Source organism: Prosthecomicrobium pneumaticum (assembly GCF_014199915.1).
Classification (GTDB): domain Bacteria; phylum Pseudomonadota; class Alphaproteobacteria; order Rhizobiales; family Kaistiaceae; genus Prosthecomicrobium; species Prosthecomicrobium pneumaticum.
On sequence record NZ_JACHOO010000006.1, the window covers coordinates 56,254 to 111,426 of the forward strand.

The window sequence follows — 55,173 nt, forward strand, 5'->3', positions numbered from 1 at the left end:
CCCCCCCCGCGCGGGGTGGCAGCGGGGAGCGGATCAGCGGATGCGGAGCAGCTTGCGGTAGTCGCCGTTCATCATGGCGATGCCGTCGCGGACCAGCCGGACGACGAACGACCGCGCGGCGGACATCTTCCAATCGCTCGCGGACAGCCGCGCCGCCTCGTCGCGCCCGAGCGCCACCGCGATCTCGCGATAGGTCGCGCCGCCGTCGCGCAGGTCGAGCGCGCGGAGCATCAGGTCGAGCCGGGCGAGCCGATAGGCGGTCAGCGGCCAGCCGCGCGGCAGCGGCCCGGCGGCGCGGCCGAGCAGGCGGCGATGGAAGCGCAGCAAGCTGGCGATGCGGGTGACAAAATCCTTGTCGAGCGGGATGACGGCAGCGAGCGGCCGGCCGGGCTGCGGATCGCGCAGCCACAGCCGATGCTCACCCGCCGCGTCGGCGACGATGACATGGCGTCCGTCGATGCCGGCTAGGTCGGCGAGCAGCCCGCCGAGTGCGCGAGGATCGACCGGCGAAGCGCTGTCGAATCCTTCCGGCGCTGCGTCGAGGATGACCGTGACGGCGGTCAGTTCCGGGCGCCAGGGGACCGGCTCTGAGAGGTCATCCGGCGCCGTAGCGAAAGGACAACCCCCATCGCCGCGCGAAGGCCATCTCGGCGGCACTTTGCGCGACGGCGCCGCTTGCGATGCGCTGCTGCATCTGCTTGTGTTCGGCGCGATAGGTGCGGTTTCGGCGTAGAAACTCAGCGGCGAAATCGGCGCGCCCGAGGGCGCCGGACAGTCCGTCGGCGCGCCGCTGGCGACGCCTTGGCGGCGTCGGCATTGCATCCTCCCAACCGCGCTTAGCGCGCGTCAGGAGCGCAACATCTTCCGGTTGTCCTGGCTATTATAGCGCAAAGATAGCGATCAACCGTGCGGCGAAGGCGGCGCGAATACTTCCAATTTGGGGTTCAATCTTAACGATTTAGCGGCCGGTTGCAGCCGAGCAGATGCGCATATCCAATCTCTGTCATCCACCGCGCGCGGGCAAGATGACTCTCGTGCATCGCCTTGGCGCGATGGGGTTCCGCGCCCACGTCGATGCCGAAAATAGCGGCGGCAATCTCCCGCCAGTCGGTCCCTTCTGCGTCAGCATCGAGCAGGCGAAGATAAGCGGTCAAATGGCCTTCGTCGTACTCGGTGAGTTGCGGCGAATCAGGCGCTCGGTCATGAAAATGGTTGTTGCCCATCATGCCCTCACGTCTTGGCCCGCGTTAACCAATAGACCCTCGGCGAAGCATTTTCGATGCGCTTGCTCAGCATAACTAGGTGCGCAATCCGCATTGCTCGACAATCACTCACGGAGCTGCTGGTTTGCGGTGCGCCCCCGCAAACAGCTCCTGAACCCGTGATCGGGGAGTGGTAAACCGCGTTTAGTCGGCCCTACGACCTTTAGCACCGGAGCGCCTGGACATACGTCGCAGGCTCCCCGACCGCATGGTCAAGGATTCGCGGCGTCGTTTCGGCCGACACCAAACCGCTAAACGTGGGGCTACCAACCCCAGGCCGCCGCGTAGCGGCCCGCTGTCCTTTTAGGACAGCGGCAGGGATTTTACCACTACCCAGCGCGAGCCGGGCGCCAGCCCGGCGAGCGCGCCATTGCAGTCGCGCGGACCTATGGGGCGCGCGCCTGCCGCCGATCCGGTGAAGCGGATCGGCGCGAAATCGCGGAAGCCGCAGGGCCGGAACTTCGACCCTGCGGCGGCGAACCTTAGGCTGCCTTGAGGCGCTGCATTCCCTCGGCGAGCGTCCAGAGCGCGCGGTTCAGCGTCACATTCTGGTCGATGCCGTTGATCGCGCGAGTCTGTGCGCGGCGGATACGGCCCTCGGCGTTGCGCTTGCGGCCCTGCAATCCGCCCCGAATGACATTCTCCTGAATGACATTGAATGTGGTCCACAAGCTGCGGTCCACATCCTCGCGCCGGCGCGGCTCGATGATCTGCTCGGGCCGCAGCGGGCTTTCATCCTCTCCGTAGCGAGCGACAAGGCTAACCTCGCCGAGCAACCGCCGCTCGTCCTCGGAAAGCTGGATGGACTTCATCGACTCGCTGGCGTCGATCAGCCGGGGGAAGTCCTCGGCGACGGCATAGACGCCCTCGATAATGTCGTGCTCGATGTTGCCCTTGTGCGGAACGCGGACCTCCTCGAACCGCTCGCCCGCGATCATGCTGTTGGTGCAAACGAACCGCAGCATCCCGGCGAACATCTGATAGGCGCTGGTCCCGTCATGGCTGTTCACGATGATGACTTCGGCGGCCTCGGCCTTGCCGATGCCCTCGTCCCGGCGCAGGCGCAGCATATGCTTGGCGTGGCCGTGGCGGCTTCCATCACGCGGCACCGACTGGACAGCGAAGAAGGGGAACCATCCTTCACGGCGCAGTCCCTCCACAATGTCGATAGTGGGCACATAAACATACCGCTCCGAACGGCTGTCGTGCGCCTCACGGGCGAAGATGGACGGGACGTGCCGATAAAGCGCCTCGTTGTCGAGCGGCTCCCGACCGCTGATCTGATGGGCGTTCCGGCCAAACCGCGTGGCAAGTTGATGATACATGGCTGAACTCCTTGAGCTTGGGTTTCCGCGCAGCGGAGCGCCGCGCTGAAACCCTGCCCGTCGGCGAGACCGGGGGTGCAAACGGAAGGCGGCTTCGCGGGGAACCGGCTGCACTGAGCGAAGCGAGGGAAGCTGGGCGGAAGCCGCTTGCAGTGCGCCGGGGGCAGAGCCCCAAGCACCGCGCCGCTCTGCGGCGCCAGCAAACAGCCCTTGCCATTTGTTCCTGTTTTGATCCAAACCGGCGGCAAGGAGTCGGTATGAGCATCACGATCACGGGACAGCCCGGCCGGCGCATCGCGGTCGCGGGCGACATCACCAAGACGCTACGCGTGCCCTATGACGCGGTTGAGGAGCGTTTCCTGCTGGCGGCAAGCGACGGTTCGCTGATCGAAGGTCGCCTCGAAGCCGAGGAGGATCGCTTCGATTTCCGAGTCGTGGTGGACGGTGCCGGTTTCTCGCGCATCGGCCCCGGCAAGCTGACGCTGGACTGGGCTGTCGAATGGGTGGCGATTGCGCCCTACGATGCCGGCGCGCTGCCGGAGCGCGCACCGATGCCGCTTCCGCTGTTCGATTCGCTGCCCGGCTAGCCAACTTTTCCCGACAAGAGGCGCCCCGCTCCGTGGAGCGGGGCGCTGCGGCGGATCAGCGAGACCAGATCAGCGCGTACTCGCCGGCGGTATCGGTCTCTGAGAGGGTGGCGTAGATCGGTGCCGGGAAGGTCGGATCGTCGAGCTTGACCGAGAAGTAGGCGCGATCCTCGCGGCTGGTCTTCTTCCAGGCGGCCCCAATGTCGAGGTTGCCGACGGTGACGCGGAAGTCGGGAGACTTGTCGCCATTCCTCTCAATCGGGCGGAAGACGGCCTTGGTGTTGAGGGTGAGCGTCTTGATGACGCCGTTGAACTCGCCCTTGTCATTGGCGGTGAAGGTGCCGATCGTAGCCATGTCGTAATCTCCATTTGCTCGAGCCACGCCCATCGCGGCCTCGATGGCGATCGACGGATCGGTGGCGAGCGGCTGCGCACCGTGGGCGGCCGGAACGAAGTGCAGGACGGCGGCGGGCGGCTTTTTTGGATCGCGATGCAAAGCCGGAGGCGGCGGAAAAAAGCCGTGCGACGCCGTTGCGCCAAGACGATCGAGACGGAGGCGTCCTCCGATCAGATCAGGCCATTACGAGGCTGTGCGGGGTGGTCGGCAAATATCGGGGCGGAACATGGCATCGACGGCGCCATGCCTCACGCGGGCCAAGAGCATCAGCGGGCGTTAGCCGGTCCCCCGCTTGGCCGGGCGATCATCACTGCCGAGGACGTGAAGCGAAGGCGAGCGTTCGCCTCGTGAAGTCGGCCAGCTCGCGATCGTTAATCGCCTCGGTTTGGTAAGCCGGGTTCTCATCGTGGTGATAGCGGTTGCCGAAGTCGAGAAGCGCCCGTAGCTCGGCGGTGTCGTTTGGCCCCAGTATCTCGTCGGCCGTTCCGAGCCGTTGACGGCAAATATCTGCGAACTGACCGAGCTTACCGCCGGGCCTGAACTGCGCGGGGAAGGCGACGCGGACAAAGGTTTCGAGCATCGGGCGAAGCGACTCCGCGATCTTGCGCTCGACGGCCGGGTCCGCCGCTTGGAGATAGGCGAGCGCATCGGCGTGTCTCTTGTCGTGCAGCGTAATCATGTCGCCGGTGACGTCCCAGGCCACCAGCGTCGAGCCCTGCTGCGCGCGCACAACCTGGAGCGAGGCGCGCGGGAGCGCGCCGCACTTTTCCCAGACATTGAGGATGAACGGCTTCGAGTGCGAGAGGACGATGACCTGCCCCACGGCGCCCGCGAGACGGTGAATCTCTTGCACGGTGTGCAGGGTGCGGTGCTCATCAAGGCTGCTCATAGGATCGTCGATCACGACAATCTTCTGCGCGAGCGCCTGGTCACGTTCGAGCGTGGCGAAAAAGAAGGCGAGCGCCAAGGTGTTGCGGTCGCCAGCACTCAGCGCGGTCCGGAAACACGGTCCCTCGGCAGCGTTGAGCCCCACGGCGATATTGTTGATGAGCACATTGTAGTTGGCGGCCGATCCGCCGCGATTGTTCACGGGGGCGACGTTGCCCAAGCGAAAGCCGGCGTTGAAACGACGCAGATAGTCGTTCACCGCGTCTTGGTAGGCCGGGAAGACGTTCTGACGATATTGGTTCAGCGCCTCGCGGGCTTGGTCCCGCGCGGTCTCGGTCCGGCCCTTCTCATCGCGCTCGTCAACATAGGCGGTGCAGAGCGCGGCCATGTCCGGCTGATGTCGGGCCTCGACAGCGCGAAGCCGCGTCAGATCGGCGGCAAGCGCGGCGACGTTGGCCGCGCGCGCTTCTTCCTTGACGAGTGCCAGAGCCTCATTCGCCTGCACCAAGACCGCAGCAACCCGATCAAGGCCCACCCGCTGTTCCTCATAGGTCGCGACGGCGGCGCGCACGTCGTCGCCTAGCGCCAAGGGCTCCAGCGGGGCGGCCTGCTTGGCTTTCAAACGCTCCATGATGCCGTCGCGGGCGGCTTTCCAGGCGCGCGCAATTTCCGCGGTGTCGATCTGGATGGCGGGGACTTCCGTGAAAGCCTGCCAAAATTCGCGGCGCTCGATCGCTTCGCGCACGGTGCGCTCGAAGGCGGCCGGCACGTCGCCGGCATGGGTGGTCGTGAGGGCTTGGATCGCGTTGGCGATGTCGCGCTTCAAGTCGTTGTAGGCGTCACCGAAATAGGCGCGGTAGTGCCCGATCACGGAAGAGCCGGCGAGATCCTGGGCGCAGAACGGACAGATGGCCGGGCCTGCCGCCGCGGCATGGTCGGCGTGCGTCAGCCCTTCGCCAATCCAGCGCTCACCGCCACGGGCAAGCAGCGCGATATGGGCCTGCACCCGCTCGGCCGCCGCCTCTTCCAGACCCGGCAAATCTCGGCCGAGAAGCCCGTCCAAGGCGTCGAGGTCGAAGGCTGGCAGGGAGAGCGCTGGAAATATCGCTGCCGTCGCGACCACCTCCGACGACCGCGCTGCGGCCAGGCGCTTTTCTGCGTCGGCCAATTCCCGGTCGAGGTCGGGGATCGGTTGCAGCGCGCAGAATGCCTCGGCGTCGAGCCCGCCGCGCCGCGCGGCGGGAATCGCATCGGCCTTGGCGCGGAGATCACGGTTGTGCTGCTCGATCCGATCGACATGCGTTTGCACGGCGGCGTTCAGCGCGACACCCTGGCTCCCGACGATCAACTCATGCAGGTTCTGGCGATTGCCGGGAATAACCTCAATGCCCGAGCACACGTTCTGCGCAACGAACTCATCGTCGAAAACGGCGACATTGGGCTCGGTTCGGGACCAGGCGCCGTTTTCGAAGACGGCGGGCGCTCCGGCGGCCAAGCCGATCACCACATGCGGGGGATTGGCGGCGCCGAGACGATGCCGATCGCTGATCGGCGCGGCGGCCCCCGTTGCGAGGGAGCGCAGGATGGCGGTGAGCGTCGTCTTCCCGCGCCCATTCTCGCCATAGACAACCGTGAGCTTCGCGAACGGAATCTGAGCGCCAGCGTTCACCGAATCGAACTGGCCAATATTCCGCAGTAGTTGAATTGCCTGGACCACGCCGAATCCCCCCTTGGTCCGCCACTATACTATGGATGGCACAACCATAAGCTCTCCGTCGCGAGGGTCAGCGATGATTCAGGTCAAAACCACCGGCCTGCGAACCTTTGGCCTGCGCTGCCCGGCCGACATCGCCAGATTGCGGGTCCGGGCCACGATTCTCAGAATGGCGGCGCCATGATGGAATTGCCGGAACGCGGCGACAACGGCCGGATCGACGAATGTCGTCGTGGTTTGGCTGTCTGCCGGGACGGTGACGGTGCCGGGGGGCACTTCGTGCTGCCATCCCCGCGCGGCGCGAAAGCTCAGGACCAGTTGGCCGAATGTCGGATAGGCGTGGTCGATATGAGCCGCGTCGATGGTGATAAGCTCATCGGTCAGCTCGCAGGGAACGCGGCCGAGTTCGTCGCCGTAGGTCTTGAAGTGCCGGGCTTTGGCGGCTTTCAAATCTGCGGCCACCGCCGCCCGGCAGGCGTCATAGAACTCCTGGGCGTTTGATTTCGGGGCTCCCCGAACGGCCGCCAGATAGCTGAAATCCGTCTCACTCCCGTCAACGCGCCGCACCCAGAAACCGGGCGTCGAGTAGCCGTCGCCGGTGTTCCGGCGCCGGAAAAAGGAGTCCACCCCGTCGCCGATCTTCGAGGGGCCATCGACGATCACGGCATCATAGCGTTCGAGAAGGGCAATCAGGTCGTCATGGTCGGCACGGTCTTCGACCACGTCCTCATCGGAATAGCGGGCGAGCATATCCTTGAAATGAGCCAAGGCGGCGCTTTGGGTCTTCCATGCTCTGCCGTTCGACAGATCGATCGCCTTTGCCACTGCTACCCCGTATCCCCGTTCCGCCTGCCAAGCTGGCTATCGGCGAGGATGGTTCGACGCAAGGCGACACGCAACAAGGTCGGCCGCGCGCCCGCGCGCGGCCGATTTTTTTAGGGTGAGAGCAAGGCCGGGACCGCTCGCGCGGCCCCGGCCCGGTGCCGCTACTCGGCGGCGACGGCGTAGAACGCTTCGCCGTCCTCCGTTTCGGACGGCTGCTCCACGGCCTCGGTGTCGTCGACCTCGATGGTCGCGGGCTGCTCGGCCTCCGGCGTTGGCGTCCGCAGCACGGCAGGCAGCCAGCCGGTCCCGGCCAGAAGCTGCTCGGCGGCTTGCGCCATGTCCGGCTTCTTCATGTCCGCGATACGGCGGGCGGCATCCTCGGACACGCCTTCGGTCACGGCCTCGACGATGTGCGCCTTGGTAACGCGGCCAAGGTAGCTGTCCACGGTAGGCGTCCAGTCCTTCGCCACGTCCAGCGCCAGCGCGCTTGCCAGCCGGTCGGCGGTTTGTAGCGTCCGGGGCTTGCGGTCCCACGGCAGCCGCAGGGCGTTGACGGTGCGAGCCGCGCAATGCGCCAGCAACGCCAGCCGCTTCGCCTCGTCCAGTCCGACGATGAAGTCCCACAGGCCCGCGATGTCACGCGGCATCCGCTCGGCCCAAGCCTCGTGCTGCTCGCTCGACCGCGCCGCCAAGGGCGTATCCTCGATCCCGTCCGCGTGGCTCCCCAAGGGGGTCACGGTCGGACGGACCTCAAGGCAACCCGCCTCCGCATAGCTGTAGAACAGTTGCGCGGTGAGCGTGTGGGTCAGCGCGACCAACGCCGTGTCCGGCTGGTCGGCCAACGCCACGCGAAGCGCCAGCGTCCGATAGGCGGACAGGTCGCGGGTGAGGCTGTCGGAAATGGGCTTGCCCGGTTCCTCGTCCTCCTCCTCGATTTCCCGCACGTCCTCGTCGCCGTCCTCCGGCTGCTCGTCCTCCCCGGCCTGCGGTTCGGGCGCATCGCCTTTGGCTTCCGGTTCGGGCTGCGGGTCCGCCAGCGCCTCGTCCTCAAGACGGACGAAACCGCGCTCGACCCTGACACTGCCGTCATAGTGAAGCACCACGAACGCGCCGCCATACGCGACCACGTTGGCGTCGTAGGCATGGCGCTTCTCGGAAATGGCGTCGATCTCGTCGGACACCGCCTCCAGCTTCGTCGCCACGTCCTCGGGCATATCGTCATAGGACGAATAGCCTTCGGCAAGCTCGTCATGCTCGGTGGACAGCGCCTCCAGCCGCGCCTCGTCCTCGTCGGACAGCGGAACCGACTGCGGATAGAACCGGCGCATCCCGTGGGCGTGGGGATAGTCGATATGCGCCTCGGCCCATTTCCAGCCCTCGGCTTGCACCTGCTCGGCAACCTCCCGCAGCTTCTCGGTGGTTAGCGTATCGAGCAAGCCCGCATCCTCGAAGAACCCGCCCCGGTCCTCGCTGAACAGGTCGCGGATGATGCTGCCGCCCGCCTCCACATAGGCGTCGGCTCCGACGAACACCGCGCGCCGGTCGGTCGCCGGGACGTTGGCAGCGGTCATGTCGCGCCGGATGATCCACGGTTCGCGGTTGTGATGCAGACCCTCGAAAACCTGCTCCTGCCGAGCATGGTCCTCAGTGATGGCGAAGGCCATAAGCTGATCGAGCGTAAGGCCGTCCTCCCGATAGACCTGCAACAGCTTGGGGCTGACCGCGCCAAGGCGAAGCCGCTGCTTCACCACGGAAGCCGACACGCCGAACCGCGCGCCGATTTCCTCCGCGCCCCAGCCCTTGCCGTCCGCAAGCTCGCGGAACCGCTCGAACTGATCGGCGGGGTGCATCGGGGTCCGGGTCACGTTCTCGTCCAAACTGATCTCGGACGGGTCGTTCGCCGTATCGAGCCAGCAGCGCACGGGCTCCGATTTCTTGATCTGCTTGCGCTTGGCGCGCAGCAGCATCGCCAGCCTGCGGCCCTCGCCAGCGGTGACGAGATAATAGCCGGTCGGGGTTCCGTCCTCCTTGGTTTCCGGCTCCACGACAAGGTTCTGGATCAGCCCCTTGTGCTGGATCGAAGCGGCCAGCGCCTCGATAGCGGCCTCCCCATGCGGCACCTTGCGGGCATTGCGGGGGGACTTCTTGAGCTTAGCGAGAGGCACGGAAAGCTCGACGCCCGACACAGGCTCGGCGGCAACGGTTTCGGTAACAGCGTTCATCACACTTCTCCTTCAAACCGCACTCACCCCGGAATGGGGTGGGCGGCGAAGGAGCGGACCGGCAGGCCCGCCGGCGGAGCCGGGCAGCACCCGCAGGGCCGGAACGCAGAGGAGGTAAGCGCGGTACGCGCGTTGCGGCCCGGCGCGGCGGGCCTAGAGGGAAGCGTCGCCCACCCCACCGACGGGGAGAGCTACAAACAATGCGATCGGGCCGGCGCAGCCCTGGCCCGATCTCCGCAGCTCGAACGACCCCGCAATCCGCAGGGCGGATTGACCGACCGGCGCGCCAGCGCCGCTCCGCCATGCTGATCGTCACCCGGCAGGGACGAGACCCGTCAGGGGCTCGGTCGGAGCGAAGCGAAGATAGAGCGGCGGTCCCGTAGGGAGGCGCCAACCCTAACCTTGCAATTTCCCACTTCATCGACTAACATGCAGTCAATGACTTATGGAGGTGCGTAATGGCGGTCATGACGATCCGAAACATCGACGACGCGATCAAAAATCGCCTGCGCCTGCGCGCGGCGATGCACGGCCGGTCGATGGAAGATGAGGCCCGTGACATCCTGCGTTCGGCGCTCTCGACCGAAATCCCGCGGCCTCGCAATCTGGGCCAGGCGATCCATGAACGCTTTGGCGCGCTGGGCGGCGTCGATCTGCCTGACCGGCCCCGCGAGCCGATCCGGGCGGTGGACTTCGGCGAATGATCGTTCTCGACACCAACGTCATTTCCGAGTTGATGCGGCGCGAGCCTGACCCGAGGGTCATGGCGTGGATCGCCGAGCAGCCGATGGCAGGCGTGTTCACGACGACGCTGACGCAGGCGGAAATCTTCTACGGTCTGGCGCTGCTTCCCGAGGGACGCCGCCGCGATGACCTGCTGGCAGCGGCGCGCCCCATGTTCGATGTCGATCTTGCCGGACGCGTGCTGCCGTTCGATACCGACGCGGCCGGCGCCTATCCAGAGATCGCCGCCGGGCGGAAACAGGGCGGCAAGCCGATCAGCCAGATTGATGCGCAAATCGCCGCCATCGTGCGCTCGCGCGGCGCACGATTGGCGACTCGCAATGTCCGCGATTTCACCGACTGCGGCATCACCGTTGTCGATCCTTGGGGGGAAGCATGACGTCCGCCGCAGCACGCCCTTATCTGCGCTACGACGCGACAGAAACTTTGTGCAAGGCGCGGGTGCGAGGCAGCCTGTTGGAATGGCCCTTCCTCGCAAGCTCCGCCGCCGCACGCCTCGTCGCTGGGCCGAGTGCCCGGATGACCTACACGACTACACAAGTCAGCTTGCACCCCGCCGCGCTTCGCGTCGGTTGCGCGAAGATGATGGGCCGGTCGTCGTCACCGATGACTGGCCGGAGCAAGTTCCGATCGGCGACGCCGAGTTGCGCGCGATTGAAGGCCACATGCGGCAAGCGCTGGACAAGCTGTTCGGACCGCTGCCGTGAAGTGAGGAGTGAAGCGTCATGACCAGCGCCGCCCTGCGACGAGATGAGGATGGGGCACCGGTTGTGGCGACCGCCCGCGCGGCGCTCTACCTGCGCGTTTCGACCGGCCGCCAAGCCGATAGCGATCTGTCGATCCCGGACCAGCGCCGCCAGATCGAGGGCTATTGCCTGTCTCGCGGCTGGGAGGTCACGGCCGAGTTCGTCGAGCCGGGCAACACGGCGACCGACGATCGTCGCCCCGCTTTCCAGGCGATGATCGACGCGGCGATGCAAAAGCCGTCGCCGTTCAACATCATCCTCGTCCACAGCTTCTCGCGGTTCTTCCGCGACCAGTTCCAGTTCGAGTTCTACGTTCGCAAGCTGGCAAAGAACGGGGTGAAGCTCATCTCGATCACGCAAGACCTGGGCGACGATCCCATGAGCGTGATGATGCGCCAGATCATGACGCTGTTCGACGAGTATCAGTCGAAGGAGAACGGCAAGCACACGTTGCGGGCGATGAAGGAGAACGCGCGGCAAGGCTTCTGGAACGGCGCGCGTGCGCCGATCGGCTATCGCGTGGTCGCGGCCGGAGAGCGCGGAGCGAAGATCAAGAAGAAGCTGGAGATCGACCCAATCCAGGCCGAGACGGTGCGGCGCATCTATCGCATGGCATTGAACGGCGTCGATAACAAAGGGCCGATGGGTCTCAAGTCGATCGCCACATGGCTCAATGAAAACAACATCCGCACCCGCGACGGCGGGCGCTGGGGCTTGGGTGCGGTGCATCAGGTGCTCACCCGGACGACCTATATCGGCCAGCACCGCTTCAATACCCGCGATCACAAGACGAAGACGCCGAAGCCGGAGAGCGAACATGCCGTCATGGAAGTGCCGGCGATTGTCTCGGAAGCGGAGTTCGAGGCTGTCCAGCGGTCGCTCAAGGCGCGCAGCCCGAAGATGATGCCGCCGATGGCGGTGGGCGGCCCGACGCTGCTCACCGGCATCTGCTTCTGCGCGTGCTGCGGCGGCGCGATGACGCTGCGCACCGGCACCAGCAGCGTCGGGCGGGAATACCGCTACTACACCTGTTCGACGAAGGCGCGGCAGGGAGCGACCGGCTGTCCCGGCATCACCGTGCCGATGGATCGGCTCAATGAGGCCGTGGTCGATCATCTCGAAGCCCGGTTGCTCGACCCGGCGCGGCTCGAAGCTCTGATGGATCAGATCCTCGAACGGCGCGACGAGTGGGTGAACCAGCGCCGCGAGCATGTCGCCGATCTTGAACGGCGCGCGACCGAGGCCGAAGCGAAGCTCAAGCGCCTCTATGACGCGATCGAGAATGGCGTGATCGACGTGAACGACCCGTCGCTCAAGGATCGCATCACCGAGCTGACCGCGACGCGCGACCAGGCTAAGGGCGATTCCGAACGCGCCTTGGCGCATATCGTAAAGATCGGCCCAGCGATCACGCCGGAAACCCTCCGGGCGTTTGCGGCGGCCCTGCGCAAGAAGCTGCGGAACGGCGATGGGACGTTCGCCCGCGATCAGATTCGCGCGGTCGCGCAGCGGGTTGAAGTGGTGAGCCGAAAGGAGGTCCGCATCCGTGGGCTGCGGAGCGAACTGCTCCGAACGCTAACCGCCGCCTCTGGCGTAGAGGCGGCGGTGCTAGGCGTTCGTGCCTTTGAACCGAAATGGCGCGCCCGAAGAGATTCGAACTCCTGACCCCCAGATTCGTAGTCTGGTGCTCTATCCAGCTGAGCTACGGGCGCCTGCCTTGTCGCGGATCGTGCCTCGGCGCGGTCCGGGCCGACCATTTCGTCGGCGGCGCGTATAGCTAGCGGCAGTGCGTTCCGAATGCAAGCCCCGTTCGAGCCGGACTCCATCGCCCACCCGCACCCGCCCCGTGCCGCGCTCGAGCCGCCCCAGCGTTCGAACGCCCTGTTCGAACCGGCCTCGCGCTCCGTTCGAACCGGCCTCGCGCTCCGTTCGAGCCGGCCCTTCGCCCCTGCCCCATGCTGGAACCGGCCTCCACGCCCGTTCGCACCGCCCGTCCGAACCGTCCATCCATCGCCGCTGGCCCCCCCGCGCCGGCCCGAACATGCCCGATGCGCCGGCGGGAGGTTCGCGGAGCCCGCCCGCGGCCGCTCAGCCCGCCCGCTGGCGGATGGCGCGGTCGAAGGAGGCCGGGCGGTCGGGCAGGACGATCTCGAAATGGGCGCCGGGACCCGGCTCGTCGAGCAGCACGATCGTGCCGCCATGGGCGCGCACGATCTCGGCGGCGATGGCGAGGCCGAGGCCCGTGCCGCCCGGCCGGCCCGAGCCCTGAAAGGCCTGGAAGAGGCGCTGGCGGGCGCGCTCGGGCACGCCGGGGCCGGTGTCGCGGATGCGGATCGCGACCACCGTCCCCTGCCGGTCGCCCTCGATCGCCAGCCGCCGCACGATTGCCGGGTCGTCGACGCCGTCCATCGCCTGCACGGCATTCCGGCAGAGATTGAGGAGGACGCGGAAGAGCTGGTCCGAATCGGCGTCGACCTCGAGATCGGCGGGCAGGCGCAGTTCGTGGCGCACGCTCGGATGGGCGTCGAGGCCGAGCGACTGCACCACCTCCTCGGCGAGCGGGGCGAGCGCGACGAGGCGGCGGTTCGGCTCCGGCTCGCGGGCGCGGCCATAGGCGAGCGTCGCCTGCGCATAATCGATCGCCCGGTCGAGCGTCGCGATCAGCTTCGGCGCGAAGCGCTGCACCATCGGATCGGCAACCGTGCCGATGCGGTCGGAGAAGAGCTGCGCCGAGGCGAGGAGGTTCCTGAGGTCGTGATTGATCTTCGAGACGGCGAGGCCGAGATCGGCGAGGTGGCGGCTCTGCTTCAGCTGCTCGGCGAGCGCCGTCTGCATCGCGGCGAGTTCGGTCTCGGCGACACCGATCTCGTCGCGCCGGTCGCTCGGCCGGATGATCCGCGTCGTATCCTCCGGCGCCGCCGAGAAGCCGACCATCGCCTCCGACAGCCGCCGCATCGGCCGCACGAACAACCGGTTGAGCATGAAATAGACGAAGCCGCCGGCGAACACCGAGATCGCCAGCGAGACGCCGAGCACATAGATCGAGAAGGTGAGCATCGCGGCGCGCAGGTGCCGGTCGGAGACGACGATCTCGAGCGCCCGCCCGTCCTCCGTCGCGCCGACGATCCGCAACACGCGCGGCTCGAAGGCGAGGAGGGTGGCGACCGCCTGACGCGTCGCGGTGAGGGGCGCCGCCTCGCGCAGATCGACGACGGTATCGACATGGGGCGGCATGGCGACCGCGGCGAGCAGCCGGCTCGCATCGCCGGTCTTCAAGACGATCGCCATCGCGTCGACCTGCCGCAGCAGCGCGTCCTGCGCCGATTGCGGCACGATCGCCCAGGCGCTCGAATCGAGCAGCACGGTGGCGGCGCGGGCGGTGGCGAGCCGGTCCTCGAGGAATTGCAGCCGGAACTTGGCGATCGAGGGGACGAGAAAGGCGAGCTGCGTCACCATCACGAAGAGGACGGTGTGGAAGAGCAGCTTGTGGGAGAGGCTGATCCGGCGCCGCGGCGGCCGCTTCTCCCGATCCGGAGCGGGATCGTCGGTCATGAACGCCTTCCCTGCCTCTCCGTCCGTCGCCGCGACGGGCGCGTCCGCCGGCGGCGTACGCTCGCGCGAAGATGGGGCGGGCGGACCGCGGCGTCAAACCGCCGGGCTTCCGCGCGCTCGCCGTCCACCGCCCGGCGCGCTTCGACACCGGCCCTTCGCCGCCGCCGGATGTCTCGACCGCCCCCCGGCGCGATGCCGATGCGTTGACTTGGGCGGGTGTGCTCCTTATAAGCCCCGCTCGATCAAGGCGCATGCGCGGCGATCCTCTCGGCGCAGCGTGCCGAAGCGGGATCGGCGGCGTTCGGCGCTTCCCCGAGACGACGAGACGAGGGCCGCCTTCGGGCGGCGAGACCGATGAAGCGGACGTATCAACCCTCCAAGCTGGTGCGCAAGCGCCGTCACGGCTTCCGTTCCCGCATGGCGACCGTCGGCGGCCGCAAGGTGATCGCCGCCCGCCGCGCCCGCGGCCGGAAGCGTCTCTCGGCCTGAGGCCGGCCGATCCGTCGACCGGCCGGCGCCGCGCCGGGAGGCGCGGTGCCGATTGGATGCCGAGGGCCGAAGGCCTTTCCCGATGGATCGTCTGCGCAAACGACCCGAATTCCTCGCCGTCGCCGGTGGACCGCGTGTCTCCCGGCGCGGTTTTGTGCTGCAGAAGCGGGAGCACGGGGCGCCCGACCGGCCGCCCCGTTTCGGCTTCACGGTGACGAAGAAGATCGGCAACGCCGTGGTGCGCAACCGCATCCGCCGCCGGCTGCGCGAGGCGGTGCGGATCGCCGCACCCCTTCACGCCCGTCCCGCAACCGATTATGTGCTGGTCGGCCGGCGCGCGGCGCTCGACCAGGCCTTTGCCGCGCTCGTCGCCGACCTTTCGACCGGCCTCGACGCGCTCGCGCGGCCGAGGCCCGAAACGGACGCGCGGCCCGGTCCGCCGAGACCCCGCTCCGCCCGAGCGCACCGCCCCTCCCGCGAAGGATCGAGCGATGACCGAAAACCGTAACCTGATCATCGCGATCGCCCTGTCGATCGCGGTGCTGATCGGCTGGCAGTATCTCGTCGCGGGACCACAGCTCGAGCGGGCGCGCCAGCAGGCCGCGATCGCCGAGGCGCAGAACCCGGCCACCGTTCCGGCCGCTCCCGGAGAAGGCGCGCCGAAGGCGGCCGCTCCTTCGGGCGGCGCCGCCGGCGTGACGGTCGAGAGCCGCGACGCCGCGCTCGCCGCGACGCCGCGTGTGCCGATCGAGACGGCGGAACTCACCGGCTCGATCAATCTCGTCGGCGGCCGCATCGACGATCTGCGGCTCGACCATTATCGCGAGACGGTGGACCCCAACAGCCCGGCCATCGTGCTGCTCTCGCCGGCCGCCGGTCCGAACGGCTATTTCGCGGAGTTCGGCTGGATCGGCGGAGCGGGTGGACCGCCCGTGCCCGGTCCGGACACGGTCTGGACGCTCGAGGCGGGAACGACGCTGTCGACGGGCAATCCGGTGACGCTGCGCTATGACAACGGCGCCGGCCTCGTCTTCCACCGCACGATCGCGATCGACGAGCATTACATGTTCACCGTCACGGAGCGGATCGAGAACACCGGAACGGCGGCCGCCACCCTCACGCCCTATGGCCGGATCGCGCGGCTCGGCGAGCCGCATGTCGCCGGCTATTACATCCTGCACGAGGGCCTGCTCGGCGTGATCGGCGCGGAAGGCCTGCACGAGACGTCCTACAAGACGATCAAGGGCGACGGCGAGCAGCGCTGGACGGGCGCCAACGAGGGCTGGCTCGGCATCACCGACAAGTATTGGGCGACGGCGCTCGTTCCCGGCAAGGGGCCGTTCGACGCGCGCTTCAGCCATGCCGATGCCGGCCAGGGCCTCTACCAGGCCGATTACCGTGCGGCGCCGGTCACCGTCGCGCCGGGCGAGACCGGCAGTTCGGAGAGCCGGCTCTTCGCCGGCGCCAAGCGGGTCGAGATCATCGACCAGTATCGGCATACGCTCGGCATCAAGGATTTCAACCTGATGATCGACTGGGGCTGGTTCTGGTTCCTGACCCAGCCGATGTTCTATGCGATCGACTGGCTGTTCCGCCTGTTCGGCAATTTCGGCGTCGCCATCCTGCTCATCACCGTCATCGTGAAGGGCATCTTCTTCCCGCTCGCCAACAAGTCCTACAAGTCGATGAGCGCGATGAAGAAGGTGCAGCCGCAGATGCAGGAGCTGCGCGAGCGCTTCGCCGACGACAAGGTGAAGCAGCAGCAGGAGCTGATGGCGCTCTACAAGCGCGAAAAGATCAATCCGCTCGCCGGCTGCTGGCCGGTGCTCGTCCAGATCCCGGTGTTCTTCTCGCTCTACAAGGTGCTGTTCGTCACCATCGAGATGCGGCATGCGCCGTTCTTCGGCTGGATCCAGGACCTCTCGGCGCCCGATCCGACGACCATCTTCAACCTGTTCGGCCTGATCCCCTGGACGCCGCCGCACATCCTGATGCTCGGCATCTGGCCCTTGATCATGGGCGTGACGATGTGGCTGCAGATGCGCCTCAATCCGGCTCCCGCCGACCCGGCGCAGCAGATGATCTTCAACTGGATGCCGGTGATCTTCACCTTCATGCTGGCGTCGTTCCCGGCCGGCCTCGTCATCTACTGGGCCTGGAACAACACGCTGTCGATCCTTCAGCAGTACACGATCATGCGGCGGCAGGGCGTCGAGGTGAACTTCCTCGGCAACATCACCTCGAGCTTCAAGCGGAAGCCGAAGGCCGGCGACGGTCCGGCGCCGCCGAAGCCCGCGAACGATTCGAAGGCGCCGGCAAAGTCCAAGCCGGCTCTCGCCAAACCCGCACCGGCGAAGCCGGCGCCGGGCAAGGCCAAGAGCTGAGGCGGGCGGGTCCTTGGCCGAGGCGGACGCCGCTCTGCTCGCCGCGATCGAAAAGGGCCGGGCGCTGTTCGCCCGGCCGTGGACGTTCCGCATGAGCGTGCCGTCGCTCGAATTCCTGCCGCCGATCGGTCCGCTCGAGATCGCCTTTGCCGGCCGTTCGAATGTCGGCAAGTCGTCGCTGATCAATGCCGTGCTCGGCCAGCGCGGCATCGCCCGCACCTCGAACACGCCGGGCCGCACGCAGGAGCTCAACTTCTTCGCGCCGGACGACACGCTGTCGATCGTCGACATGCCGGGCTATGGCTATGCCGAGGCGCCGAAGGCGCTGGTCGCCCGCTGGAACCGGCTGATCGAGGATTATCTGCGCGGCCGGGTCAGCCTCAGGCGGGTCTATGTGCTGATCGACAGCCGGCACGGCCTCAAGGCGAACGATCTCGAGACGCTCGACCGGCTCGACAAGACGGCCGTCTCCTATCAGATCGTGCTGACCAAGGCCGACAAGCTGAAGCCGGGCGAGATCGACCGCCGGGTCGCGGAGACGCTCAAGGCCGTCGCGCGCCGCCCGGCGGCGCATCCGGTCGTGCTCGCCACTTCGTCGGAGACCGGCGAAGGCATCGATCTGTTGCGGGCCGAGATCGCCCAGATCGCCCCTTGAGGGGCCGCCGCGGCAGCGGGCCCGCTCAGATCACCCCGAAATGGCGCAGCCCCTCGAGCACGCCGTCGGCGTTCTCGGCCGTCGCGGTATAGATTTCGCCCCGCGCCGCGGCGCGCAGCTCCGGCAGGGCGTTTCCGGGCAGGATGCCGCGCACGCCGGGCAGGGCGAACATCGCCGCGTCATTGCCCGTGTCGCCGGCGACCAGCACCTCTTCCGGGGGGATGCCCGTCTCGCCGATCAGAAAGCGGAGCGCGTTGCCCTTGTGGCCGGCGCGCGGCAGCACGTCGAGATCGCGGCGGCTCGAATAGACGATCTGCGCGTCGACCCCCGCCGCGGCGAGCGCCGCGGCGAGTCGGTCGAGCGTCTGCGGATCGGCATCGTCGAGGAACCAGCTCGACTTGAAGCCGTGCTGATAGGCCTCGTCCTGCGGCCGGATGCCCTCGACCGCGCCGGCGATGCGCCGCACCACCGCGATGTCCCAGCCGCGGGCGAGTTCGGCGGTGAAGGCCTCGTGCGCCGTACCGCCCCCCCGGTCATAGACCATGGTGCCGACCCCGGCGACGATCAGGTCGGGCTCGGGCAGGCCGGCGGCCGAAACGAGCGCGTGGACGTCGTCGAGCAGCCGGCCGGTGTTGTAGACGAGGAGCGGCCGGCCTGCGCGCGGGATCGCCTCCCAGGCGGCGAAGAAGCGGGCCGTCGCGTCGGGCACACCGACCAGCGTGCCGTCGAGGTCGGAGGAGAACAGGCGGATCGTCATCAGTCGCCGTCGTTCCAGGGCTCGTCCCACTCGGTGTCCTCGAGCGCCTTCAGAACCGGGCGGCCCTCGACCAGCGCGACCAGCTGCTGGGCGATGCCGGTCCAGGTGAAGAGACTGCGCGCCTTGTGGGCGCCCATCCGCGACAGCCGGTTCTTCAATCGTGGATGGCGGAGCGGCTTCATCATCGTGATGCCGAAGTCCGCCGCGTCGAACGGATCGCCATAGAGCGCGTGCCGGCCATAGGTGACGGCCCGGAAGAGCCCGCCATGGATGGTGACGACGGTCGCCGTGCCGCTCGCCATCGCCTCGATCGCGGTCATGCCGAACGGCTCGTAGCGTGACGAGAGCGCGAAGAGATCGGCGGCGCGGTACCAGTCGGGCAGTTCCTCGTCCGGAACGAAGCCCGAAAAGCGCACGCGATCGGTGAGGCCGAGCCCTTCGGCACGCGCCTTCAGCTCGGCGAGCAGCTTCTGCTCGAACTCGTCGAGCGTCTCGCCGCCGACGGCGAGGTGGAGCTCGACCTCCGGGATCCGCTCGGCGAGCACCGCGAAGGCGTCGATCAGCAGATCATAGCCCTTGTTGGTGGCGAGCCTGCCGATGGCAAGCACGGTCGGCCGGTCGAAGCCGAGGCGCTGCCGGATCATCTGGCGCGAGGCCTCGCTGACGGGGAAGAAACGGTTGTCGTCATAGCCGGGCGGGATCATGTAGGCCCGGTCGCGCCGGACACCGTAATCCTCGATCAGCATGTCGAGCTGGGGCGGTGTCGTGGCGATGACGATCGAGGCGGAGCGGAAGATGATCGTCTCGTGGTGGATTCGCTCGCGGAAATTGAACTCGGCCTCGAACGTATCGGCCCGCTCGGGATAATCGGTCTCCATCTGGCGCTTCTTCCAGATGCCGAGCGAATGCGGCGTATGGACATGGGGCACGCCGAGCGCCTCGGACATGCGTTGGCCGGCGACACCGCCATCCCAGTAATGGCTGTTGACGAAGTCGTAGGTGAGGCCTTCGCGACGGATGAAGCGGAGCGCGTTCTCGCAGAACTCCATCAATTCGCGGTGGAGATACTCCTTCGGGATGAAATCGCGGCCGCCGCAGCGGGCCCGCACGACGCGGACGCGCTCATTGACCTCTTCCATCTCCGGCTGGTCCTCGAAGCGGCGGGTCCAGATATCGACCCGGTAGCCCAGCTGGGCGAGCTTCTTCGCGAGTTCGAGCACATAGACGACCTGGCCACCGGTATCCGCGGCGCCGAGCGGCGGATGGGCGGCCACATAGCCATGGGTGGAAACGAGGGCGATGCGCGGCGCGTTATGGTCGCCGTGAATGGCTGTCATGTATCCCCAGCTCTTTCGTGATCGGTCGTGTCGCGGCGGCGCGACCGAGGACAACGTCGAAAGGCCGGAGGGGGTTCCGAAGAATGCGGGTGGATGACGCGGATCGCCCCGCGAGGCACGAACGAGAGAAGGGCGGCGGGGGCTATCGTGCCGCACCTTCTCCGTTCGGTCAGCCGGTTACGCAGAACCTGAAGACCGGCTCGCAAATCCTTTCGCAAGGACGTGGCCACCGCGCGGCACGCGGCGCACTACCAGATATAGGGTCAATTTAACTCGAGTTGTCGACATCTGGGTAAGGTTAACACCGCCTTCACGAAGCGGGCCTCGCAGAATGCGACAAGCCTCGCAATTTGCGACGCGCGGTGTCAGCCGGTGCGGGCGAGCGCCGGAGCCGTGCGGCGGGCGAGCCAGAGATCGAGAAAATCGTCGAGGAAGCGCGAGGTCGCCGCATCATGGAGCGCCCGGGCATCGAGATGCAGCCGGCCGTGCTGCGCGCCCGGAAGGGTGAAGCGCTCGGCGCCGCGCACCGTCCAGCGGTGCATCATGGCGAGCGTCAGCTCGATGTGGAACTGGAAGGCGAAGGCCGCCTCGCCATAGGCGAAGGCCTGGCACTCGAACAGTTCGCCGGTGGCGAGGCAAGTCGCCCCCGCCGGAAGGCGGAAGCCCTCACGATGCCATTGATAGACGGTGTCGGGCCAGGCGCAGAGCGCACGCCCGGCCTCGGTCGCGGCGAGCGGATAATAGCCGATCTCGACATGACCGTCCTCGCGGCCCGAGACCGGCGCGCCGAGCTGACGTGCCAGCATCTGCGCGCCGAGGCAGATGCCGAGAAAGGGCGCGCCCTCGGCGAGCGGCACCGCGAGCCAATCGATCTCGCGGCGAATGTAGTCGTCGGGATCGTTGGCGCTCATCGGGCCGCCGAAGACGATCGCTCCGTCGTGCTCGGCGAGCGTTTCGGGCAGAGGGTCCCCGAAGCGCGGCCGGCGTATGTCGAGCCTGTGGCCGCGCGCCGCGAGGCGCTGTCCGACACGGCCGGGCGTCGAGGTCTCCTGATGCAGGACGACGAGGATCGGGCGTTTCATGCCGAAAGAAGAGGCGTGGTCCATTGTGCGGCAGTGTAACCACCGCCGCCGTGGGAGGGAAGCAAGAAGCCGGCCGAGAACCTCAGTTCGACGCCGCTCCGCCGCGCAGCGCGACGTGCTTCAGCCGGATCCGCTCGCGGCTCGATATGCCGAGGAGTTCCGAGACGCGCCAGATCAGATTGTCCTCGAACTCGTGCAGCGCACCATCGGAGAAGGTGAGCTCCCACATCATCTCGACGATCTGGCCCCGCTCCTCCTCGGAGAGCGCCTGCTTCAGCACATTGGTGAAGCCGAACAGGTCGACCGCCTCATTGTCGGCCGCCTCGGCGGCGGCATAGAGATCGTCGGCTTCCCGCTCGCCGAGGCCGAAATGAACGACGAGCAACTGGTGCAGCCGCGTCCGTTCCGCCTCGGTCACCATGCCGTCGACCGCGATCGCGTGATGCAGGAGCGCCGCGGCGGCCAGCCTCTGCCGGTCCTCCGGAAGGCGGGCGGCCGAACGCTCGCCGGACAGCTCGGCCAGAAGATCGCGGATCGCTCGGAGCATGGTGGTCCTTTCGGAAACGGGGCTGCCGTGGCGGCGTCCGCACATCGCCTCTAGCTCGCACCGCGGCCGCCCATCTTCAAGGCCCCTCGCCGCCTTGTGACCGGCCTGGCGGGTGATCGGGCTGCGGGCGCCCGGGAGGCCGCGCCGCGCCACCTTCGCAGGCGTTGCTCTTCGAGCGTGAACCGAGCGAATCCATGCGACAGCGGACGGTGCGGCGGGTCGATCCTCGCCTTCGCGAGGATGACGGGGCGCGGGATGGTGGCATGGCCGCCCATCCGCCCGACAGGTGCCGCGCCCCGCTTCGCCTCGGGCGGTCGAACAGGGGGGTTGACGACGCCCCGTCCGCCCGGCGTCACGACGACGGAACCCGGCACGGAGGCCGGGGTGGCGGGTGGTCTCGATGGCGAGCACCGCTCTCCGATCCCGGCCGCCGGGGGTACCCGCCCGGCCCGTCATGCCGGCCTCCGCCGGCCGCACGGGTCGCCTATCGTGCCTCTCGATGTGCGGGCACAGCCCCCCCCATCATGCCGGCCTTCGCGGGCACGCCGGCCCGCCGCTCTCGGAACAGCCCCCACCGCCCGTCATGCCGGCCTCCGTGCCGGCATCTATAATCGTGCCCGTGGGTGCTCCAGGGGCCGGCCTCTTCATCCGTTACCGCGGCGAAAGCCGGAATTCGTCGCGCCGGGCCGTCCGGTGCGGCGTCGGGACACGACCTCCCGGCGCGTCATTCCCGCGAAGGCGCGAATCCACGCAGCAGCGGACGGCGCGGCGTGATGAATTCTCGCCTTCACGAGGGCGACCTGTGCGCAGGGTGGCGGCGGCGCTCGGGCGGCCCGGTCGGGGTTCCCAGGCGCGGAGGCCGGGGTGACGGGTGCTTCGGGTCGGCAGCGGCCCTCCGGGCGCCAATCCTCCGTGCGCGCGGTTCTTACCGTCGCGCCATCCGCCGTACCGCACGCCGAGGCGCCCGATGCGGCGCTCCGCGCGCAGCCCCAAAAGCGAAACGCCGGCCACAAGGACCGGCGTTTCCATCAATATTGTAAACCCAGATATTTTGCTTGGACCAAAATAAACCCAAGCTCACCAATTCTAAACACAACTACGCTACACCAGAACCTTTAACAGTCCTACATCAGAGCTTTAGTACATTTCATGTGTAAGGAGAGGTAGCCCCCTTCGCCTCACGATTTGAACCTTAGCCAGAGACGCGCCCTCGTGCAAGCGAAAATTCGGTGACGGTCGCCAGCCACCGAATTGCTCTCAGCGACGGCGCGGACCGCCGCGCTGCGGCGGGCGGCCTGGACCGCCCGACGGCATCGGCTCGCCCTTGTGACGAAAGACCAGGCGCGCCCGGTCGAGGTCGTAGGGTGTCATCTCGACCGTGACGCGGTCGCCCGCCAGCGTCTTGATGCGGTTCTTCTTCATGCGGCCTGCCGTATAGGCGATGACCACATGTCCGTTCTCGAGTTCCACCCGGAACTTGGCATCCGGGAGGACCTCGATAACGGTACCCTCGAACTCGAGCGCTTCTTCCTTCGCCAACTGGACCTCCGTCAGAGAACGCGCAGCTGCCCCGCCGAGGAGCGGCCGCGCCGGTCGGTCTCGAGCTCGTAGCTGATCTTGGCGCCGTCACGCAGCGAGGTCAGCCCCGCGCGCTCGACCGCGCTGATATGGACGAAAACGTCCGCTCCACCCTGGTCCGGCTGAATGAAGCCGTAACCCTTGGTGGCGTTGAACCATTTGACGGTACCCGTCGCCATGTCGCTCTCCTGTCTCTGGCGGGGTTGCACATTGCTGACGCGGCGCGGGCGCGTCAAGCCGCCGCGCTGCGCGCGGTCGGACCGGGACGCCGGCGACGGCGCGGCCGGCGCGCAGGCTTCTGTTCCGCGGCCACCGGGCGCCGCTCCTCGCGGCCCCGACGGTCGGCGGTGGCGGGCTTGTCCTCGGCACTGCGCGGCTGGGGCGCGGGCATCCCCGCGGGCAGCGGCGTCTCGGGGATCGCCCGGCGAATCAGCTTGGTGATGGCGGCGAGCAGACGCGCCTCCGCCGGCTCGACGAGCGACAGCGCCATGCCGCCGCGGCCGGCGCGCGCGGTGCGGCCGATGCGGTGGACATAGGTCTCCGGCTCGGCCGGCAGCTCATAATTGACGACGTGGCTGATCTCGGCCACGTCGATGCCGCGGGCGGCGATGTCGGTCGCCACCAGAACGCGCACCGAGCCGTCCTTGAAGCCGCCGAGCGCCCGCTGCCGCGCGCCCTGGGACTTGTTGCCGTGCAGGGCGGCGACCCCGATGCCCGCTTTCTCCAGATGCTCGGCGACGCGATTGGCGCCGTGCTTGGTGCGGGTGAAAACGACGACGCGGCGCATTTCCGGATCGTCGAGAAGGCGAAGGAGCAGGCGGCGCTTGTCGGCGGCCGGCACGCGGTAGAGCTGCTGCTCGATCCGCTCGACCGTCACCACTTCCGGCGTCACCTCGACGCGGACCGGCTTGTTGAGCAGGCCGGCGGCGAGCTTGGCGACATCGTCCGGCATGGTCGCCGAGAAGAGCAGCGACTGCCGCTGCTTCGGCAGCATGGCGACGATCCGCTTGACGTCCCGGATGAAGCCCATGTCGAGCATCCGGTCGGCTTCATCGAGCACGAAATGGCTGACGAGGTCGAGCCGGACCGAGCGGCGCTCGATGTGATCGAGCAGGCGGCCGGGTGTCGCGACGAGGATGTCGACGCCGCGGGCGAGCGCCCGGGACTGTGGCTCCATGCCGACGCCGCCGAGCACGACGGCGCGCCGCAGCGGCAGGCCGGCGGAGAACCGTTTCAGCTGCTCGTCGATCTGGACGGCGAGTTCGCGGGTCGGAGCGAGGATCAGTGCCCGGACGCTGTGCGGGCCGGGCCGCGACGGCATCGCGGCGAGCTGCTCGACGATCGGCAGTCCGAAGGCCGCGGTCTTTCCGGTGCCCGTCTGGGCGATGCCGAGCACGTCGCGCCCGGCCAGAAGATGGGGGATCGCCTGGGTCTGGATCGGCGTCGGAGTGACGAAGCCGGCAGAGGCGAGGGTGCGGACGAGATTCTCGGCGAGGCCGAGGTCCGCGAAACGAAGGGAGGAATCCAAAAGAAAGCCTGAATTGGGCGGCGCGTCAGCGCCTGCCGAGTGTCGTGACCCACGCGCGAAAGGGATCAGAGGACGGTACCGTGTCCCGCCCGAAGCGGGATATCCGGCGCCAAGGCGGCCGGATCAGCGCGATCACGAAAGATCGTCGTCCGTTATATGGACTGATCGCCGGCAAAAGGCAATCGCCTTTCGCAGCGCGGCAAGAATCGGTCGCCAGTCGCTCGCCGGTCGGCCGGCCCCTTGCACTTTCGGGCCGGAAAGGCGAATTTCCTCAGTCCGTGCCGCCGGGCATTGCCCGACGGCCCCCTCTGTCGCGCCCCCTTTCCGGCGCGCCGTCAAAGGTTCCGGACCGTTCCATGCGCGCGACCCTCGAGCGATCCAATCTCCTGAAGTCCCTCAACCACGTGCATCGCGTCGTGGAACGCCGCAACACGATCCCGATCCTGTCCAACGTGCTGCTGAAGGCCGCCGGATCGACGCTCACCCTGAAGGCGACCGATCTCGACCTCGAAGTGACCGAGACCGTGCCGGCCGAGATCGGCCGGGCGGGTGGAACCACCGTGCCGGCGCACATGCTCTACGACATCGTCCGCAAACTGCCGGACGGCGCCGAGGTCGCGCTCGAAACCTCGGCCGACGGGCAGACCCTGATCGTGCGCTCCGGCCGCTCGAATTTCGCCCTGCAGATGTTGCCGGAATCCGACTTTCCGGACCTGACGACCGGCGATTTCCCGGTCCGCTTCGAGGTGCCCGCAGCAGCCTTCAAGGGGCTGATCGACCGGACCCAGTTCGCGATCTCGACCGAGGAGACACGCTATTACCTGAACGGCATCTATTTCCACACCCCGACGGCCGAAGGCCGGCCGGTGCTGCGGGCAGTGGCGACGGATGGACACCGGCTCGCCCGCGCCCAGGTCGCGGCCCCCGAGGGCGCCGAGGCGATGCCCGGCATCATCGTGCCGCGCAAGACGGTGGGCGAGCTGCAGAAGCTGCTCGATACGCCCGACGAGACGGTGACGGTCGAGGTGTCCGAGACCAAGATCCGCGTCACGGTCGGCGCCGTCGTGCTGACCTCGAAGCTGATCGACGGCACCTTCCCCGATTATGCCCGCGTCATCCCGCAGAACAACGACAAGGCGCTCAAGGTCGATCGCGCCGCCTTTGCCGAAGCGGTCGACCGCGTCTCGACGATCGCGAGCGAGCGCGGCCGTGCCGTCAAGCTCGCCCTCACCTCGGACGGCCGGATGGCGCTCACCGTCAACAATCCGGATTCCGGCTCCGCGACCGAGGAGCTCGATGTCGGCTATGACGCCGATCCGCTCGATATCGGCTTCAACGCCCGCTATCTGCTCGACATCGCGGCGCAGCTGAAGACCGGCAGCGCGCTGTTCCGGCTCGCCGATCCCGGCTCGCCGACGCTGATCCAGGACGAGGGCGACGACGACGCCCTCTATGTCCTGATGCCGATGCGCGTGTGACCGGCGCTGCCGCGATCGCCTTTCCGCGCCTCGGCCGGCTGACGCTCGCCGATTTCCGATCCTATGCCGCCCTCGACCTGTCCCTCTCGGCGCCGCTCGTGGCGCTCGCCGGGGAGAACGGCGCCGGCAAGACCAATATCCTCGAAGCGCTGTCGCTGTTCACGCCCGGCCGGGGACTGCGGCGGGCGGAGCTCGCCGAAATGGCGCGGATCGGCGGCGAAGGGGGGTTCGCGGTGGCGATCGCGCTGTCGGAGGAGGGCGCGCCGCTCCGTCTCGGCACCGGGCTCGAGCCGCGGCCGGGCGAGCCCGCGGTGCGCCGCTCGCGGATCGACGGCGTGCCGGTCGGCTCGCCCGCCGCCTTCGCCGAGCACGTCCGGCTCGTCTGGCTGACGCCGGCGATGGACGGGCTGTTCGCGGGCTCCGCCGGCGAAAGGCGCCGCTTCCTCGACCGCATGGTGCTCGGGATCGACGCCCGCCATGGTGCACGGGTGAACGCCTTCGAGCGGGCGCTGCGCGGCCGCAACCGGCTGCTCGCCGAGCCGGCGCCGGATCGCGCCTGGCTCGACGGCATCGAGGCCGAGATCGCACCGCTCGCCGTCGCCGTCGCCGCGGCACGGCGCGCCACCGTCGACCGCCTCGCCCGGGTGATCGCCGCCCATCGCGACGACGCCTCCGCTTTCCCCTGGGCCGGCGTCGTGCTCGAGGGCACGATCGAGGAGATGCTGACGACGCTGCCGGAGGTCGAGGCCGAGACCCGCTACCGCGCCCTGCTGCGCGAGGGACGCGGCCGCGACGCCGCCGCCGGCCGGGCGCTCGCGGGGCCACAGGCGAGCGATCTCCTCGTCTGGCACGGCCCGAAGGACGTCCCGGCCGAACGCGCATCGACCGGCGAACAGAAGGCGCTGCTCATCGGCCTCGTGCTCGCCCATGCCCGGCTCGTCGCCGAGGCGAGCGGCATCGCCCCCTTCGTGCTGCTCGACGAGATCGCCGCCCATCTCGATCCCCGCCGCCGCGCCGCGCTCTACACCGCGCTTTCCGGTCTCGGCAGCCAGGTGTTCATGACCGGGGCCGACCCCGCTCTGTTCGCCGACCTGCCGGCCGGGTCGGAGACCTTCCTCGTCGCGCCGGGCGCGGTCCGCCCGCTCTGAGCCTCGGCGGGCCTTTTCGGCGCGTCGGCCGCGTGGCATGATGACGTTCATGTTTCATTCCCGCGCTCCCCTCGCTCCGCCCCGGGACGGACGGCAGTCCGAGCAGGCGCTCGCCATCCAGCGCGGCGTCGGCCGGTTGTTCCGCGCCCGCGGCTTCGCGATCGTCACCGAGCTGACGCTCGCGAGCGGCCGCCGCGCTGACGTGATCGCGCTCGGCCCCTCGGCGGAGATCGTCGCGGTGGAGATCAAATCGTCGATCGCCGACTTCCGGGCCGACGGGAAATGGCCGGACTACGCGCCGTTCTGCGACCGGCTCTATTTCGCGAGCCATGCCGGGGTGCCGTCCGAGATCTTCCCGCAGGAAGCCGGGCTGATCCTCGCCGACGGTTTCGGCGCCGAGATCCTGCGCGAGGCACCCGCGAATCCGCTCTCCGCAGCGCGGCGGAAAGCGATGATGCTGCGCTTCGCGCAGGCCGCGGCCTTCCGGCTGCACGGGCTCTTCGATCCCGAGGCCGGTGTCTTCTGAACCGGCTCCGGCCGCCCGGACCCGGCATGCCGTTCGACCGAGGCGGCGATCGGAAGCGGGCCGCCATCGCTGGCGGGCGGCGACGCTGCCGCCTCAGCGCGGCGCGCGCTTGGCGAGGATGCGCTGCAGCGTGCGGCGGTGCATGTTGAGCCGGCGCGCCGTCTCGGAGACGTTGCGCTCGCACAGCTCATAAACCCGCTGGATGTGCTCCCAGCGCACCCGGTCGGCCGACATCGGGTTCTCCGGCGGCACCGCCTTCTCGGTCGGGTCGCGGGTGAGCGCGGCGAACACCTCGTCCGCATCCGCCGGCTTCGCCAGATAGTCGACCGCGCCGAGCTTCACGGCGGTGACGGCCGTGGCGATGTTGCCGTAGCCGGTCAGGACGATGGTGCGCGAATCCGGGCGGCGGCGACGGATCTGCTCGATCACGTCGAGCCCGTTGCCGTCCTCGAGCCGCATGTCGACGACGGCATAGGCCGGCGGCCGCTCGGCCACCTTGCGCATGCCTTCGGCGACCGTGTCGGCCGTCTCGACGGCGAAGCCGCGCAACTCCATGGCGCGGGCGAGGCGCTGCAGGAAGGGCTTGTCGTCGTCGACGATGATCAGGCTCGGGTCGGGTCCGGGCGGACCGGCGGTCTCGGTCATTTCGTTGTTCTCCGCTCCCCGCGATCGACTGCTCGGTTTATAGGCCTGCGCCCGGTGAACGCCAAGTTTAACCGGCGTAATCTGCTAGATAGGGCGAGGGCGACGCATTCCAAAGCGGGAACGGGCGATCATGCCGCCTTTGCCGGGGCGCGGACAGCCTTGGCGGCGTCGTCCATCGCGGCGCGCGGCCAGACGATGCGCACCACGGCGCCATGCGCCGGCGGCGTCCGGTTGGAGAGGGTGAGCGTGCCGCCGTTGCGCTCCAGCAGCGTCTTGGCGATGAAGAAGCCGAGGCCGAGCCCGCCGGCCTCGGCGTCGCCGGAGGAGGGCGCCCGGGTCGTCACATAGGGCTCGCCGATATGGTCGATCACTTCCGGTGCGAAGCCGGGGCCGTCGTCCATGATGGTGAGGGTGAGCGCCTCGGCCGACCAGACCGCCTCGACGGTCACCTTCTCCTCGGCGAAATCGACCGCGTTCTCGACCAGATTGCCGAGGCCGTAATGGATCGCCGGGTTGCGTCGGCCGACGGGCTCGGCACCGCCCTCGCCCGACAGCGAAACCTCGATCGGCACGCCGACCTCGCGATGCGGCGCCACCACTTCCTCGATCAGCAGGCTGAGCGGCACACGGTCGAGCAGCTGGTCGCCCCCCTCCGAGAGGGAGGTGAGCTTGCCGAGAATGTCTCGGCAGCGTTGCGTCTGGCTGCGCAGCAGCGCGATGTCCTCGGCGAGCGGGCTGCCGGCGGCGAGCGTGTGCTGCAGTTCCTTGGCGACCAGCGCAATGGTCGCGAGCGGCGTGCCGAGTTCGTGCGCCGCGGCCGCGGCGAGGCCGTCGAGCGCCGAGAGGTGCTGCTCGCGGGCGAGCACCAGTTCCGTCGCGGTCAGCGCGTCGGCGAGCTGGCGCGCCTCTTCGGCGACCCGGAAGGCATAGACACCCATGAAGACGACCGCCGAGGCGAGCGCCATCCAGACGCCGCCGACATAAAGGAGCGGCAGGTCGAGCCGCTCGCCGACGTGCCAGGGCAACGGCATGTGGACGAAGGCGAGCAGGCTGACGAGCGCGAGCACCAGCGCGCCGAGCGTGATCGTCAGGCGAGGCGCGAGCGTCGTCGCCGACACCATCACCGGCACGAGCATCAGGATCGCGAAGGGGTTCTGCAGCCCGCCCGTCAGATAGAGCAGGCCGCCGAGCTGAACGACGTCATAGGCGAGCAAGAGGATCGCCGTGCCGCCGTGCAGGCGCAGGCTCGACGGATAGCGGATCTTGAGGAAGAGATTCAGCCAGGCCGACAGTGCGATCAGGCCGAAGCACAGACCGATCGGCAGCGGGAAGCGCAGCATATAGGCGACGATCAGAACGGTGATCGTCTGTCCGGCGACCGCGAGCCAGCGCAGGCGCACCAGCGTGTCGAGCTTCAGCCGACGCGCTGCGAAGTCGGCGGCGCGCGGGGGTCCTGCCATGATCGCCTCCTCTTCGGCCGGCTTCTCGTCTCGTCCCGCACGGCCGCGGCCGGCGAACGCGCGAAACGGCGCGACGATACCACCTGCCGCCGTGCCATCGGGCGGCCTTGCGGCGATACCCGAAACGTTCATATCATACTGCGTTGCGAAAGGGCCGGAAGCCGCCGCACACCGACGGATCCGACCGCGAGCGCCGAGAGCATGGAGAGCTCAGGTCGATGGGTCCTTTGTCCACTTACCAGATCTATGAGTTGAATCACGCCGCGCTGAGCCCGCTCCGGGCGGCCGCCGACATGTCGCGGCTCGCCCTGCAGAACCCGCTCAACCCGTTCGGCCAGACGCCGTTCGGCCGGATCATGACGGCCGGCTTCGAGGTGTTCGAGCGCATGACGCGGCGCTACGGGAAGCCGGAGTTCGGCCTGCCGACCACCGATGTCGGCGGCGTGCGGGTCGGCGTCACCGAGCATGTCGTCTGGCAGCGGCCGTTCTGCCGGCTGATCCATTTCGAGCGCATGACGACGCGCCGCGATCCCAAGCTCCTCATCGTCGCGCCGATGTCGGGCCATTACGCGACGCTGCTGCGCGGCACGGTCGAGGCGATGCTGCCGCGCCACGACGTCTACATCACCGACTGGATCGACGCCCGCATGGTGCCGCTGTCGGAGGGCGTGTTCGATCTCGACGACTATATCGATTACGTCATCTCGATGCTGCATTTCCTCGGCGGCGACACGCATGTCGTGGCGGTCTGTCAGCCGGCGGTGCCGGTGATCGCCGCCGCGGCGGTGATGGAGGCGGCCGACGACCCCTATGCGCCGCGCTCGATGACGCTGATGGGCGGTCCGATCGACACCCGGATCAATCCGACCGCGGTGAACAAGATGGCGGAGGGGCGGGACCTCGACTGGTTCCGCCGCAACGTCATCATGCAGGTACCCTTCCCGCATGCCGGCTTCATGCGGAACGTCTATCCCGGGTTCCTGCAGCTCTCCGGCTTCATGAGCATGAATCTCGACCGCCACGTCAACGCCCACAAGGAGTTCTTCTCCCATCTCGTCAAGGGCGACGGCGATTCGGCGGGCAAGCACCGCGATTTCTACGACGAATATCTGGCGGTGATGGATCTGACCGCGGAATTCTACCTGCAGACGGTCGACACCGTCTTCATCCGCCACGCTCTGCCGAAGGGCGAGATGATGCATCGCGGCAAGCCGGTCGACCTGTCGGCGATCCGCAATGTCGCGCTGCTGACCGTCGAGGGCGAGAACGACGACATCTCCGGCGTCGGCCAGACCGAGGCGGCGCAGCATCTCTGCGTCAACATCCCCGAAGACATGCGGGCCCATTACGTGCAGCCGCAGGTCGGCCATTACGGCGTGTTCAACGGCTCGCGCTTCCGTTCCGAGATCGCGCCGCGCATCTCCGATTTCGTGCTGACGCACGGCCGGCCGAAACCTCCCGTCGCGACCGGGCGGCCGCACAAGGCCGAGCCGGCGCCGGTCCAGCCGGTCGAAGCCGAGCCGGCGATCGGCGGGCTCGAGGCGGTGCTGCTCGCCGCCCCGTCCGGCGCGGCCGACGATCTGAAGCTCATCTCCGGCATCGGGCCGAAGCTCGAGCAGACGCTCAACGCCCTCGGCATCTTCCATTTCTGGCAGGTGGCCGGCCTTTCGGAGGCGCAGATCGCGGAGCTCGACGACCGGCTCGCCTTCAAGGGCCGAATCGGGCGCGACCGGTGGGTGGAACAGGCGCAGCGTCTCGCGAAAGAGGCGGTCGGCGGCTGAGCCGGTGCGATCTGCGGTGCTCCCGCAGAGCTGCCGACCCGTTCCCTCCGGTCACGCCCGCCGGGGCCATCGCAGCCCCGGCGTGCCATTCCGGTCCGATTCCGACCTCCGGTCGTCCGATTTCGCTTGAATCGGGGTTTCGTCCTTCCCACCTCCCTTATCGCTGGGGCATCCCCCTCGAAAGGTAGGAGAAATGACGAATACTCAGGCCCTGCGTCCGGGCTGGACGCCGCTCTCCATCGCGCTGATGGTGCTCGGCTTCATCGTCTTCTGGCCGCTCGGCCTCGCCATGCTCGCCTATATCCTGTGGGGCGACCGGCTGCCGGAATTCCGCCGCCAGGCCCGTGAAGCCGGCGCCGATTTCAAGCGCTCCTTCGGCTGCGGCAGCCGCCGGTCCTATGGCGGCTTCGCCTCGAGCGGCAACGCCGCCTTCGACGACTATCGCGCCGCCGAGCTGAAGCGGCTCGACGAAGAACGCCGCCGCCTCGACGAGGAGCGCGCGGCTTTCGAAGCCTATGTGCGCAATCTGCGCCGTGCCCGCGACCAGGAGGAGTTCGACCGCTTCCGCGCCGAACGCCACACGCAGCGCCCGGCGAAGAACGACGACGTCGTCGACCTCTGACGGCGAGAGCCGAGCGGGTCCGGACGAGGATCGGCAGCGGGCGGCCTTCGGGCCGCCCGTTTCGTTTTTCAGAAGCCCGCGCGCGAGAAACTGCGCGGCGCCGGATCGAGGAGCGTCGGCGCGCCGGTACCGAGTTCGTAGACCGCGAGGCCGCGCTGGTTGGTGCCGTCGGGGAGGAAGCGGAAGGCGCCGTCAATACCGAGGAAGCCGCTCGGATTGGCGATCGTGTCGGGCGCGAAGCGCTGCTCGCCGAAGCGCGCGGCGAGGCCGGCGGCGAGGCTCACCGCGTCATAGGCGAGCGAGGCGGCGCGCTGCGGCGGCTGGCCGAAGGCCGCCTGATAGCGGGCGGCGAAGCCCTGGAATCCCGCTTTGTCCGGCGCCGGATACCACGCACCGCGCAGCGACGGCTCGGCCGCGATGCGCGGATCGTCCCACTGGCCCGAGCCGAGGAACTTCACCGCGTCGCCGCGCACGCCCTTCGCCGCGAGCACCTGCGCGAGGAAGGGCGCCGCATCGCCGGCATCGGGCATGAACACCGCGTCGGCCTGGCCGGCGAGGATCACCTCGGCCGCCGCCTCCGCCTTCCCCTGCATGTCGGTGCGGTCGAGCTGATAGCGCTGGATGCCGACCACCCGGCCGCCATTGACCGACACCGCCTTCTGCAGCGCCGCCTCGACGACCGTTCCGTAGCCGTTCGCCGGCAGGAGGGCGACATAGGAGCGCCGCCCCTGGGTCGCGGCATAGCCGATGATCCGGTCGACATCGGTCTGCGGCAGGAAGGAGAGCAGATAGACGCCGCGCGAGGCGGCACTCGTATCGGTCGAGAAGGCGATCACCGGCACGCCGGCCGGCTTGGCGATCGAGGCGGCCGCCGTCACCGACTGGGCGAAGAGCGGTCCGAGGATCACCTCCGCCCCTTGCGCGATCGCCTCGCTCGTCGCGGCGCGGGCGCCGTCCGGCGTGCCGCGGTCGTCCTTGACCATGATCTGGATGTTGGCGCCGGAGAATTCCCGCAGCGCCAGATCGGCGGCGTTCTTGAGCGCGAGACCGATCTGGCCGGCATTGCCGGTCGCCGATTGCGGCACCAGGAGCGCGACCCGCACGCTGCCCGAGCCGAGCACCTCGCCCGTCACCGGCTGCGGCCCGGACGCCTGGGCGACCGGCGCCGGCCCGCTCTCCTGCAGGCTCGACGAACAGGCGGCGAGCGCGACGAGCCCCGCCACAAGCGCCGACGCGCGGACGATCGGCCGCAAACCCGTCACGGATCGGATCAGTCGCAACACCCTCGTCCTTCCCTCTTCCGCCCCCATGGCGCTAACACTACCGGAGGCTTCGGTCTAAATCAGGGCGAATCGGCGCGCGGTGCGGCTATTCGCGTTCCGGTGTCACATCCCTACAACGCCGCCGAGCGCGGGGAAACGAGAGCCATGCGCGGTTACCGGATCGACGCCGCGGCCTTCGAGGCGCCGCCGCTCGCCCCCGGCCTCCACATCGTCGCGACACCGATCGGCCATCTCGGCGACGTCACGCTGCGGGCGCTCGCCACGCTTGCCGCCGCCGATCTGATCGCCGCGGAGGACACCCGCGTCACGCGCATCCTGACCGGCCGCTACGGAATCGAAACGCCGCTCACCGCGTATCACGAGCACAATGCCGAGGCCGCGCGGCCGAAGATCCTCGCCGCGCTCGCCGAAGGAAAGGCCGTCGCGCTCGTTTCCGACGCCGGAACGCCGCTGCTGTCCGATCCCGGCTATCGCCTCGTCGAGGCGGTGCTCGAGGCCGGCCATGCCGTGGTGCCGGTGCCCGGCGCCTCGGCGCTGCTCGCCGCGCTCGTCGCCGCCGGGCTGCCGACCGACACCTTCCTCTTCGCCGGCTTCCTGCCGCAGAAGACCGCAGCCCGCCGCAAGCGCCTCGGCGCGCTCGCCTCCGTCCCGGCGACGCTCGTCTTCTACGAGAGCCCGCACCGCACCGCCGACGCGCTCGCCGACATGGCGGCGGTGCTCGGCGGGGAACGCCGCGCGGCAGTGGCGCGCGAACTCACCAAGGCCTTCGAGACCGTGCGGCGCGACACGCTCGCCGCGCTCGCCGCGCGTTTCGCCGGCGAGCCGGCGCCGAAGGGCGAGATCGTCATCCTGATCGGCCCGCCGGTCGAGGCGGCCCCGGAGGCGGAGGATGTCGATGCGCTCCTCGTCCGCCTGATGGGCACGCTCTCGCTCAAGGAGGCAGCCGCCGAGGCGGCGGCGCGCACCGGCCTGCCGCGCCGCGACCTCTATCGCCGGGCGCTGGCGCTCAAGGATGGAGGGGACGATGCGGACGACGCCTGAGCGGCAGGCGGCGGAGCGGAGCGGCAGGCGGGCGGAAGGCGTCGCGGCGCTCCTCCTGATGCTGAAGGGCTATCGCATCCTCGCGCGCCGCTTTCGCGTGCCGGCCGGCGAGATCGACATCGTGGCGCGGCGCGGCGGCGTCCTCGCCTTCGTCGAGGTGAAGCGCCGGGCCGATGCGGACGACGCCCGCCTCGCCGTCACCTTCGCCGCGCGGCGCCGGATCGTGCGGGCGGCCGACGCCTTCCTCGCCCGCCGGCCGGCCCTTGCCGGGCTCACCCTGCGCTACGACCTCGTGATCGTGCGCCGGCGCCGGCTGCCCATCCATCTCGCCAACGCTTTCCGCGCCGACGATTGAGAAGCGGCCCGATTGGCGCGATAAGAGCCGGCGTCCGTTTCGGGGGATCCCATGTCGCTTTCCGTCGCCGTCCAGATGGACCACATCGCGAAGATCGCCATCCGTGGCGATTCGACCTTCGCCCTCATGCTCGAGGCGCAGCGCCGCGGCCATACGCTCCACCATTACACGCCCGAGCGGCTGTCGCTGGTCGACGGAAGGCTGGAGGCACGGATCGAGAAGGTCGCGGTCCGCGACGTCCAGGGCGACCATTTCACCCTCGAGCCCGCGGTCCGCACCGATCTCTCGACGGTGGACGTGGTGCTGATGCGGCAGGACCCGCCCTTCGACATGGGCTACATCACCGCCACCCACCTCCTCGAGGTGGTGCATCCGAAGACGCTCGTCGTCAACGATCCGGCCGAGGTCCGCAACGCGCCGGAAAAGGTCTTCGTCACCCGCTTTCCGGACCTGATGCCGCCGACACTCCTGTCGCGCGATCCGGACGAGATCCGCCGCTTCCGCGCCGAGCACGGCGACATCATCATCAAGCCGCTCTACGGCAATGGTGGCGCCGGCGTGTTCCGGATCGGCGAGGGCGACGAGAATCTCGGCTCGCTGCTCGAGATCTTCGCCACCGCCTTCAGGGGCGAGCCCTATGTCGTGCAGCGCTACCTTCCCGAGGTGCGGGCCGGCGACAAGCGGATCATCCTCGTCGACGGCGTCGCGGTCGGCGCGATCAACCGCGTCCCGGCGGCCGGCGAGGCCCGCTCCAACATGCATGTCGGCGGCCGGCCGGAGCCGGTCGAACTGACCGCGCGCGACCGCGAGATCTGCGAGGCGATCGGGCCGGAGCTGAAGCGCCGCGGCATGATCTTCGTCGGCATCGACGTGATCGGGCGTTATCTGACGGAGATCAACGTCACCTCGCCGACCGGCATCCGCGAGGTCGAGCGCTTCGGCGGTGCCGACATCGCCGCCCTCGTCTGGGACGCGATCGAGGCGCGCCGCTGAGCCGCCGACTTCGGGAGCCGTCGTCCGCCGTCTTTTGTTCCCCTCCTGTTCTTGCGCTCGCCTCTGGGTTGCGATACCGTAAGGACATGCGGGGGAACGAACCATGGTCGCGCATGTCGCAACCGTCGCCTTCCAGGGCATCGAGGCGGTTCCGGTCGACGTCCAGGTGCAGATCCAGCCCGGCCAGCCGGTCTTCGCCGTGGTCGGCCTGCCGGACAAGGCAGTCGCCGAAAGCCGCGAGCGGGTGCGTGCCGCGCTGCATGCCTCGGGCCTCGCTTTGCCGCCGAAGCGGATCATCGTCAATCTCGCCCCGGCCGACCTGCCGAAGGAGGGCTCGCATTACGATCTGCCGATCGCGCTCGGCCTGATGGCGGCGCTCGGCGCCGTGCCGGGCGACCAGCTGGCCGGCTATGTCGTCGTCGGGGAGCTGTCGCTCGACGGCACGATCGCGCCGATCGCCGGCGCGCTGCCGGCGGCGATCGGGGCGAACGCGCTCGACAAGGGACTGATATGCCCGGCCGCCTGCGGGCCGGAGGCCGCCTGGGCGAGCCGGGAGATGGACATTCTGGCGCCGCGCAGCCTGATCGCCGTCGCCAACCATTTCAAGGGCACGCAGGTGCTCGGCCGGCCGGAGCCGGCGCTCGCCCGCGAGGGCGCCCCGCTGCCCGATCTCGCCGAGATCAAGGGCCAGGAGCTGGCGAAGCGGGCGCTCGAGGTCGCGGCGGCGGGCGGCCACAATCTGCTGATGGTCGGTCCGCCCGGCGCCGGCAAGTCGATGCTGGCGAGCCGGCTTCCCTCGATCCTGCCGCCGCTCTCCCCGCGCGAGCTGCTCGAAGTGTCGATGATCGCCTCGGTCGCCGGCGCGCTTCCGGGCGGCCGGCTGACCGACCGGCGGCCCTTCCGCGCGCCGCACCACTCGGCCACCATGGCCGCGCTCGTCGGCGGGGGCCTGCGCGCCCGCCCGGGCGAGGTGTCGCTCGCCCATCATGGCGTGCTCTTCCTCGACGAGCTGCCGGAATTCGCCCCGCAGGTGCTCGATTCGCTCCGCCAGCCGCTCGAGATGGGCGAGGCGGTGATCGCCCGGGCCAACCACCGGGTCAGCTATCCGGCACGTTTCCAGCTCGTCGCGGCGATGAACCCTTGCCGTTGCGGCCTTGCGGGTGAGCCGGGGGCCGCATGTCGCCGCGGCGAACGCTGCGCCGCCGATTACCAGGCGCGGCTGTCCGGCCCGCTGGTCGACCGCATCGACCTGCGGATCGAGGTGCCGGCGGTGACCGCGGCGGACCTGATCCTGCCGCGTCCCGGCGAGCCGAGCGCGCGGGTCGCCGACCGGGTGGCGGCGGCCCGGTCGATCCAGCGCGACCGTTTCGCAGCGCTCGGCCGGCCGGAGATCGCGACCAATGCGCAATGTTCGGCGGCGCTGATCGAGACGGTGGCAGAACCCGACGCCGCCGGGCGGCGGCTGCTGTCGGAGGCGGCCGAGGCGATGAAGCTGTCGGCGCGCGGCTATCACCGGGTGCTCAAGGTCGCCCGCACCCTTGCCGACCTCGACGGCGCCGACCTGGTCGGCCGCCTCCACCTCGCCGAGGCGCTGTCCTGGCGCGTCGCCGGCGAACGTCTGCTGCAGGCGGCGTGAGGACGCGCACCGAGACGTCCTGAAGCGCCGCCGGCCCGGGGACGGCGGGAGACGGCGCAGAGAGATGCCCGTCGCCGGGACGAGCGCTTCGGACACGCGCGGCGCGGCCGGGTTGGGCCGGTGGCCCGGGGGTCGCGCTGCCGCCTGGCGGCGCGAAAACCAGCCGTTGGCGCCGCCCGAAGACCCGGCCGGTCGCACGGCGAGACGAGGTCCGGCGCGTCGCCGCTTCGGCGCGACAGCGACCGAGACGCGTAGGCCGGAAGGGTAACGGTGCGTCCCTTCATCAACCAAAGAAGAGGTCCTCACCCCGGCCTCTCCCCACTCGGTCCGGCTGTTGCCGAGCCGAGCGCGGGAGAGGCGAAGTCGGCAACAGCCGACTTCGCCGGCGGGAGAGGGGGTCCCCGGCCGACGCGCTCATGCGTGTCCGTTCGGCCGATCGGTCCGTCGTCGGCCACCGTTCCGCACAGCCGGCGCCGCTTTTCCCTCCCCCGCGGAGCTTGCGGGAGAAGAACCGGGCGAGATCGCCGCAGATGCCCGCAGCGCGGCATTGGCCGCGCCGCACGAAAGAGACGGATGGATGTGAGGCGTCTACCGGCGGATCGCCGCCTCGCGCCAGGCGAGCGCCGGGCCTTCCGATGCCGCGGCATAGGCGCTCGCCTGCGCCCGGAAGGCGATGAAGGCGTCGTGCACCTCGGTCGCCATCGGGCTCGCTTTCGCGAGGTCGGCGAGCACGGCGGCGGAGGCTTCCGCGAGTGCCGTCACGACGCCTTCGGGGAAACGCGCGACGCGGACATTCTCCCGCGCCAGCCGGTCGAAGGCGAGAATGTTGCCGCCGGCGAAGGCCGCCGTGGTCGCCGCGGCGCCGGCCTGCGTGGCGGTCGCGATCACCTGCCGCAGATCGTCGGGCAGGCCGTCGAGCGCCTTGCGACCGACGATCAGCTCGAGCGCCGCGCCGATCTCGTGGAAGGAGGGCATGTAGTAGAAGGGCGCGACCCGGGCGAGGCGCAGATCGAGATCGTTCCACGGGCCGATCCATTCGGCGGCGTCGATCGTGCCGGAATCGAGCGCGGCATAGAGCTCCGTCGAGCCGAGCAGCACCGGCGTCGCGCCGAGCCGCTTCATCACCTCGCCGCCGAGGCCGGAAATGCGGATGACGAGGCCGCGCAGATCGTCGGGGGTGCGGATCTCGCGGCGGAACCAGCCGGCCGCCTGCACGCCGCTATTGCCGGCATAGAAGGGCACCACGCCGAAGGGCTCGTAGGCCTTTTCCCACAGCGCCTGACCGCCGCCGACCGCGAGCCAGCCGGCATGCTCCGTCGCCGTCAGGCCGAAGGGCACGCCGGTGAAGAAGTTGAAGGCCGGGTCGCGCGCCTGCCAGTAATAGGGCGAGCCGTGGCCGAGTTCGGCGGCGCCCGAGGAGACGAGGTCGAACACCTGCATCGCCGGACCGAGCACGCCGGCGGGATGCACCTCGACCTTCAGCCGGCCGCCCGACAGCACGCCGATCGTCTGCGCGATCGATGCGGCGGCGGTGCCGAGCCCGGGCGCATCCGCCGGCCAGGCGGTCGCCATGCGCCAGATCACCGGCGTATCCGCGCGCACCACCGCCGGGGCCGCGAGGGCTCCCGCCGCGCCGAGAAGGCCGAGCCGCAACGCCGTCCGCCGGTTGGCGCCGTCGCCTCTTCCAGTCATCGCCGATCGTCTCCGTGATCCAGGATCATAGAGCAGGCGGGCATGACGGCGAAAGCGCGGCGGAGCCGTTGATCACCGCAGCTCACGATTTTTCGCTTTGACCGGAGCGCCCCGATCGGCTTCCCAGAAGAGATCGAGAACCGGAGAACCGCCATGCATCGCCCGTCCCTCGCGCTCTTCGCCAGCCTCGCCCTCTTCGCGGCCCCCGTCGCCGTCCCGGCGGAGGAGGCCCACAGCGGTCACGCCGGCCATGCCATGCCGGCCGAGGACGGAGACGCCGCCATGCCGGCGATGCCCCCGGCCGGCAACAATCCGGCGACGGCCGCCTTCGAAGCGGCGAACGCCCGCATGCACGCCGACATGGCGATCGACTACACGGGCGACGCCGACACCGATTTCCTGAAGGCGATGATCCCGCACCACCAGGGCGCCATCGACATGGCGCGGATCGAGCTCGAGCACGGCAAGGACCCCAAGGTCCGCGCGCTCGCCGAGGCGATCATCGCCGCGCAGGAGAAGGAGATCGCCGAGATGCGCGCCTGGCTGAAGCAACGCGGCGCGCAATAGCGGACGCGTCAGCGCAGATCGGTCTGCGCGAAGTCCTGCCCCTTGTAGAGCAGGGGAACGCCGAGTTGCCTGGCGCAGGCATAGGCGAAGCAGTCTCCGAAATTGAGGTCGGCAGCACTGCCGACCGCGCGGCCATATCGCCGGCCCGCCTCGATGGCGGCCGCGCCGATCTCGTCCGTGATCGGCACCTCGACGGCGCCAAGCGCCGAGAGAACCGCCTCGACGACGGCCGCGGCGTTCGCAATCTGCAGGTCCGGCCGATCGGCGCGCGCCTTCGCCTTGGCACGGGCGAGCCCGAATACGGCTTCGAACCGAGCGAGCGGAGATACGTAGAGCGGCGGCGGAGCCGCCTCGATGCGTTCGAGGAGCGCGCCCGCATCCACCTCGCGCGCGAGGATCGCGACGATCGCGGATGCGTCGAGGAACATCAGCGCTCCCAGAGTTCGTCCGAAAAGGTCCGGAAGTCGAAATCGGGGGCATTCTCCCCCATGGCGTCGGCCATGGCGAGGGCCTTCGCGATCTGTTCGGCGGCGGGCCTTTGCCTGTGGATGCGCTCGATCTCGTTCACCAGAGCGAGACGGACGGCGTCCGTCATCGTCTCGGCTTTGGTCAGCCTCTGGACCTCGCGCGCCAGCGTCGCGACGGTGTCGTCCCGGATATAGAGCGGCATCACGCTCTCACGAATAGACCTTCATCGGAGGCGCATATTTGCACCGCACCCCGCCCGACGCCAGCGCTACTGCGCCGGTTCGGCGGCGAGTTCGGCGCGGGCGTCCTGCACCTTCAGTTCGTCGAGGCGGGGCATCGAGACGATGTTGTAGCCGCAATCGACGAAATGCACCTCGCCGGTGACGCCGGCCGAAAGGTCGGAGAGGAGATAGAGCGCGCTGCCGCCGACTTCCTCGATCGACACGGTGCGACGGAGCGGCGCGTTCTTCTTCTGGTAGTTGAACATCAGCCGCGCATCGGCGACGCCGGAGCCCGCGAGCGTGCGCACCGGGCCGGCCGAGATGGCGTTCACCCGGATGCCGTCGCCGCCATAATCCGCGGCGAGATAGCGGACCGAGGATTCGAGCGCCGCCTTGGCGACTCCCATCACATTGTAGTTCGGCATCACCCGCGTCGCCCCGCCATAGGTGAGCGTGACCATGCTGCCGCCGCCATTCATCAGCGGCGCGGCGCGCTTGGCGATCTCGGTGAAGGAGAAGCAGGAGATCACCATGGTGCGCACGAAATTGGCGCGGGTGGTGTCGGCGTAGCGGCCCTTCAGCTCGTTCTTGTCGGAGAAGCCGATCGCATGGACGAGGAAGTCGATGCCGCCCCATTCCGTCTTCAGCGTCTCGAACACCTGGTCGACCGAGGCGATGTCCTCGACGTCGCAGGGGATCAGCAGGCGGGCGCCGACCTGGTCGGCGAGCGGCCGGACGCGTCGGCCGAAGGCCTCGCCCTGATAGGTGAAGGCGAGTTCGGCGCCGTGCGCACGCAGCGTCTTGGCGATGCCCCAGGCGATCGAATGATCGTTGGCGACCCCCATCACGAGGCCGCGCTTGCCGGTCATCAGTCCCGCTACCGTCGTCATGACCGGTTCCTTACCCTGCCGCACTCAGCCGGCGTAACGCTGGAAGACGAGGCAGCTGTTGGTGCCGCCGAAGCCGAAGGAGTTCGACAGCACGACGTCGATCCGCGCATCGTCGATCCGCTTGCGGACGATCGGCATGTCCTCGAAGGCCGGATCGAGCTCGTCGATATTGGCGCTTTCGACGATGAAGCCGTTCTGCATCATCAGAAGCGAATAGATCGCCTCCTGCACGCCGGTCGCGCCGAGCGAATGGCCGGTCAGCGACTTGGTGGCGGCGATCGGGGGGCATTTGTCGCCCGAGCCGAACACCGCACGGATCGCCTCGATCTCGCGCAGGTCGCCGACCCCGGTCGAGGTGGCGTGCGGGTTGATGTAGTCGACCTTCTCGCCGACGCCGGCGAGCGCCAGCCGCATGCAGCGCTGCGCACCCTCGCCGGAGGGCTGCACCATGTCGTAGCCGTCGGAGGTCGCGCCATAGCCGACCACCTCGCCATAGATCTTGGCGCCGCGCGCCTTCGCCCGGTCGAGCGCCTCGAGCACGACGACGCCGGCGCCGCCGGCGATCACGAAGCCGTCGCGGTTCCGGTCATAGGCGCGCGAGGCCTTCTGCGGCGTGTCGTTGTAGCCGGTCGACATCGCGCCCATGGCGTCGAACAGCACCGACAGCGTCCAGTCGAGCTCCTCGCAGCCGCCGGCGAACATGACGTCCTGCTTGCCCATCTGGATCGCCTCATAGGCGTTGCCGATGCAGTGGTTGGACGTCGCGCAGGCCGACGAGATCGAATAGTTATGGCCCTTGATCTTGAACCAGGTGGCGAGCGTCGCCGAGGCGGTCGACGACATCGCCTTCGGCACCGCGAACGGGCCGACCCGCTTCGGCCCCTTCTCCCGGGCGATGTCGGCCGCTTCGACGAGGGTGCGCGTCGAGGGGCCGCCCGAGCCCATGATCATGCCGGTGCGCTCGTTCGACACCTCGTCCGGCTCGAGCCCGGAATCGCGGATCGCCTGCTCCATCGCGACATGGTTCCAGGCGGTGCCGCCGCCGTGGAAGCGCATGGCGCGGCGGTCGACCACGCTCGACGCGTCGAGCGAGGGGGCGCCGTGCACCTGGCAGCGGAAGCCGAGCTTCGCATAATCCTCGGCGCGGCTGATGCCCGGCTTCGCCGAATAGAGCGAATCGAGCACTTCCTGGGTGTTGTTGCCGATGGAGGAGACGATCCCCATCCCGGTGACGACGACCCGCTTCATCCGTTCCTGTCCTCTCGTCCTGGCCGGAACGGCGCGTCCCGCGCGCCGTCGGCCGTCACGATCCGCCGCGGCGTCAGGCCGCGGAAGGCTGCGCCTCGCCCTGGAACAGGCCGACGCGCAGGTCCTTGGCGCGATAGATGGTCTCGCCATCCGCTTTCAGCCAGCCATCGCCGATGCCGAGCACCAGTTTCGAGCGCAGCACCCGCTTCAGGTCGACGCCGTATTCGACGAGCTTCACCTTCGGCAGCACCATGCCCGAGAACTTCAGCTCGCCGGTCGACAGCGCGCGGCCGCGGCCGGGTGCACCGAGCCAGCCGAGGAAGAAGCCGAGCATCTGCCACATCGCGTCGAGGCCGAGGCAGCCCGGCATCACCGGGTCGCCCTTGAAGTGGCAGGCGAAGAACCAGAGGTCCGGCTTGACGTCGAGCTCGGCCCGGATATGGCCCTTGCCATATTCGCCGCCTTCCTCCGAGATCGAGGTGATGCGGTCGAACATCAGCATCGGCGGCAGCGGCAGCTGGGCGTTGCCCGGTCCGAAAAGCTCGCCGCGGCCGCAGGCGAGCAGCGCTTCATAGTCGTAACTGGACGGGCGGTCAGCCATTCCCCGGTCATACCTTTCGTGAGCGCCCGAACCACCGCGTGCGGCGGGCGTGTCCGACGGCCGCCGCGCGAAACCGGCGCGGCGGAGCGGCCACTCCTAACACAGCATACCAACGCCCGAAAGACCGCGTGATCCGCCATCGTCGCTGCGGCGCGGTCCCGCCGGACGCCCCTTTCGGCAGGCCCGGAGCGGCCCTATCTGTTCCCATCGGGCCGCCCTGCGCGGCATCGTCGGCCATCCTCGGTCGCGCCGCGCAAGGGCGGAACGGCCCCGCCGCGCAGCCGTTGGAGAACCGTCATGACGAGAACCGCCGCCGGCCTTTTCGCCTTTGCCTGCGCCGCCCTGCTCGGCGCGGCGGCGGCTGCGCAATCCTTCGACCCGCCGGTCGGCCGCAACCTGCCCTCGGTGACGCGGCACCCCGCGCCGTCGCCCGACCCGCTCCGGCCGCGCATCGTCACGCCCGGGGTGGAGCTGCCGCAAATGGGGCCGGCGACCTGCCGCACGACGCTCGGCGCCAGCTGCCGCGGCCGCGTCGAGATCATCGGCCGGAGCTGCTATTGTCGCGAGAACGGCAAGGCGAGCCAGGGCACGACCGAACCGTCGCGCCGCTGAGCGCTCATTCCGCGGCGTCGGCGACCATCGCCTCGAGCGCCAGCCGCTCGCGCGCCCGCATCCGCTCGCTCTCGCTCTTCAGCTGGCCGCAGGCGGCGAGGATGTCGCGGCCGCGCGGCGTGCGGATCGGCGAGGCGTAGCCGGCGCGGTTGACGATCTCGGCGAAGGTCTCGATCGTCTCCCAGTCCGAACAGGCATAGTCGGTGCCCGGCCAAGGGTTGAACGGGATCAGATTGATCTTCGCCGGAATGCCCTTCAGCAGCCGCACCAGTTCCCGCGCATCGGCCGGGCTGTCGTTGACGCCCTTCAGCATCACATATTCGAAGGTGATGCGCCGCGCGTTGGAGAGGCCCGGATAGGCCCGGCAGGCGTCGAGCAGTTCGGCGATCTTGTGTTTCTTGTTGAGCGGCACCAGCACGTCGCGCAGATCGTCGCGCACCGCGTGCAGCGAGATGGCGAGCATCACGCCGATCTCCGCCCCGGCCCGCGCGATCATCGGCACGACGCCCGAGGTCGACAGCGTGATCCGACGCTTCGACAGCGCGATGCCGTCGCCGTCCGAGGCGATCAGCAACGCATCGCGGACGTGCTCGAAATTATAGAGCGGCTCGCCCATCCCCATCATCACGATGTTCGAGACGAGGCGGCCTTCCGCCGGCACGGCGGCGCCGACCGGCGTCGTCGCATCGGGGAAATCGCCGAGCCGCTCGCGCGCCATCAGGATCTGGCCGACGATCTCCTCGGCCGTCAGATTGCGCACCATGCGCTGCGTGCCGGTGTGACAGAACGAGCAGGTGAGCGTGCAGCCGACCTGCGAGGAGAGGCAGAGCGTACCGCGGCCGACCTCCGGGATATAGACCGTCTCGACCTCGACCGGCCGGCCGGCGCCGCGCGGGGGAAAGCGGAACAGCCATTTGCGGGTGCCGTCCTCCGAGATCTGCTCGGTGACGATCTCCGGCCGCGAGACGATCAGATGATCGGCGAGCTTCGCCCGCAGGTCCTTCGAGATGTTGGTCATCGCGGCGAAATCGGTGACGCCGCGCTGGTAGATCCAGCTCCACAATTGCGCCGTGCGCATGCGGATCTGGCGCGGCTCGACGCCGATCGCGGCGAGCTCGGCGCCGATGCCCTCGCGCGAGAGGCCGACGAGCGACGGACGTTCGATGGCGGCCGATGCCGCCGGAGGCGAAGCGAGTGCGGTCATGCTGATCCGGAACGGGGCCGCGGTCGAGGGCGCGCGGCGACACACATGGGGTCTCGCCTCCCTCTAGCACAAGAAGCGGCGGAAATCAGCCCTTCGCGGCGCGGCGCGATTGCGCTGGTTCCCCCCGGCCCCTAGGGTCGCGCTCCGCAGATCGGGGGAGCGTCATGACGGCAAGGGCAAGGAGGGGTGTGGCCGACGCGGCGCACGCCGGAACGGCGGCGGCGCTCCTCTTCGCGTTCCGCGCGGCCCTCTCGATCGCCGGCCTCGTGCTGGTCCTCGCCGGAACGCTCCCGCTCGCGCCGACCATGCCCTCTGCCGGCCTCGACCCGTCCTGGCGGATCGCGATCAACGAGGCGGTCGCCCGCGGTCTCGTCTTCGGCCGCGACGTGCTCTTCACCTTCGGCCCTTATGGATCGATCTACACACAGGTCTACCACCCGGCCACCGACACGATGATGCTCGCCGGCACGGCCCTCCTCGCCGTCGCCTTCGGGCTGGGTCTGCTGGCGCTCGGGACACGATGGGGCTGGGCAAGGGTCGCCCTGGCCGGTCTCGCCCTCCCCTTCGCCTTGCGCAATGACGCCTATCTGCTCTGCGTGCCGCTCCTGCTGCTGGTGCTCGTCTGCCGCCCTGTCGCGGCGGCCGGTCGGGGCGAACGCCGGCTGGCGGCTCTGGCGATCGCGCTCCTGATCCCGGCGACGGCACTCCTCACGCTCGTCAAGGGCACGTTCGGAATGGCGGCCGTGCTGCTCGGCGGGCTCGCCTTCGTCGCGGCCCTCGACCGGGCGCCGCGCCGCGCCCTCCTCGGCCTCACCGCGGCGCTCGCCGCGCTGGTGGTGTTCTGGCTCTGCGCACGACAGCCGCTCGAAGCCCTGCCCGGCTATTTCGCGGGCCTCGCCCCGATCATCTCCGGCTACGGCCCGGCCATGGGCATAGACGGCCCGGCCTGGCACGTGGCGCTCTATGGCGCGATCGCCCTCCTCATCGTCATCGCGGTGGTGGCCGGCTTCGGCCGGCGGATCGCCGCTCTGCCGAACGCGCTGCTCGCGCTCGGCGTCGCCGGCGGCTTCTTCATCGCCTTCAAGGCCGGCTTCATCCGCCATCCGGGCCATGCGCCGATCTGCGGCGGCTACCTGTTGTTCGCCGCCCTCGCCCTGTCGGCGGGGATGCGGCCGATCGTGGCGCTCCCCCTTGTCGGCGTGGCGGCCGCCGGCTTCCTCGCGATCGTCTCCGAGGTCGTCGACCCGTCACCCGGATCGATGGCGGCCCGGCTGCAGAGCACGGCGCGGAACAGCGTTTCCGGTCTCGCGACCCGTTTCGGGGAGGGCTATGCACCGCACTACGAGGCCGCCCTCGCCGCCATTCGCGCCGCCGAATCGCTCCGGCAGCAACAGGGGACGGCGGACGTCCTGACGGTCGAGATCGCGGCCCTCATCGCGAACGGGATCGACTGGTCGCCCCGCCCGGTGATCCAGAGTTACTCGGCCTACACGGTGGATCTCGCCGCACGGAATGCGCAGCATCTCGCCGGCCCGTCGGCCCCGGATCGGCTCTATGTCCGCCTCAAGGTGATCGACGGCCGGTTGCCCTCGCTCGAGGATGCGCGGAGCTGGCCGGTGATCTTCGACCGCTACCGCTTTGAACGCATGGAAGGGGACTTCGCGGTCTTCGGGAAGCGGCCGGACCCCACGGCCACCCGCTACATCCCGCTCGGTGAAGTCAGCGCGGCGCTCGGCGAAGAGATCGCGGTGCCGTCGGATGCCGGCCCGGTCTGGGTCGAAATCGACAGCCGGCCGACGCTCGCCGGCCGGCTGCTCGACCTCTTCTACAAGATCCGGCCGCTGAGGCTCGAAGTGCGGACCGACGGAAATGGCTGGCGATCTTATCGCCATGTCGCGGCGATCGGACGCGGCGGCTTCCTGCTCTCGCCGATCTTCAGCGATGCGTTCGATGTCGCGGAGCTCGCCACGCGGGGCGACGCCGCCCCGCTTCCCCGGGTCACGGCGATGCGGCTGACCGCGCCCGCCGGCCTCGAATGGGCGTGGCGGCGGACGGTCGTCGCACGGATGAGCGCGCTCTCGATCAGCCCCGCCGGCGCGCCACCGCCCCCTCCGGAGCCGACGCCGTCGACCACTCCGCCCTCGGATCCGCCGGTCGGCGGGGCGTGCGTCGTCGACGCGCTCGACGGTGCGCCGCCAAGGGACGGAACGGTGTCGATCAGGAGGGGCCGGTTCGATATCGTCGGCTGGGCACGGCTCGCCGACGATGCCGCGGCGACCCCCGACGCGATCTATGTCCTCGTCACAGGGCGGGACGGACGCCGTACGATGTTCGCCACGCAGCCGGCGGCCCGGCCCGATGTCGGCAGCCATTTCGGCCTCGCCGGTCAGGAGGCTTTCGGCTTCAACGCGCGGATCGCGACGGGCTCGTTCGGGCCGCTCGCCTCGCTCGAAATCCTGAGCCGGAAGGGCGAGGCGTGGACCCGCTGCCCGCTCGGGCTGACCGTTCGGGAGTAGCCGGCCGCCTCAGCGCGGCTCGAAATCCGCCGCCGCGAGCCAGAACACCTCGCCCTCGCTTTCTTCCGTGTCGATCCAGAGGAAGGGCAGGTCGGGATAGTCGGCCTCGAGGATCTCGCGGCCGGTGCCGATCTCGCAGAGGAGGCCGCCGGTCTCCGTCAGATGGTCCGGCGCCGCGTCGAGGATGCGCCGCACGATGTCGAGCCCGTCCTCGCCGCCGGCGAGCGCCATCACCGGCTCGTGCCGGTATTCCGCTGGCAGCGCGGCCATCGCTTCGGCGTCGACATAGGGCGGGTTGGTGAGGATCAGGTCGTAGCGCCGGCCGGCGAGCGGCGCGAAGAGGTCGCCGCGATGGAGCGACACGCGGTCCGCGAGCCCATGCTCGGCGACGTTGAGGGCCGCCACCGCGAGCGCGTCCTGCGACAGGTCGACCGCGTCGACGGTCGCGTTCGGGAAGAGATGCGCGGCGAGAATGGCGAGCGCGCCCGAGCCCGTGCAGAGGTCGAGCACGGTCTCGACGGCCTCGCGGTCCGGCACCAGCCCGGTCTCGTCGCCGGCGAAACCGTCCGAGAACAGGATCTCGCCGATGAAGGAGCGCGGCACGATGACCCGCTCGTCGACGCGGAAGCGGAAGCCCTGGATATAGGCGCGGCCGAGCAGATAGGGCAGCGGCTTGCGGGTCTCGACCCGGGCGGCGACGAGACCGACGAGCTTCTCCCGCTCCTCGGGCAGCAGGCGGGCGTCGAGGAAGGGCTCGAGCCGGTCGATCGGCAGATCGAGCCCCTCGAGCACCAGGAAGGCCGCGTCGTCATAGGCGTCCGAGGCGCCATGGCCATGCGCGAGGCCGGCGGCGCGGAAGCGGCTGACGGCATAGCGCAGCACATCGCGCAGCGTGACGAGCGTCTCGACGGCTCGGCGGTCGGCGGCGGTCATCGGTTCTCGTCCCACGGTTCGATCCGGCTCCTGCCGCCCGTCTAGCCGGGGCGGAGGCGCTTGTCGACGGCGCCGCGCGCGCCGCACGCCTCTTCGTCCTCTTGTTCGTCCTCTTGCGATCGGCGCCGAAAAAGGCGAGGGCTTGCGGCGAGAACGGGGGCAGGCGGAACGGCAAGGAGCGTCATGGAACGCAGCACGGCCATTCTCGAGCGGCTTCTGACGCTCCATCCGAAGACGATCGACCTGTCGCTCGAACGCGTCGAGCGGCTGATGGCGGCGCTCGGCCATCCCGAGCGCCGGCTCCCCCCGGTCATCCACATCGCCGGCACCAATGGCAAGGGCTCGACCACCGCCTTCATGCGGGCGATGCTCGAAGCCGCGGGCCGCAGCGTGCACGTCTACACCTCGCCGCATCTCGTCCGCTTCCACGAGCGGATCCGCCTCGGTGCGGCGGGCGGCGGCCGCTTCGTCGACGAGGATGCGCTCGCCGAGGCGCTCCTCGACGTCGAGCGGATCAATGCCGGCGCGCCGATCACCCAGTTCGAGATCACCACCGCCGCGGCGCTCCGCCTCTTCGCCGATCATCCCGCCGATGTGGCGCTGATCGAGGTCGGCCTCGGCGGGCGGCTCGACGCCACCAATGTGATCGACGCGCCGCTCGCCTCGGTGATCACGCCGATCTCGTTCGATCACGAGAAATTCCTCGGCGCGACGCTGCCCGAGATCGCCGCCGAGAAGGCGGGCATCGTCAAGCGCGGCCGCCCCGTCGTATCGGCACCACAGCCGGAGGCGGTCGCGGCCGTGATCGAGGCGCGCGCCGCGCGGCTCGGCGCCCCGCTGATCCTCGGCAATCGCGATTTCGTCGCCCATGCCGAGCGCGGCCGGCTCGTCTACCAGGACGAGCAGGGGCTGCTCGACCTGCCGCCGCCGCGGCTTATCGGGCGGCACCAGTTCACCAATGCAGGAACGGCGGTGGCGGCCCTGCGTCATGCCGGCCTCGGCCTTCCGGCGGAAGCGGTCGAGACGGGCCTCGTCGCCGTCGAATGGCCGGCGCGCATGCAGCGGCTCTCCACCGGCCGGCTCGCCGAGCGGGCCGGGCCGATCGAGCTGTGGCTCGACGGCGGCCACAATCCGGGCGCCGGCGCGGTGATCGCCGAGGCGATGGCCGATCTCGAGGAGCGCGTGCCGCGGCCGCTGGTGCTCATCGCCGGCATGCTGGTGACGAAGGATCCGGTCGGCTTCTTCCGGCCCTTCGCCGGCCTCGCCGGGCGGGTCTACACGGTCCCGGTCGAGGGCTCGGACGCCGGCCGCGATCCCGCCGAGCTCGCCGAAGCCGCGCGGGCTGCCGGCCTGCCGGCCGAGCCGGTCGAGGACGTCGCCGCGGCGATCGACCGGGTGCGCGCCGCGGCCGGAGACGGCACGGCGCCGCGCGTGCTCATTTGCGGCTCGCTCTATCTCGCCGGCACGGTGCTCGCGCAGAACGGCACGCCGCCGCGCTGAGCCCGCCTCACCGGCGCCAGTGGCGGCCCTCCGTCTCGACGCCGAAGCGCTCCGGCGCACGGGCATAGGCGGTGATCCCGGCGAGCGCCGGAGCCGGATGGACGACCACCGAGGTCGGCATCCGGTCCATCAGCGCGCGGTGCGGCGCCTTGTCGATGAAGGCCTCGCGGAAGCCGCTCCCGGCGAGGAAGGGGGCGATCCGCGCCGCGATGCCGCCGGCGAGGAAGACGCCGCCGCGCGCCATGAAGGCGAGCGCCAGATTGCCGGCGAGGCGCCCCAGATGGACGCAGAACAGCGACAGCGCCTCTTCGGCATGGCCGTCCGAGGCGGCGAGCGCCGCCGCGGTGATCTCGGAGGGGTCGTCGAAGCGCGCCGCCGCGCCGTCGGTGGCGACGATCGCCCTGTAGAGCCGGACGAGGCCCGACCCGCAAAGCAGCGTCTCGCCGGCGATCCGCCGGTAGCGGCCGCTGCCGAACGGCTCGTCGATGTTCGGCCACACCGCCATGTCGCGCGCCGACACCGGCGCGAGGTCGACATGGCCGCCTTCGCCGGGCACCGGGATCCAGCTGCCGCGGGCGTGGACGAGCGCCGCCGCGCCGAGGCCGGTGCCCGGCCCGACCACGACGCGCGCCGCCTGCGGCAGTGCCGCGCCGCCGCCGATCGGCACGAGATCGTCGGCCTCGAGCGAGGGCAGCGACAGGGACAGCGCCTCGAAATCGTTGAGCAGCACGACGTGCTCGAGGCCGAGCCGGGCGATCATCCGGCGCGGCTCGACCACCCACGGGCAATTGGTGAGCGGCACCTTGTCGCCCTGCACAGGCCCGGCGAGCGCGAGCACGGCCGAGCGCGGCCGCAGCGCCGATCCGCCGAACACCGTCGCCTCGATCGCGTCGTCGATCGTCGCGTGGTCGGCGGTCTTCGCATCCGGGAACCGGTGCACCGGGCCGGTGGCGTCGGGGACGAGGGCGAAGCGCGCATTGGTGCCGCCGATGTCGCCGATCAGCACCGGATAGGGGACGAAGGCGTGTTCGGAACCGATCGTCATCGTCAGGCCTCGTCCACGGAAACCTCGGGAAGGATGAGCCGGCCGGGATCGGCGAGCAGAAGCTCGGCGGTGCGCCGGTTGAGCGCCATCGGGATGTCGTAGACGAGCGCCAGCCGGGTCAACGCCTTGACGTCGACATCGTGCGGCATCGGCGTCAGCGGATCGACGAAGAAGATCAGCGCGTCGATGCGCCCGTCCGCGATCAGCCCGCCGATCTGCTGGTCGCCGCCGAGCGGTCCGCTCTTCAGCCGGGTCAGGGCGAGCTGCGGCAGGACCTCGAGGATCATGCCGCCGGTGGTGCCGGTCGCATAGAGCGGGAACCGCTCCAGCGTCGCGGCGTGCTCCCGGCAGAAGGTCACCATCTCGGCCTTCTTCTGATCGTGCGCGACGAGCGCGAGCGCCATCGTCTTCCCCGCCTGTTGCCGCCGCCCGCGGCGGATCGCCCAATTCCGCGCCAGTCTTAGAAAGATCGGAACCCTAAGAAAAGCCGAAAGTGGCGGCCGCGCGGCGGCCGCCGCGCGGCGCCTGTTTTTTGACCAATCGTTCTACAATTGCGGCGCAGCCCGGCCCTCCGCCCGCCTGGACCGCGGCGCGCCGCGGATTCCGGCACGCCGGCGCGGACGCCCGCTGGGCAAAGAAATCGCATGAATTTTCGCCGGGCGCGTGCAAATCTACCCCGACGGGAGGGGTAACGATGCGATCGTGCCCCCGCCACCGGCCTTTTCGGGGCAGGCCGGATGAAAGCACCAACTCTCGAGAGGAGCAGGGCACAATCATGATTCGGAAGCTTTTCGGGGCGGCGGTCTTCGCGCTCATCGCCGCTCAGCCGGCGCTCGCGCAGGACATCAAGCCCGCGCTCGTCTACGGCACCGGCGGAAAGTTCGACAAGTCGTTCAACGAGGCCGGCTATAACGGCGCCGAGAAGTACAAGACCGACACCGGCATCGCCTACCGCGATTTCGAGCCGCAGAACGATACGCAGGGCGAGCAGGCGATCCGCAAATTCGCGAGCGAGGGCTTCAACCCGGTGGTCGCGCTCTCCTTCGCCTGGACCGATGCGGTCGCCAAGGTGTCGAAGGAATTCCCCGAGACGAAATTCGTGCTCGTCGATTCCGTCGTCGACGCCCCGAACGTCCGCTCCGTCGTGTTCAAGGAAGACGAGGGCTCCTATCTCGTCGGCCTGCTCGCCGGACTGAAATCGGAGACGAAGAAGGTCGGCTTCGTCGGCGGCATGGACATTCCGCTGATCCGCAAGTTCGGCTGCGGCTATGTCCAGGGTGCGAAGGCCGGCGGCGCGACGCAGTTCTTCCAGAACATGACGGGCACCACCGGCGCCGCCTGGAACGATCCGGTGCGCGGCGGCGAGCTCGCCAAGTCGCAGATCGACCAGGGCGCGGACGTCATCTACGCCGCGGCGGGCGCGACCGGCCTCGGCGTGCTGCAGACCGCCGTCGACAACGGCAAGCTCGGCATCGGCGTCGATTCGAACCAGAACTACCTCCATCCGGGCAAGATCCTGACCTCGATGGTCAAGAAGGTCGATGTCGCGGTCTACAACGCCTATGCCGACGCCAAGGCCGGCCAGTTCACCGCCGGCGTCCAGGCCCTCGGCCTCAAGGAAGGCGGCGTCGACTGGGCGCTCGACGACAATAACGGCCCGCTCGTCACGCCCGAGATGAAGGCGGCCGTCGAGAAGGCGAAGGCCGACATCATCGCCGGCACCGTCACGGTGCACGACTACATGTCGGACGAGACCTGCCCGGTCGAATGACCGGCGCGCAGGCCCGGCCGCCCGCGTGCGGCCGGGTGCCCGATGACGGCCGGCGGTGTCCCGCCGGCCGGGTTCGGATGAGCGGCCTCGACCCGATACCGGAAAACCGGCGGGCGCGGCCGCGTTCGGGGATCCTTGAGGCATGACGTCGCCCACCACGCCGCCGGCCATCGAGCTCGTCGGCATCGACAAGCGTTTCGGGGCGGTGCACGCCAACAAGTCGATCGACCTCTCGATCGCCCGCGGCACGATCCACGGCATCGTCGGCGAGAACGGCGCCGGCAAGTCGACGCTGATGTCGATCCTCTACGGCTTCTATCAGGCCGATGCCGGCGAGATCCGTGTCGGCGGCGCGCCGGTCGCGATCACCGACAGCCAGGCGGCGATCCGCGCCGGCATCGGCATGGTCCATCAGCACTTCATGCTGGTCGAGAATTTCACGGTGCTCGAGAACGTCATGCTCGGTGCCGAGGGCGGCGTGCTGCTCCGCCGCGGCACGGCGGCGGCGCGGGCGGAGCTGAAGCGGATCGAGCGCGAATACGGCCTCGACATCGACCCCGACGCGGTCGTCGAAGAGCTCCCGGTCGGCCTGCAGCAGCGCGTCGAAATCCTGAAGGCGCTCTATCGCGGCGCCGAGATCCTGATCCTCGACGAGCCGACGGGCGTGCTCACCCCGGCCGAGGCGGACCATCTCTTCAAGATCCTCGGCCAGTTGCGGGCGCAGGGGAAGACCATCGTCCTGATCACTCACAAGCTGCGCGAGATCCTCGCCGTCACCGACAATGTCTCGGTGATGCGCCGCGGCGAGATGGTGGCGACCCGCAAGACGGCGGAGACGAGCGCCGAGGAGCTCGCCGAGCTGATGGTCGGCCGCCGTGTGCTCCTCCATGTCGAGAAGGGGCCGGCCCATCCGGGACCCGTGGTCCTTTCCGTCGAGAAGCTGACGGTGCGCGATGCCCGCGGCGTCACCATGGTCGACGGCGTCTCCTTCGACGTGCGGGCGGGCGAGATCGTCGGCATCGCCGGCGTCGCCGGCAACGGCCAGTCCGAGCTGCTCGAGGCGATCGCCGGCATCAGGCGGCCGTCCGCCGGCACGATCCGGGTCAATGGCGAGGCGCTCGGCGCCGACGGCCGGCTCGATCCGGCGCGGGTGCGGGCGAGCGGCCTCGCCCATGTGCCGGAGGATCGCCACCATATGGGCCTCGTGCTCTCCTTCGAGGAGAACGAGAACGCCATTCTCGGCTATCAGACCGACCCGAAATATCTGAAGGGCCCGCTGCTCGACATCGACGCGATCCGCGCCGACGCCAGGGCGAAGATCGAGCGCTATGATATCCGTCCGCCCGACTGCCGGCTGCGCACGGCGAATTTCTCGGGCGGCAACCAGCAGAAGATCGTGCTGTCGCGCGAGATCGAGCGTGATCCGGCCGTGCTTCTCGTCGGTCAGCCGACGCGCGGCGTCGACATCGGCGCGATCGAGTTCATCCACAAGCGGCTCGTCGCGCTGCGCGATGCCGGCAAGGCGATCCTCCTCGTCTCCGTCGAGCTCGACGAGATCCGTTCGCTCGCCGACCGCATCCTCGTGATGTTCGCCGGCCGCATCGTCGGCACGCCGCCGGCCGATGCCGACGAGCAGGAGATCGGCCTGATGATGGCCGGCATCGAGGCGAGGGAGGCGGCCGAATGAGCGCGCCGTTCGGGCAGCTGCCGCGCTGGGTCGATTACGGCCTGCTGCCCTTCATCAATCTCGTCGTCGCCTTCCTCGTCTCCGGCCTCGTCGTGCTGTTCATCGGGGCGAGCCCGCTCGAGGCGATCAACTATATGGTCACCGGCGCGCTCGGCTCGGGCGAAGGCCTCGGCTTCACCCTCTATTATGCGACGAGCTTCATCTTCACCGGCCTCTCGGTCGCCGTCGCCTTCCATTGCGGCCTCTTCAACATCGGCGGCGAGGGCCAGGTCTATGTCGGCGGGCTCGGCGTCGCGCTCGTCGCGCTGGCGCTCGACCGGATCATGCCCTGGTATGTGACGGCGCCGCTCGCCGCCGCGGCGGGCTTCGCCTTCGGTGCCGCCTGGGCGCTCGTGCCGGCCTGGCTGCAGGCGAAGCGCGGCAGCCACATCGTCATCACGACGATCATGTTCAATTTCATCGCCGCGTCGCTGATGGTCTACCTGCTCGTCAATGTGATGAAGCAGCCGGGCTCGATGTCGCCGCAGACCCGCCTCTTCGAGTCGGGCGCGCTCCTGCCGCGGCTCGGCTTCCTATTCTCGCCCCTCGGTCTCGATCTCGGCACGGCGCCGCTCAACGTCTCCTTCTTCCT

Annotated in this window: 54 protein-coding genes and 1 tRNA gene (1 of these 55 only partly in view); 25 read left to right on the forward strand and 30 right to left on the reverse strand. The window is 69.2% G+C overall.

All coding sequences use genetic code 11. The annotated features are described in order from the left end of the window. Window positions 1-33 precede the first annotated feature (33 nt). From GGQ63_RS22235 to GGQ63_RS14420, 4 genes are all read right to left on the reverse strand, one after another. Window positions 34-657 carry a DUF2285 domain-containing protein gene (locus GGQ63_RS22235; RefSeq protein WP_210308524.1) on the reverse strand — a complete coding sequence of 208 codons (624 nt, stop codon included), beginning with the start codon at window positions 655-657 and terminating at the stop codon, window positions 34-36. Beyond that, window positions 596-817 (reverse strand): transcriptional regulator domain-containing protein, encoded by a 222-nt coding sequence (locus tag GGQ63_RS14410; RefSeq protein ID WP_088712614.1) that lies wholly within the window; start codon window positions 815-817, stop codon window positions 596-598. Before GGQ63_RS14410 ends, GGQ63_RS22235 begins: the two co-directional genes overlap by 62 nt. 133 nt (window positions 818-950) lie before the next feature. Next, window positions 951-1,223 (reverse strand): DNA -binding domain-containing protein, encoded by a 273-nt coding sequence (locus GGQ63_RS14415; RefSeq protein WP_088713447.1) that lies wholly within the window; start codon window positions 1,221-1,223, stop codon window positions 951-953. 521 nt (window positions 1,224-1,744) lie between these two features. Continuing rightward, a complete protein-coding gene (locus tag GGQ63_RS14420; RefSeq protein WP_088712613.1) occupies window positions 1,745-2,587 on the reverse strand; it encodes a DUF932 domain-containing protein in 843 nt (280 codons plus the stop codon). A 257-nt stretch (window positions 2,588-2,844) separates the two neighbouring features. Here GGQ63_RS14420 and GGQ63_RS14425 point away from each other — a divergent pair, with 257 nt between their 5' ends. Further along, on the forward strand, window positions 2,845-3,174 hold the full coding sequence (locus GGQ63_RS14425) for a hypothetical protein (RefSeq protein WP_088712612.1): 330 nt from the start codon (window positions 2,845-2,847) through the stop codon (window positions 3,172-3,174). Window positions 3,175-3,229: 55 nt separating this feature from the next. On the opposite strand, the gene GGQ63_RS14430 is transcribed toward GGQ63_RS14425, so the two are convergent. The 4 genes from GGQ63_RS14430 to GGQ63_RS14445 all read right to left on the reverse strand — a co-directional run bounded on the left by GGQ63_RS14430 (window position 3,230) and on the right by GGQ63_RS14445 (window position 9,220). Next, complete coding sequence (locus GGQ63_RS14430) at window positions 3,230-3,529, reverse strand: DUF736 domain-containing protein (protein WP_088713446.1); 300 nt, start codon at window positions 3,527-3,529, stop codon at window positions 3,230-3,232. Window positions 3,530-3,878: 349 nt separating this feature from the next. Next, entirely contained in the window at window positions 3,879-6,176 is a 2,298-nt protein-coding gene (locus GGQ63_RS14435) for an AAA family ATPase (protein WP_088712611.1), read from the reverse strand. 78 nt (window positions 6,177-6,254) lie between these two features. Then, window positions 6,255-6,998, reverse strand: coding sequence for a DCL family protein (locus tag GGQ63_RS14440; RefSeq protein WP_088712610.1), 744 nt, complete (start codon window positions 6,996-6,998; stop codon window positions 6,255-6,257). 161 nt (window positions 6,999-7,159) lie between these two features. After that, window positions 7,160-9,220: a ParB/RepB/Spo0J family partition protein gene (locus tag GGQ63_RS14445; protein ID WP_088712609.1), complete on the reverse strand. Its 2,061-nt coding sequence runs from the start codon at window positions 9,218-9,220 to the stop codon at window positions 7,160-7,162. A gap of 458 nt (window positions 9,221-9,678) precedes the next feature. Between GGQ63_RS14445 and GGQ63_RS14450 the strand changes: the two genes are divergently transcribed. The 4 genes from GGQ63_RS14450 to GGQ63_RS14460 all read left to right on the forward strand — a co-directional run bounded on the left by GGQ63_RS14450 (window position 9,679) and on the right by GGQ63_RS14460 (window position 12,375). Beyond that, the gene (locus GGQ63_RS14450) at window positions 9,679-9,924 is read left to right on the forward strand and encodes a FitA-like ribbon-helix-helix domain-containing protein (protein WP_088712608.1); all 246 of its coding nucleotides are present in this window, start codon (window positions 9,679-9,681) and stop codon (window positions 9,922-9,924) included. Next, window positions 9,921-10,343 (forward strand): type II toxin-antitoxin system VapC family toxin, encoded by a 423-nt coding sequence (locus tag GGQ63_RS14455; protein WP_088712607.1) that lies wholly within the window; start codon window positions 9,921-9,923, stop codon window positions 10,341-10,343. Before GGQ63_RS14450 ends, GGQ63_RS14455 begins: the two co-directional genes overlap by 4 nt. Window positions 10,344-10,536: 193 nt before the next feature. Further along, complete coding sequence (locus GGQ63_RS22240) at window positions 10,537-10,671, forward strand: hypothetical protein (RefSeq protein ID WP_281380167.1); 135 nt, start codon at window positions 10,537-10,539, stop codon at window positions 10,669-10,671. A gap of 18 nt (window positions 10,672-10,689) precedes the next feature. Beyond that, on the forward strand, window positions 10,690-12,375 hold the full coding sequence (locus GGQ63_RS14460; RefSeq protein WP_183857038.1) for a recombinase family protein: 1,686 nt from the start codon (window positions 10,690-10,692) through the stop codon (window positions 12,373-12,375). Here the strand turns inward: GGQ63_RS14460 and GGQ63_RS14465 are convergent. Then, window positions 12,346-12,422, reverse strand: a tRNA-Arg gene (locus GGQ63_RS14465). The two genes, GGQ63_RS14460 and GGQ63_RS14465, sit on opposite strands and share 30 nt — an antisense overlap. A gap of 376 nt (window positions 12,423-12,798) precedes the next feature. Continuing rightward, entirely contained in the window at window positions 12,799-14,262 is a 1,464-nt protein-coding gene (locus GGQ63_RS14470) for a sensor histidine kinase (protein ID WP_183857040.1), read from the reverse strand. 354 nt (window positions 14,263-14,616) lie between these two features. On the opposite strand from GGQ63_RS14470, the gene rpmH reads away from it, so the two are divergent. The 4 genes from rpmH (at window position 14,617) to yihA (ending at window position 17,790) form a co-directional block, all read left to right on the forward strand. Continuing rightward, the gene (gene rpmH, locus GGQ63_RS14475; RefSeq protein WP_099554074.1) at window positions 14,617-14,751 is read left to right on the forward strand and encodes a 50S ribosomal protein L34; all 135 of its coding nucleotides are present in this window, start codon (window positions 14,617-14,619) and stop codon (window positions 14,749-14,751) included. A gap of 82 nt (window positions 14,752-14,833) precedes the next feature. After that, entirely contained in the window at window positions 14,834-15,259 is a 426-nt protein-coding gene (rnpA, locus tag GGQ63_RS14480; RefSeq protein ID WP_183857042.1) for a ribonuclease P protein component, read from the forward strand. Then, entirely contained in the window at window positions 15,243-17,135 is a 1,893-nt protein-coding gene (gene yidC / locus GGQ63_RS14485) for a membrane protein insertase YidC (RefSeq protein ID WP_183857044.1), read from the forward strand. The genes rnpA and yidC overlap by 17 nt, the downstream gene beginning before the upstream one ends. 91 nt (window positions 17,136-17,226) lie before the next feature. Further along, window positions 17,227-17,790, forward strand: a complete 564-nt coding sequence (yihA, locus tag GGQ63_RS14490) for a ribosome biogenesis GTP-binding protein YihA/YsxC (RefSeq protein ID WP_246429812.1) — start codon at window positions 17,227-17,229, stop codon at window positions 17,788-17,790. A 25-nt stretch (window positions 17,791-17,815) separates the two neighbouring features. On the opposite strand, the gene GGQ63_RS14495 is transcribed toward yihA, so the two are convergent. The 7 genes from GGQ63_RS14495 to GGQ63_RS14525 all read right to left on the reverse strand — a co-directional run bounded on the left by GGQ63_RS14495 (window position 17,816) and on the right by GGQ63_RS14525 (window position 24,619). Beyond that, window positions 17,816-18,547, reverse strand: coding sequence for an HAD-IIB family hydrolase (locus tag GGQ63_RS14495; RefSeq protein WP_343061155.1), 732 nt, complete (start codon window positions 18,545-18,547; stop codon window positions 17,816-17,818). Further along, window positions 18,547-19,884, reverse strand: coding sequence for a glycosyltransferase family 4 protein (locus tag GGQ63_RS14500; RefSeq protein WP_183857046.1), 1,338 nt, complete (start codon window positions 19,882-19,884; stop codon window positions 18,547-18,549). Before GGQ63_RS14500 ends, GGQ63_RS14495 begins: the two co-directional genes overlap by 1 nt. 365 nt (window positions 19,885-20,249) lie before the next feature. After that, the gene (locus GGQ63_RS14505) at window positions 20,250-20,966 is read right to left on the reverse strand and encodes a glutamine amidotransferase (protein WP_183857048.1); all 717 of its coding nucleotides are present in this window, start codon (window positions 20,964-20,966) and stop codon (window positions 20,250-20,252) included. Between the two features lie 82 nt (window positions 20,967-21,048). Further along, the gene (locus tag GGQ63_RS14510) at window positions 21,049-21,513 is read right to left on the reverse strand and encodes a tellurite resistance TerB family protein (protein WP_183857050.1); all 465 of its coding nucleotides are present in this window, start codon (window positions 21,511-21,513) and stop codon (window positions 21,049-21,051) included. A 1,257-nt stretch (window positions 21,514-22,770) separates the two neighbouring features. Next, on the reverse strand, window positions 22,771-23,052 hold the full coding sequence (infA, locus tag GGQ63_RS14515) for a translation initiation factor IF-1 (RefSeq protein ID WP_183857052.1): 282 nt from the start codon (window positions 23,050-23,052) through the stop codon (window positions 22,771-22,773). Window positions 23,053-23,063: 11 nt separating this feature from the next. After that, window positions 23,064-23,270 (reverse strand): cold-shock protein, encoded by a 207-nt coding sequence (locus GGQ63_RS14520; RefSeq protein ID WP_183857054.1) that lies wholly within the window; start codon window positions 23,268-23,270, stop codon window positions 23,064-23,066. Window positions 23,271-23,323: 53 nt separating this feature from the next. Continuing rightward, window positions 23,324-24,619, reverse strand: a complete 1,296-nt coding sequence (locus GGQ63_RS14525; protein ID WP_183857056.1) for a DEAD/DEAH box helicase — start codon at window positions 24,617-24,619, stop codon at window positions 23,324-23,326. 356 nt (window positions 24,620-24,975) lie between these two features. Here GGQ63_RS14525 and dnaN point away from each other — a divergent pair, with 356 nt between their 5' ends. Genes dnaN through GGQ63_RS14540 form a run of 3 tightly spaced genes read left to right on the forward strand, consistent with a single transcriptional unit; the run spans window position 24,976 to window position 27,771 of the window. Further along, complete coding sequence (gene dnaN, locus GGQ63_RS14530) at window positions 24,976-26,097, forward strand: DNA polymerase III subunit beta (RefSeq protein ID WP_183857058.1); 1,122 nt, start codon at window positions 24,976-24,978, stop codon at window positions 26,095-26,097. Continuing rightward, window positions 26,094-27,245, forward strand: a complete 1,152-nt coding sequence (recF, locus tag GGQ63_RS14535; protein WP_183857060.1) for a DNA replication/repair protein RecF — start codon at window positions 26,094-26,096, stop codon at window positions 27,243-27,245. Before dnaN ends, recF begins: the two co-directional genes overlap by 4 nt. A gap of 49 nt (window positions 27,246-27,294) precedes the next feature. Next, window positions 27,295-27,771 carry an MmcB family DNA repair protein gene (locus GGQ63_RS14540; RefSeq protein WP_183857061.1) on the forward strand — a complete coding sequence of 159 codons (477 nt, stop codon included), beginning with the start codon at window positions 27,295-27,297 and terminating at the stop codon, window positions 27,769-27,771. Between the two features lie 93 nt (window positions 27,772-27,864). Here the strand turns inward: GGQ63_RS14540 and GGQ63_RS14545 are convergent, their stop codons facing one another. Next, a complete protein-coding gene (locus GGQ63_RS14545) occupies window positions 27,865-28,416 on the reverse strand; it encodes an ActR/PrrA/RegA family redox response regulator transcription factor (protein WP_183857063.1) in 552 nt (183 codons plus the stop codon). Between the two features lie 128 nt (window positions 28,417-28,544). Next, window positions 28,545-29,876 (reverse strand): ActS/PrrB/RegB family redox-sensitive histidine kinase, encoded by a 1,332-nt coding sequence (locus GGQ63_RS14550; protein ID WP_183857065.1) that lies wholly within the window; start codon window positions 29,874-29,876, stop codon window positions 28,545-28,547. Between the two features lie 218 nt (window positions 29,877-30,094). On the opposite strand from GGQ63_RS14550, the gene phaZ reads away from it, so the two are divergent. Next, window positions 30,095-31,657: a polyhydroxyalkanoate depolymerase gene (phaZ, locus tag GGQ63_RS14555; protein ID WP_183857067.1), complete on the forward strand. Its 1,563-nt coding sequence runs from the start codon at window positions 30,095-30,097 to the stop codon at window positions 31,655-31,657. A 193-nt stretch (window positions 31,658-31,850) separates the two neighbouring features. After that, window positions 31,851-32,279 carry a DUF2852 domain-containing protein gene (locus tag GGQ63_RS14560; RefSeq protein WP_183857069.1) on the forward strand — a complete coding sequence of 143 codons (429 nt, stop codon included), beginning with the start codon at window positions 31,851-31,853 and terminating at the stop codon, window positions 32,277-32,279. 68 nt (window positions 32,280-32,347) lie between these two features. Here the strand turns inward: GGQ63_RS14560 and GGQ63_RS14565 are convergent, their stop codons facing one another. Then, complete coding sequence (locus GGQ63_RS14565) at window positions 32,348-33,562, reverse strand: penicillin-binding protein activator (RefSeq protein WP_343061157.1); 1,215 nt, start codon at window positions 33,560-33,562, stop codon at window positions 32,348-32,350. A gap of 144 nt (window positions 33,563-33,706) precedes the next feature. On the opposite strand from GGQ63_RS14565, the gene rsmI reads away from it, so the two are divergent. From rsmI to GGQ63_RS14585, 4 genes are all read left to right on the forward strand, one after another. Then, window positions 33,707-34,603: a 16S rRNA (cytidine(1402)-2'-O)-methyltransferase gene (gene rsmI, locus GGQ63_RS14570; protein ID WP_183857074.1), complete on the forward strand. Its 897-nt coding sequence runs from the start codon at window positions 33,707-33,709 to the stop codon at window positions 34,601-34,603. Next, the gene (locus GGQ63_RS14575; RefSeq protein WP_183857076.1) at window positions 34,587-34,958 is read left to right on the forward strand and encodes a YraN family protein; all 372 of its coding nucleotides are present in this window, start codon (window positions 34,587-34,589) and stop codon (window positions 34,956-34,958) included. Before rsmI ends, GGQ63_RS14575 begins: the two co-directional genes overlap by 17 nt. 51 nt (window positions 34,959-35,009) lie before the next feature. After that, window positions 35,010-35,951: a glutathione synthase gene (gene gshB / locus GGQ63_RS14580; RefSeq protein WP_183857078.1), complete on the forward strand. Its 942-nt coding sequence runs from the start codon at window positions 35,010-35,012 to the stop codon at window positions 35,949-35,951. 103 nt (window positions 35,952-36,054) lie between these two features. Beyond that, complete coding sequence (locus GGQ63_RS14585) at window positions 36,055-37,587, forward strand: YifB family Mg chelatase-like AAA ATPase (RefSeq protein ID WP_183857080.1); 1,533 nt, start codon at window positions 36,055-36,057, stop codon at window positions 37,585-37,587. Window positions 37,588-38,175: 588 nt separating this feature from the next. Here GGQ63_RS14585 and GGQ63_RS14590 read toward each other — a convergent pair. Further along, a complete protein-coding gene (locus tag GGQ63_RS14590; RefSeq protein ID WP_183857082.1) occupies window positions 38,176-39,279 on the reverse strand; it encodes a TRAP transporter substrate-binding protein in 1,104 nt (367 codons plus the stop codon). 153 nt (window positions 39,280-39,432) lie between these two features. Here GGQ63_RS14590 and copM point away from each other — a divergent pair, with 153 nt between their 5' ends. Continuing rightward, window positions 39,433-39,846: a CopM family metallochaperone gene (copM, locus tag GGQ63_RS14595; protein ID WP_183857084.1), complete on the forward strand. Its 414-nt coding sequence runs from the start codon at window positions 39,433-39,435 to the stop codon at window positions 39,844-39,846. 8 nt (window positions 39,847-39,854) lie between these two features. Here copM and GGQ63_RS14600 read toward each other — a convergent pair whose 3' ends face one another. The 5 genes from GGQ63_RS14600 to fabA form a co-directional block, all read right to left on the reverse strand. Continuing rightward, on the reverse strand, window positions 39,855-40,274 hold the full coding sequence (locus GGQ63_RS14600; protein WP_183857086.1) for a type II toxin-antitoxin system VapC family toxin: 420 nt from the start codon (window positions 40,272-40,274) through the stop codon (window positions 39,855-39,857). Beyond that, window positions 40,274-40,516 carry a type II toxin-antitoxin system VapB family antitoxin gene (locus tag GGQ63_RS14605; protein WP_183857088.1) on the reverse strand — a complete coding sequence of 81 codons (243 nt, stop codon included), beginning with the start codon at window positions 40,514-40,516 and terminating at the stop codon, window positions 40,274-40,276. The genes GGQ63_RS14600 and GGQ63_RS14605 overlap by 1 nt, the downstream gene beginning before the upstream one ends. 66 nt (window positions 40,517-40,582) lie before the next feature. After that, window positions 40,583-41,425: an enoyl-ACP reductase FabI gene (fabI, locus tag GGQ63_RS14610; protein ID WP_246429798.1), complete on the reverse strand. Its 843-nt coding sequence runs from the start codon at window positions 41,423-41,425 to the stop codon at window positions 40,583-40,585. Between the two features lie 24 nt (window positions 41,426-41,449). Further along, window positions 41,450-42,673: a beta-ketoacyl-ACP synthase I gene (gene fabB / locus GGQ63_RS14615; protein WP_183857090.1), complete on the reverse strand. Its 1,224-nt coding sequence runs from the start codon at window positions 42,671-42,673 to the stop codon at window positions 41,450-41,452. Between the two features lie 73 nt (window positions 42,674-42,746). Then, the gene (fabA, locus tag GGQ63_RS14620; protein WP_183857092.1) at window positions 42,747-43,274 is read right to left on the reverse strand and encodes a 3-hydroxyacyl-[acyl-carrier-protein] dehydratase FabA; all 528 of its coding nucleotides are present in this window, start codon (window positions 43,272-43,274) and stop codon (window positions 42,747-42,749) included. Between the two features lie 297 nt (window positions 43,275-43,571). Between fabA and GGQ63_RS14625 the strand changes: the two genes are divergently transcribed. Beyond that, window positions 43,572-43,886 (forward strand): hypothetical protein, encoded by a 315-nt coding sequence (locus tag GGQ63_RS14625; RefSeq protein WP_183857094.1) that lies wholly within the window; start codon window positions 43,572-43,574, stop codon window positions 43,884-43,886. Window positions 43,887-43,890: 4 nt separating this feature from the next. On the opposite strand, the gene rlmN is transcribed toward GGQ63_RS14625, so the two are convergent. Further along, window positions 43,891-45,090: a dual-specificity RNA methyltransferase RlmN gene (gene rlmN / locus GGQ63_RS14630; protein WP_183857096.1), complete on the reverse strand. Its 1,200-nt coding sequence runs from the start codon at window positions 45,088-45,090 to the stop codon at window positions 43,891-43,893. Window positions 45,091-45,278: 188 nt separating this feature from the next. Between rlmN and GGQ63_RS14635 the strand changes: the two genes are divergently transcribed. Further along, a complete protein-coding gene (locus GGQ63_RS14635) occupies window positions 45,279-47,606 on the forward strand; it encodes a hypothetical protein (RefSeq protein ID WP_183857098.1) in 2,328 nt (775 codons plus the stop codon). A 9-nt stretch (window positions 47,607-47,615) separates the two neighbouring features. On the opposite strand, the gene prmB is transcribed toward GGQ63_RS14635, so the two are convergent. Beyond that, window positions 47,616-48,539, reverse strand: a complete 924-nt coding sequence (gene prmB, locus GGQ63_RS14640) for a 50S ribosomal protein L3 N(5)-glutamine methyltransferase (protein ID WP_183857100.1) — start codon at window positions 48,537-48,539, stop codon at window positions 47,616-47,618. A 183-nt stretch (window positions 48,540-48,722) separates the two neighbouring features. Here prmB and GGQ63_RS14645 point away from each other — a divergent pair, with 183 nt between their 5' ends. Beyond that, window positions 48,723-50,039, forward strand: a complete 1,317-nt coding sequence (locus tag GGQ63_RS14645; RefSeq protein WP_183857102.1) for a bifunctional folylpolyglutamate synthase/dihydrofolate synthase — start codon at window positions 48,723-48,725, stop codon at window positions 50,037-50,039. Window positions 50,040-50,046: 7 nt separating this feature from the next. Here GGQ63_RS14645 and glk read toward each other — a convergent pair whose 3' ends face one another. Together glk and GGQ63_RS14655 are read right to left on the reverse strand one after the other, a co-directional pair. Then, window positions 50,047-51,084, reverse strand: a complete 1,038-nt coding sequence (gene glk, locus GGQ63_RS14650) for a glucokinase (protein ID WP_183857104.1) — start codon at window positions 51,082-51,084, stop codon at window positions 50,047-50,049. A 2-nt stretch (window positions 51,085-51,086) separates the two neighbouring features. Next, entirely contained in the window at window positions 51,087-51,488 is a 402-nt protein-coding gene (locus GGQ63_RS14655; protein ID WP_183857106.1) for a methylglyoxal synthase, read from the reverse strand. Window positions 51,489-51,859: 371 nt separating this feature from the next. Here GGQ63_RS14655 and GGQ63_RS14660 point away from each other — a divergent pair, with 371 nt between their 5' ends. From GGQ63_RS14660 to GGQ63_RS14670, 3 genes are all read left to right on the forward strand, one after another. After that, complete coding sequence (locus GGQ63_RS14660) at window positions 51,860-52,855, forward strand: BMP family lipoprotein (RefSeq protein WP_183857108.1); 996 nt, start codon at window positions 51,860-51,862, stop codon at window positions 52,853-52,855. A gap of 142 nt (window positions 52,856-52,997) precedes the next feature. Continuing rightward, window positions 52,998-54,542, forward strand: a complete 1,545-nt coding sequence (locus GGQ63_RS14665) for an ABC transporter ATP-binding protein (RefSeq protein ID WP_183857110.1) — start codon at window positions 52,998-53,000, stop codon at window positions 54,540-54,542. Next, window positions 54,539-55,173, forward strand: the 5' portion of a protein-coding gene (locus GGQ63_RS14670; protein WP_183857112.1) for an ABC transporter permease. 484 nt of this gene lie beyond the right edge of the window; 635 of the gene's 1,119 nt are visible here — the first part of the coding sequence; its start codon is at window positions 54,539-54,541; its stop codon lies beyond the right edge, outside the window. The genes GGQ63_RS14665 and GGQ63_RS14670 overlap by 4 nt, the downstream gene beginning before the upstream one ends.

Excerpts from the sequence above, each read along its gene's own strand:
- GGQ63_RS14410 (WP_088712614.1), bottom strand. The coding sequence starts at position 817 with ATGCCGACGCCGCCAAGGCGTCGCCAGCGGCGCGCCGACGGACTGTCC.
- GGQ63_RS14415 (WP_088713447.1), bottom strand. The coding sequence starts at position 1,223 with ATGGGCAACAACCATTTTCATGACCGAGCGCCTGATTCGCCGCAACTC.
- GGQ63_RS14420 (WP_088712613.1), bottom strand. The coding sequence starts at position 2,587 with ATGTATCATCAACTTGCCACGCGGTTTGGCCGGAACGCCCATCAGATC.
- GGQ63_RS14425 (WP_088712612.1), top strand. The coding sequence starts at position 2,845 with ATGAGCATCACGATCACGGGACAGCCCGGCCGGCGCATCGCGGTCGCG.
- GGQ63_RS14430 (WP_088713446.1), bottom strand. The coding sequence starts at position 3,529 with ATGGCTACGATCGGCACCTTCACCGCCAATGACAAGGGCGAGTTCAAC.
- GGQ63_RS14445 (WP_088712609.1), bottom strand. The coding sequence starts at position 9,220 with ATGAACGCTGTTACCGAAACCGTTGCCGCCGAGCCTGTGTCGGGCGTC.
- GGQ63_RS14450 (WP_088712608.1), top strand. The coding sequence starts at position 9,679 with ATGGCGGTCATGACGATCCGAAACATCGACGACGCGATCAAAAATCGC.
- GGQ63_RS14455 (WP_088712607.1), top strand. The coding sequence starts at position 9,921 with ATGATCGTTCTCGACACCAACGTCATTTCCGAGTTGATGCGGCGCGAG.
- GGQ63_RS14460 (WP_183857038.1), top strand. The coding sequence starts at position 10,690 with ATGACCAGCGCCGCCCTGCGACGAGATGAGGATGGGGCACCGGTTGTG.
- GGQ63_RS14470 (WP_183857040.1), bottom strand. The coding sequence starts at position 14,262 with ATGACCGACGATCCCGCTCCGGATCGGGAGAAGCGGCCGCCGCGGCGC.
- rpmH (WP_099554074.1), top strand. The coding sequence starts at position 14,617 with ATGAAGCGGACGTATCAACCCTCCAAGCTGGTGCGCAAGCGCCGTCAC.
- rnpA (WP_183857042.1), top strand. The coding sequence starts at position 14,834 with ATGGATCGTCTGCGCAAACGACCCGAATTCCTCGCCGTCGCCGGTGGA.
- yidC (WP_183857044.1), top strand. The coding sequence starts at position 15,243 with ATGACCGAAAACCGTAACCTGATCATCGCGATCGCCCTGTCGATCGCG.
- yihA (WP_246429812.1), top strand. The coding sequence starts at position 17,227 with ATGAGCGTGCCGTCGCTCGAATTCCTGCCGCCGATCGGTCCGCTCGAG.
- GGQ63_RS14495 (WP_343061155.1), bottom strand. The coding sequence starts at position 18,547 with ATGACGATCCGCCTGTTCTCCTCCGACCTCGACGGCACGCTGGTCGGT.
- GGQ63_RS14500 (WP_183857046.1), bottom strand. The coding sequence starts at position 19,884 with ATGACAGCCATTCACGGCGACCATAACGCGCCGCGCATCGCCCTCGTT.
- GGQ63_RS14505 (WP_183857048.1), bottom strand. The coding sequence starts at position 20,966 with ATGAAACGCCCGATCCTCGTCGTCCTGCATCAGGAGACCTCGACGCCC.
- GGQ63_RS14510 (WP_183857050.1), bottom strand. The coding sequence starts at position 21,513 with ATGCTCCGAGCGATCCGCGATCTTCTGGCCGAGCTGTCCGGCGAGCGT.
- GGQ63_RS14520 (WP_183857054.1), bottom strand. The coding sequence starts at position 23,270 with ATGGCGACGGGTACCGTCAAATGGTTCAACGCCACCAAGGGTTACGGC.
- dnaN (WP_183857058.1), top strand. The coding sequence starts at position 24,976 with ATGCGCGCGACCCTCGAGCGATCCAATCTCCTGAAGTCCCTCAACCAC.
- GGQ63_RS14540 (WP_183857061.1), top strand. The coding sequence starts at position 27,295 with ATGTTTCATTCCCGCGCTCCCCTCGCTCCGCCCCGGGACGGACGGCAG.
- GGQ63_RS14545 (WP_183857063.1), bottom strand. The coding sequence starts at position 28,416 with ATGACCGAGACCGCCGGTCCGCCCGGACCCGACCCGAGCCTGATCATC.
- GGQ63_RS14550 (WP_183857065.1), bottom strand. The coding sequence starts at position 29,876 with ATGGCAGGACCCCCGCGCGCCGCCGACTTCGCAGCGCGTCGGCTGAAG.
- phaZ (WP_183857067.1), top strand. The coding sequence starts at position 30,095 with ATGGGTCCTTTGTCCACTTACCAGATCTATGAGTTGAATCACGCCGCG.
- GGQ63_RS14560 (WP_183857069.1), top strand. The coding sequence starts at position 31,851 with ATGACGAATACTCAGGCCCTGCGTCCGGGCTGGACGCCGCTCTCCATC.
- rsmI (WP_183857074.1), top strand. The coding sequence starts at position 33,707 with ATGCGCGGTTACCGGATCGACGCCGCGGCCTTCGAGGCGCCGCCGCTC.
- GGQ63_RS14575 (WP_183857076.1), top strand. The coding sequence starts at position 34,587 with ATGCGGACGACGCCTGAGCGGCAGGCGGCGGAGCGGAGCGGCAGGCGG.
- gshB (WP_183857078.1), top strand. The coding sequence starts at position 35,010 with ATGTCGCTTTCCGTCGCCGTCCAGATGGACCACATCGCGAAGATCGCC.
- GGQ63_RS14585 (WP_183857080.1), top strand. The coding sequence starts at position 36,055 with ATGGTCGCGCATGTCGCAACCGTCGCCTTCCAGGGCATCGAGGCGGTT.
- GGQ63_RS14590 (WP_183857082.1), bottom strand. The coding sequence starts at position 39,279 with ATGACTGGAAGAGGCGACGGCGCCAACCGGCGGACGGCGTTGCGGCTC.
- copM (WP_183857084.1), top strand. The coding sequence starts at position 39,433 with ATGCATCGCCCGTCCCTCGCGCTCTTCGCCAGCCTCGCCCTCTTCGCG.
- GGQ63_RS14600 (WP_183857086.1), bottom strand. The coding sequence starts at position 40,274 with ATGTTCCTCGACGCATCCGCGATCGTCGCGATCCTCGCGCGCGAGGTG.
- GGQ63_RS14605 (WP_183857088.1), bottom strand. The coding sequence starts at position 40,516 with ATGCCGCTCTATATCCGGGACGACACCGTCGCGACGCTGGCGCGCGAG.
- fabI (WP_246429798.1), bottom strand. The coding sequence starts at position 41,425 with ATGACGACGGTAGCGGGACTGATGACCGGCAAGCGCGGCCTCGTGATG.
- fabB (WP_183857090.1), bottom strand. The coding sequence starts at position 42,673 with ATGAAGCGGGTCGTCGTCACCGGGATGGGGATCGTCTCCTCCATCGGC.
- fabA (WP_183857092.1), bottom strand. The coding sequence starts at position 43,274 with ATGGCTGACCGCCCGTCCAGTTACGACTATGAAGCGCTGCTCGCCTGC.
- GGQ63_RS14625 (WP_183857094.1), top strand. The coding sequence starts at position 43,572 with ATGACGAGAACCGCCGCCGGCCTTTTCGCCTTTGCCTGCGCCGCCCTG.
- rlmN (WP_183857096.1), bottom strand. The coding sequence starts at position 45,090 with ATGACCGCACTCGCTTCGCCTCCGGCGGCATCGGCCGCCATCGAACGT.
- prmB (WP_183857100.1), bottom strand. The coding sequence starts at position 48,539 with ATGACCGCCGCCGACCGCCGAGCCGTCGAGACGCTCGTCACGCTGCGC.
- GGQ63_RS14645 (WP_183857102.1), top strand. The coding sequence starts at position 48,723 with ATGGAACGCAGCACGGCCATTCTCGAGCGGCTTCTGACGCTCCATCCG.
- glk (WP_183857104.1), bottom strand. The coding sequence starts at position 51,084 with ATGACGATCGGTTCCGAACACGCCTTCGTCCCCTATCCGGTGCTGATC.
- GGQ63_RS14655 (WP_183857106.1), bottom strand. The coding sequence starts at position 51,488 with ATGGCGCTCGCGCTCGTCGCGCACGATCAGAAGAAGGCCGAGATGGTG.
- GGQ63_RS14660 (WP_183857108.1), top strand. The coding sequence starts at position 51,860 with ATGATTCGGAAGCTTTTCGGGGCGGCGGTCTTCGCGCTCATCGCCGCT.
- GGQ63_RS14665 (WP_183857110.1), top strand. The coding sequence starts at position 52,998 with ATGACGTCGCCCACCACGCCGCCGGCCATCGAGCTCGTCGGCATCGAC.